Source organism: Pseudomonas sp. 13B_2.1_Bac1, from assembly GCF_025466155.1.
In the GTDB taxonomy this organism is placed as follows: Bacteria; Pseudomonadota; Gammaproteobacteria; order Pseudomonadales; family Pseudomonadaceae; genus Aquipseudomonas; species Aquipseudomonas aylmerensis.
Genome location: NZ_JANLOH010000018.1, coordinates 115,343 through 160,004, shown reverse-complemented (window position 1 = coordinate 160,004; position 44,662 = coordinate 115,343). Strand labels below are relative to the sequence as shown.

At 62.7% G+C, this 44,662-nt stretch carries 40 protein-coding genes (1 of these 40 only partly in view); 19 read left to right on the top strand and 21 right to left on the bottom strand.

Features of this window, described 5'->3' with window-relative positions; genetic code table 11:
* Positions 1 to 70 precede the first annotated feature (70 nt).
* Together NTD80_RS04755 and metC are read left to right on the top strand one after the other, a co-directional pair.
* The gene (locus NTD80_RS04755) at positions 71 to 718 is read left to right on the top strand and encodes a glutathione S-transferase family protein (protein ID WP_065904955.1); all 648 of its coding nucleotides are present in this window, start codon (positions 71 to 73) and stop codon (positions 716 to 718) included.
* Between the two features lie 27 nt (positions 719 to 745).
* The gene (metC, locus tag NTD80_RS04750) at positions 746 to 3,445 is read left to right on the top strand and encodes a cystathionine beta-lyase (RefSeq protein WP_262132372.1); all 2,700 of its coding nucleotides are present in this window, start codon (positions 746 to 748) and stop codon (positions 3,443 to 3,445) included.
* A 40-nt stretch (positions 3,446 to 3,485) separates the two neighbouring features.
* On the opposite strand, the gene NTD80_RS04745 is transcribed toward metC, so the two are convergent.
* The 6 genes from NTD80_RS04745 to NTD80_RS04720 all read right to left on the bottom strand — a co-directional run bounded on the left by NTD80_RS04745 (position 3,486) and on the right by NTD80_RS04720 (position 9,893).
* Entirely contained in the window at positions 3,486 to 4,562 is a 1,077-nt protein-coding gene (locus tag NTD80_RS04745; RefSeq protein ID WP_262132370.1) for a nucleoside hydrolase, read from the bottom strand.
* A gap of 28 nt (positions 4,563 to 4,590) precedes the next feature.
* Positions 4,591 to 5,901 carry an MFS transporter gene (locus NTD80_RS04740; RefSeq protein WP_106804030.1) on the bottom strand — a complete coding sequence of 437 codons (1,311 nt, stop codon included), beginning with the start codon at positions 5,899 to 5,901 and terminating at the stop codon, positions 4,591 to 4,593.
* 317 nt (positions 5,902 to 6,218) lie between these two features.
* Entirely contained in the window at positions 6,219 to 6,851 is a 633-nt protein-coding gene (locus NTD80_RS04735; protein ID WP_106804029.1) for an N-carbamoylsarcosine amidohydrolase, read from the bottom strand.
* A 347-nt stretch (positions 6,852 to 7,198) separates the two neighbouring features.
* The gene (locus NTD80_RS04730; protein WP_010210656.1) at positions 7,199 to 7,951 is read right to left on the bottom strand and encodes an Asp/Glu racemase; all 753 of its coding nucleotides are present in this window, start codon (positions 7,949 to 7,951) and stop codon (positions 7,199 to 7,201) included.
* 14 nt (positions 7,952 to 7,965) lie between these two features.
* Positions 7,966 to 8,763: an alpha/beta fold hydrolase gene (locus NTD80_RS04725; RefSeq protein WP_262132364.1), complete on the bottom strand. Its 798-nt coding sequence runs from the start codon at positions 8,761 to 8,763 to the stop codon at positions 7,966 to 7,968.
* Complete coding sequence (locus NTD80_RS04720) at positions 8,760 to 9,893, bottom strand: FAD-dependent monooxygenase (RefSeq protein ID WP_065904961.1); 1,134 nt, start codon at positions 9,891 to 9,893, stop codon at positions 8,760 to 8,762. Before NTD80_RS04720 ends, NTD80_RS04725 begins: the two co-directional genes overlap by 4 nt.
* A gap of 308 nt (positions 9,894 to 10,201) precedes the next feature.
* Between NTD80_RS04720 and NTD80_RS04715 the strand changes: the two genes are divergently transcribed.
* The 4 genes from NTD80_RS04715 (at position 10,202) to NTD80_RS04700 (ending at position 16,409) form a co-directional block, all read left to right on the top strand.
* Positions 10,202 to 11,254, top strand: coding sequence for a 2,5-dihydroxypyridine 5,6-dioxygenase (locus NTD80_RS04715; RefSeq protein ID WP_262132361.1), 1,053 nt, complete (start codon positions 10,202 to 10,204; stop codon positions 11,252 to 11,254).
* Positions 11,255 to 11,443: 189 nt separating this feature from the next.
* Positions 11,444 to 11,878: a MarR family winged helix-turn-helix transcriptional regulator gene (locus NTD80_RS04710; protein WP_065904969.1), complete on the top strand. Its 435-nt coding sequence runs from the start codon at positions 11,444 to 11,446 to the stop codon at positions 11,876 to 11,878.
* Between the two features lie 515 nt (positions 11,879 to 12,393).
* The gene (locus tag NTD80_RS04705) at positions 12,394 to 12,876 is read left to right on the top strand and encodes a (2Fe-2S)-binding protein (RefSeq protein ID WP_106804026.1); all 483 of its coding nucleotides are present in this window, start codon (positions 12,394 to 12,396) and stop codon (positions 12,874 to 12,876) included.
* A gap of 5 nt (positions 12,877 to 12,881) precedes the next feature.
* Positions 12,882 to 16,409: a molybdopterin-dependent oxidoreductase gene (locus tag NTD80_RS04700; RefSeq protein ID WP_262132359.1), complete on the top strand. Its 3,528-nt coding sequence runs from the start codon at positions 12,882 to 12,884 to the stop codon at positions 16,407 to 16,409.
* A 69-nt stretch (positions 16,410 to 16,478) separates the two neighbouring features.
* On the opposite strand, the gene NTD80_RS04695 is transcribed toward NTD80_RS04700, so the two are convergent.
* A complete protein-coding gene (locus NTD80_RS04695; RefSeq protein ID WP_106804025.1) occupies positions 16,479 to 17,126 on the bottom strand; it encodes a TetR/AcrR family transcriptional regulator in 648 nt (215 codons plus the stop codon).
* A 159-nt stretch (positions 17,127 to 17,285) separates the two neighbouring features.
* Between NTD80_RS04695 and ggt the strand changes: the two genes are divergently transcribed.
* Together ggt and NTD80_RS04685 are read left to right on the top strand one after the other, a co-directional pair.
* On the top strand, positions 17,286 to 19,010 hold the full coding sequence (ggt, locus tag NTD80_RS04690) for a gamma-glutamyltransferase (protein ID WP_262132358.1): 1,725 nt from the start codon (positions 17,286 to 17,288) through the stop codon (positions 19,008 to 19,010).
* 141 nt (positions 19,011 to 19,151) lie between these two features.
* Positions 19,152 to 19,946, top strand: a complete 795-nt coding sequence (locus NTD80_RS04685) for an exodeoxyribonuclease III (RefSeq protein ID WP_262132357.1) — start codon at positions 19,152 to 19,154, stop codon at positions 19,944 to 19,946.
* Here NTD80_RS04685 and NTD80_RS04680 read toward each other — a convergent pair.
* The 4 genes from NTD80_RS04680 to NTD80_RS04665 form a co-directional block, all read right to left on the bottom strand.
* The gene (locus tag NTD80_RS04680; protein ID WP_262132356.1) at positions 19,943 to 21,448 is read right to left on the bottom strand and encodes an FAD-dependent oxidoreductase; all 1,506 of its coding nucleotides are present in this window, start codon (positions 21,446 to 21,448) and stop codon (positions 19,943 to 19,945) included. The two genes, NTD80_RS04685 and NTD80_RS04680, sit on opposite strands and share 4 nt — an antisense overlap.
* A gap of 69 nt (positions 21,449 to 21,517) precedes the next feature.
* Positions 21,518 to 22,039, bottom strand: a complete 522-nt coding sequence (locus NTD80_RS04675) for an AAA family ATPase (RefSeq protein ID WP_106804021.1) — start codon at positions 22,037 to 22,039, stop codon at positions 21,518 to 21,520.
* Entirely contained in the window at positions 22,036 to 22,599 is a 564-nt protein-coding gene (pnuC, locus tag NTD80_RS04670; RefSeq protein WP_262132353.1) for a nicotinamide riboside transporter PnuC, read from the bottom strand. The genes NTD80_RS04675 and pnuC overlap by 4 nt, the downstream gene beginning before the upstream one ends.
* Positions 22,600 to 22,739: 140 nt before the next feature.
* The gene (locus tag NTD80_RS04665) at positions 22,740 to 24,374 is read right to left on the bottom strand and encodes a methyl-accepting chemotaxis protein (RefSeq protein WP_213551511.1); all 1,635 of its coding nucleotides are present in this window, start codon (positions 24,372 to 24,374) and stop codon (positions 22,740 to 22,742) included.
* Between the two features lie 224 nt (positions 24,375 to 24,598).
* Here NTD80_RS04665 and NTD80_RS04660 point away from each other — a divergent pair, with 224 nt between their 5' ends.
* The gene (locus NTD80_RS04660; RefSeq protein WP_120448498.1) at positions 24,599 to 25,429 is read left to right on the top strand and encodes an undecaprenyl-diphosphate phosphatase; all 831 of its coding nucleotides are present in this window, start codon (positions 24,599 to 24,601) and stop codon (positions 25,427 to 25,429) included.
* Complete coding sequence (locus tag NTD80_RS04655; RefSeq protein ID WP_262132352.1) at positions 25,426 to 25,809, top strand: DUF1294 domain-containing protein; 384 nt, start codon at positions 25,426 to 25,428, stop codon at positions 25,807 to 25,809. The genes NTD80_RS04660 and NTD80_RS04655 overlap by 4 nt, the downstream gene beginning before the upstream one ends.
* Here the strand turns inward: NTD80_RS04655 and NTD80_RS04650 are convergent.
* Together NTD80_RS04650 and NTD80_RS04645 are read right to left on the bottom strand one after the other, a co-directional pair.
* Positions 25,798 to 26,154, bottom strand: coding sequence for an MmcQ/YjbR family DNA-binding protein (locus NTD80_RS04650; protein WP_262132351.1), 357 nt, complete (start codon positions 26,152 to 26,154; stop codon positions 25,798 to 25,800). The genes NTD80_RS04655 and NTD80_RS04650 overlap by 12 nt on opposite strands.
* Complete coding sequence (locus tag NTD80_RS04645; protein ID WP_065905142.1) at positions 26,151 to 27,059, bottom strand: LysR substrate-binding domain-containing protein; 909 nt, start codon at positions 27,057 to 27,059, stop codon at positions 26,151 to 26,153. Before NTD80_RS04645 ends, NTD80_RS04650 begins: the two co-directional genes overlap by 4 nt.
* A 195-nt stretch (positions 27,060 to 27,254) precedes the next feature.
* Between NTD80_RS04645 and NTD80_RS04640 the strand changes: the two genes are divergently transcribed.
* The 3 genes from NTD80_RS04640 (at position 27,255) to NTD80_RS04630 (ending at position 30,184) form a co-directional block, all read left to right on the top strand.
* Positions 27,255 to 28,163: an AraC family transcriptional regulator gene (locus tag NTD80_RS04640; RefSeq protein WP_262132350.1), complete on the top strand. Its 909-nt coding sequence runs from the start codon at positions 27,255 to 27,257 to the stop codon at positions 28,161 to 28,163.
* A 142-nt stretch (positions 28,164 to 28,305) separates the two neighbouring features.
* Positions 28,306 to 28,917, top strand: coding sequence for an FMN-dependent NADH-azoreductase (locus NTD80_RS04635; RefSeq protein ID WP_262132349.1), 612 nt, complete (start codon positions 28,306 to 28,308; stop codon positions 28,915 to 28,917).
* Positions 28,918 to 29,146: 229 nt separating this feature from the next.
* Positions 29,147 to 30,184, top strand: coding sequence for an alpha/beta hydrolase family protein (locus NTD80_RS04630; protein ID WP_262132348.1), 1,038 nt, complete (start codon positions 29,147 to 29,149; stop codon positions 30,182 to 30,184).
* Here the strand turns inward: NTD80_RS04630 and NTD80_RS04625 are convergent.
* From NTD80_RS04625 to NTD80_RS04615, 3 genes are all read right to left on the bottom strand, one after another.
* Complete coding sequence (locus NTD80_RS04625) at positions 30,178 to 31,353, bottom strand: MFS transporter (RefSeq protein ID WP_120448501.1); 1,176 nt, start codon at positions 31,351 to 31,353, stop codon at positions 30,178 to 30,180. The two genes, NTD80_RS04630 and NTD80_RS04625, sit on opposite strands and share 7 nt — an antisense overlap.
* Before the next feature lie 548 nt (positions 31,354 to 31,901).
* Entirely contained in the window at positions 31,902 to 33,488 is a 1,587-nt protein-coding gene (locus NTD80_RS04620) for an ABC-F family ATPase (RefSeq protein ID WP_010210624.1), read from the bottom strand.
* A 142-nt stretch (positions 33,489 to 33,630) separates the two neighbouring features.
* Positions 33,631 to 34,869 carry an MFS transporter gene (locus NTD80_RS04615; RefSeq protein WP_262132347.1) on the bottom strand — a complete coding sequence of 413 codons (1,239 nt, stop codon included), beginning with the start codon at positions 34,867 to 34,869 and terminating at the stop codon, positions 33,631 to 33,633.
* Between the two features lie 155 nt (positions 34,870 to 35,024).
* Between NTD80_RS04615 and NTD80_RS04610 the strand changes: the two genes are divergently transcribed.
* Positions 35,025 to 35,837, top strand: coding sequence for a class I SAM-dependent methyltransferase (locus NTD80_RS04610; RefSeq protein ID WP_201144290.1), 813 nt, complete (start codon positions 35,025 to 35,027; stop codon positions 35,835 to 35,837).
* 140 nt (positions 35,838 to 35,977) lie between these two features.
* Here NTD80_RS04610 and NTD80_RS04605 read toward each other — a convergent pair whose 3' ends face one another.
* Positions 35,978 to 36,364 carry a TIGR03067 domain-containing protein gene (locus tag NTD80_RS04605; RefSeq protein ID WP_201144292.1) on the bottom strand — a complete coding sequence of 129 codons (387 nt, stop codon included), beginning with the start codon at positions 36,362 to 36,364 and terminating at the stop codon, positions 35,978 to 35,980.
* Positions 36,365 to 36,518: 154 nt separating this feature from the next.
* Between NTD80_RS04605 and NTD80_RS04600 the strand changes: the two genes are divergently transcribed.
* Positions 36,519 to 36,710 (top strand): GNVR domain-containing protein, encoded by a 192-nt coding sequence (locus NTD80_RS04600; protein ID WP_262132345.1) that lies wholly within the window; start codon positions 36,519 to 36,521, stop codon positions 36,708 to 36,710.
* 263 nt (positions 36,711 to 36,973) lie between these two features.
* Complete coding sequence (gene lpxO, locus NTD80_RS04595) at positions 36,974 to 37,873, top strand: lipid A hydroxylase LpxO (protein WP_262132344.1); 900 nt, start codon at positions 36,974 to 36,976, stop codon at positions 37,871 to 37,873.
* A 19-nt stretch (positions 37,874 to 37,892) separates the two neighbouring features.
* Here the strand turns inward: lpxO and ligD are convergent, their stop codons facing one another.
* Together ligD and NTD80_RS04585 are read right to left on the bottom strand one after the other, a co-directional pair.
* Positions 37,893 to 40,397, bottom strand: coding sequence for a DNA ligase D (ligD, locus tag NTD80_RS04590; RefSeq protein WP_262132343.1), 2,505 nt, complete (start codon positions 40,395 to 40,397; stop codon positions 37,893 to 37,895).
* Positions 40,398 to 40,421: 24 nt separating this feature from the next.
* A complete protein-coding gene (locus NTD80_RS04585; RefSeq protein ID WP_201144295.1) occupies positions 40,422 to 41,261 on the bottom strand; it encodes a Ku protein in 840 nt (279 codons plus the stop codon).
* A gap of 184 nt (positions 41,262 to 41,445) precedes the next feature.
* On the opposite strand from NTD80_RS04585, the gene NTD80_RS04580 reads away from it, so the two are divergent.
* Both NTD80_RS04580 and NTD80_RS04575 read left to right on the top strand, forming a co-directional pair.
* Positions 41,446 to 41,760, top strand: a complete 315-nt coding sequence (locus NTD80_RS04580; RefSeq protein WP_262132342.1) for a hypothetical protein — start codon at positions 41,446 to 41,448, stop codon at positions 41,758 to 41,760.
* Between the two features lie 11 nt (positions 41,761 to 41,771).
* Positions 41,772 to 42,929: a PQQ-dependent sugar dehydrogenase gene (locus NTD80_RS04575; protein WP_262132340.1), complete on the top strand. Its 1,158-nt coding sequence runs from the start codon at positions 41,772 to 41,774 to the stop codon at positions 42,927 to 42,929.
* A 126-nt stretch (positions 42,930 to 43,055) separates the two neighbouring features.
* Here NTD80_RS04575 and NTD80_RS04570 read toward each other — a convergent pair whose 3' ends face one another.
* Positions 43,056 to 43,535, bottom strand: coding sequence for a nuclear transport factor 2 family protein (locus NTD80_RS04570; RefSeq protein WP_262132339.1), 480 nt, complete (start codon positions 43,533 to 43,535; stop codon positions 43,056 to 43,058).
* Between the two features lie 47 nt (positions 43,536 to 43,582).
* Complete coding sequence (locus NTD80_RS04565) at positions 43,583 to 44,146, bottom strand: TetR/AcrR family transcriptional regulator (protein ID WP_262132338.1); 564 nt, start codon at positions 44,144 to 44,146, stop codon at positions 43,583 to 43,585.
* A gap of 125 nt (positions 44,147 to 44,271) precedes the next feature.
* On the opposite strand from NTD80_RS04565, the gene pssA reads away from it, so the two are divergent.
* A protein-coding gene (gene pssA / locus NTD80_RS04560) for a CDP-diacylglycerol--serine O-phosphatidyltransferase (RefSeq protein ID WP_262132336.1) crosses the window boundary here: on the top strand, positions 44,272 to 44,662 show its start. The gene runs 953 nt beyond the window's last position; the window shows 391 of its 1,344 coding nt (coding positions 1-391); it begins with the start codon at positions 44,272 to 44,274; the stop codon falls past the right edge of the window.

Below are 44,662 nucleotides of genomic sequence, written 5' to 3'. Positions count from 1 at the left end.
CCCCCCCCCCCCCCCCCCCCCCCCCCCACCCCAGCTCCCACAGGTTGACCGCGTTCATCCAGGGGTTTTTATGATTGATCTGTACTACTGGCCCACGGGCAACGGCCTCAAGGTCGGGATCCTGCTCGAAGAGCTGGGCCTGGATTACCGCCTGGTGCCGGTGAATATCCGGGAAGGCCAGCAAAAGCACGCCGACTTCCAGCGCATCAGCGCCAACGGGCGTATCCCGGCGATTGTCGACCACCGTCCCGAGGTGCCGTTGAGCCTGTTCGAGTCCGGCGCGATCCTCAATTACCTGGCCGACAGCGCCGGGCAATTCCTGCCACCGGCCGGCACTGCCGAGCGGCAAAAGGTCCAGGAATGGCTGTTCTGGCAGGTCGGGCATATCACCCCGTATCTCAGCCAATTGCAGTTGTTCAAGGAGAAGGCCCCCGAGCCGATTGCCTTCGCCCTCGACCTGTTGAATGCCGAAGCCACGCGCCTGTACCGGGTGCTGGAGCAGCGCCTGGCCGAAGTGCCGTATGTGGCCGGCGAATACTCGGTGGCAGACATGGCGATTTTTCCGTGGATCCAGCCGTTGCGCCAGGGCCAGCAGTTGGCGGACTACCCGCATATCCAGGCGTGGCGCTTGCGCATCCAGGCGCGGCCGGCGGTGCAGCGTGCCTATGCCAAGGGTCGCGAAGTGGCACCGGGCGAACGTTCGTTGGCGTTGCAGTAACTCTTCTCTTAATTTGTTGGGACTTCCATGAGCCAGACCATCACCTCAAGTCAACTGCAGCAATGGCTGTTCGACGGGCAGGAAATCGCCGTATTCGACGTGCGCGAACACGGGCAATACGGCGAGGCCCACCTGTTCCATGGGGTGAACCTGCCCTATAGCCGCCTGGAGCTGGAGGTACGCCGCCTGGCGCCCAACCCGCAGGTGCGCCTGGTGATCTACGACCAGGATGGCGGTGAAGTCGCGGCACTGGCGGCGGCGCGGTTGCAGGCGCTGGGCTACCGCCGCGTGCATGTGCTTGAAGGTGGCGCCCAGGGTTGGCAGGCCGCCGGTTTGGAGCTGTTTGCAGGGGTGCATGTGCCGTCCAAGGCCTTTGGCGAGCTGGTCGAGGAGGCCAGCCACACGCCTCACGTCACCGCGCGGCAACTGGCCGAGTGGCAGGCGCGTGGCGAGCCGCTGGTGGTGCTCGACGGGCGGCCGTTCGAGGAGTACCGCAAGATGACCATCCCCGGTTCGATCTGCTGCCCCAACGGCGAACTGGGCTATCGCGTGCATGACCTGGTGCCGGATGACCGCACGCCGATCGTGGTCAACTGCGCCGGGCGTACGCGCAGCATTATCGGCGCGCAGACGCTGATCAACCTGGGCTTGAAAAACCCGATCTACGCCTTGGAAAACGGCACCCAAGGCTGGTACCTGGAAGACTTCCAGCTGGAGCATGGCAGCACCCGCCGCTACGCCGAGCAGGTCAACGGCGACCTGGCCTCCCAGCGCCAGGCCGCGCGGCAACTGGCTGAACGGGCAGGGGTGACGACGGTGTCGGCGGATCAGGTTCGCCATTGGGCCGATGACGCGCAACGCAGCCTGTTCCTGTGTGATGTGCGCACTGGCGAAGACTTTGCCCTGGGCACGTTGCCCGGCGCGCAACACACACCGGGCGGGCAGTTGATCCAGTCCACAGACTTGTACATCGGCGTGCGCCAGGCGCGCATTGTGCTGGTGGACAGCGATGGCGTGCGCGCACCGATTGTCGCCAGCTGGCTGCGGCAGTTGGGGCATGAGGCCTACGTGCTGAGCGGCGGCATCGACAGTGGCCTGGCCCTGCCGGTGTTGCAGCCGGTGGCGTATGAGCCGTTGCCGTTGATCAGCCCCGAGGCGCTGGCGACGCAATTGAGTGAGGTAAACCTGGTCGATCTGCGCCCGAGCATGGTGTATCGCAAGGGGCATATTGCCGGTTCCACCTGGTCGATTCGTGCGCAGCTTAAAACCGATCAGCGTCCGCTGGTGCTGGTGGCGGATGACCCTGCAGTAGCGGCCTTCGCAGCCCAAGGGCTGTCGGCTCGATTGCTCGACGGCGGCCTCACTGCCTGGGCAGCGGCTGGCTTGCCGGTCAAGGAAGACCCGCAAAACCCGCCCGACGCGCAGTGCATCGACTTCCTGTTCTTCACCCACGACCGCCATAGCGGCAACAAGGACGCCGCCCGCCAGTACCTGGCCTGGGAAATCGGCCTGTTGGCGCAAATGAGTGAGGCGGAAATCGCCAGCCTCAAACCCCTGGCGCCGCCGTCACGCGTGCGCACGCGGTTGATCCACGCCGCACGTACCGAAAAGGGCCACGGCGGCCGCGCAGTCAATGTGCCGATCACGCGCCTGAGCACGGTGCTGTTCGACAACCTGGCGCAAATGCGCGACGCCCGTGCCCGCCGCGACAGCGAGCGCGTGCTGACCTACGGCGCGCGCGGCAACCCGACCTCCCACGCGCTGGAAGATCTGGTGAGCGAACTCGAAGGTGGCTATCGCACGCGTCTCTACGGCACGGGCCTGGCGGCAGCGGCCCAGGTGTTCCTGGCCTATCTGCGCCCCGGCGATCATGTGCTGATCACCGATGCGGTGTACTCGCCGGTGCGCAAACTGGCCTGCGAGTTTCTCCAGCCCTTCGGCATCGAAGTGAGCTACTTCTCGCCGGATGGCAAGGGCGTGGAGGCGCAACTGCAAGCCAATACAAGGATGGTCTACGCCGAAGTGCCGGGTTCGCTGCTGTATGAACTGTGCGATTTGCCTGCGATTGCGGCGTTGTGCAAGCCGCGCAACATCCTGCTGGCCGTCGATAACACCTGGGGCTCAGGCTACCTGTACCGACCACTGGCATTGGGCGCGGACATTTCGATCATGGCCCTGACCAAATACCTCGGCGGGCACAGTGACGTGATGATGGGCAGCGTGTGCACCACCGAGGCAGCCTGGCCGGCGCTGGGCAAGATGAGTGATACCTTCGGCAATTCGGTGAGTGCCGACGATGCCTACCTGATCCTGCGCGGTGCCCGCACCCTGGCGTCGCGCCTGGATGTGCACGAGCGCCAGGCCGTGGACATTGCCCTGTGGTTGCAGGCGCAGCCGCAGGTCAAGCGCGTGTTCCATCCGGCGCTGCCCGAGCATCCGGGGCATGCGCTGTGGCGTCGCGACTTCACCGGCAGCAATGGGTTGTTGTCGTTTGAGTTGGCCAGTGCCGATGCCGGCTACGTCGAACGCTTTATCGACGGCTTGCAGCTGTTTGGCCTGGGGGCTTCGTGGGGCGGGTATGAAAGCCTGGTTACCGTGGCCGACACCCAGGACCGCGACAGCGCATCCGACCGGGCGTTGAACCCGGTGGTGCGTTTGCATATCGGTCTGGAAGATGTGGCGGCGCTGATCGAGGACCTGCAGCGCGGGTTTGCGCTGGCAGGTTGAGGCCTAGGCGCTCCCACGCAAGGTGGGAGCGCGCAGCCGGTCAGTGCTTGACCGGCGTCGGCAGGGTCACGAGGTTGACGTAGCCGTCCCAGAATGTCTTCTGATCCACGCCGAACACCACCTTGGCCTTCTGTGTGCCTACCGGGGCGCCTTTCTTGTAGCCCAGTGCGCGCCCGTAGTCGGCGCCAAAGGTGGCGTCCACATCCACCCACAACTCGCGTGACTCGGTCACGATCTGCGGGTTGACCAGGTACAGCGCCGGCAAGCTGTCCCAGGTGAAGCTGTGGTAGCTGGGGTCCTTGTCGAACAACGGGCCGAACTCATGCTTGTACAGGTCGGCAATCGCGCCTTTCTGCGCAATCACGCGCTGGTACACCGACTTGTCGAAGGTGACCTTCTCGCACACATCGTTGGGGAAAATCATGTGTTCGATCGGGGCGCGCAACACGATCTTCGCCGCCTCCGGGTCGAACCACCAGTTGAACTCCGCCGCCGGCGTGGTATTGCCCGGAATCTCCAGGGCGCCGCCCATGTACACGATGCGCTTGATCAGCGGCACGATGTCCGGCGCCGAGCGGATCGCCAGGGCGACGTTGGTCAGCGGGCCGACCGCCAGGATCGTCACCTGATGCGGGTTGGCCCTTACGCTGTCGACGATGAATTGCGCGGCGGTTTCCTTGCGCAGCTGGGTGTGGGTCGCCAGGCCATCCGGTGGCGCGACCAGCTGGGAGGGCGAGGTCGGTCGCGGGTTCTTGAACGCTCCCGGCCAGCCCGAGCCGAACAGGGCTTTTTCCGCCTCGTAGGTGGCGTAGTCATGCAGCAGCGGGTAGGCGGCGCCGGAATACACGCCGACCTCTTTCTCCACGCCCATGCGCTCCACGGCCTTGAGGGCGTCGACCTGTTCCTGGTCGACCCAGGCGTTGCCGCTGACCAAGGTCATGCCCAGCAGGTCGATGCGTTTTTGCGCATGCAGTTGGGCGAGCATGATGAAGGCCTGGCCGTCATCGTTGAGCACATTGAAGTCAGTGTCGAAGATGACTTTTTCCGCTGCCTGCGCGGTGCCGGCACACAGGCCGACCGCGACAAGCAGGGCACAGCGTTTCAGAAAGCCTTGCATGGTGGTTCATCCGAAAGAGTGGGTGTGATCAACGGTTCACCAGTTTCGCCGGCAAGGCGATGACCAGGAAGCTGCTGAGAATCAGGCAGCCGGCGAAAAACCACAAGGCACCCGCGCTGCTGCCTGTGACGTCGATCGCCACCCCCATCAACGAGTTGCTCACCAGGCCGGCGATATTCGCCAGCGAGCAGGCCAGGGCGAAGCCGGTAGCCGCGGCAGTGCCTTTGAGAAAGGTCGCCGGCAGGCTGAAGAACACCGGCACCGCGCCGATGATCGCCGCCGAGGCAATCGCGAACAAGGCGACGGTGGCCGCGACGTTATGGGTAAAGAACGTGCTGGTGGCCATCGCGGCGGCGCCGATGAAAAACGGCACGATGATGTGCCAGCGGCGTTCGCGGTGTTTGTCCGAACTGGCGCCGATCAGCAGCATGCCCAGCAGTGCAGCGACGCTTGGCAGCGCGGTGAGGATGCCGATATGGAAGGTGTCGGTGACCCCGGCGTTGCGGATGAAGGTCGGCATCCAGAAGCCCATGGCGTAGGCGCTGAGCAGGATCGAGAAGTCGATACCGCCGAGCATCCACACTTTGAGGTTGAAGAAGCCGTCACGGAAGCTGTGCTTGCTGCCGTTGCTGTCGGCGTCGTCCTTGCGCAGCTCGGTTTCCAGCAGGGCCTTTTCTTCGTCCGACAGCCACTTGGCCTGTTGGTAGGTGTTGGGCAGTGCCCAGAACGTCAGTACGCCGAGCAGCACGCTGGGCACGGCTTCGATCAGGAACAGCCATTGCCAGCCGCGCAGGCCGGCCATGTGGTCGAAGTGGCCCATGATCCAGCCGGACAACGGCCCGCCGATCACGCTGGACAGCGGCAGGCCGATCATGAACAGCGCGATGATGCGCCCGCGCCGGTAGGTGGGGAACCAGGTAGTCAGGTAGTACAACACGCCCGGGAGGAAGCCGGCTTCGGCGGCGCCGAGCAGAAAGCGCAGGATGTAGAACTGGGTGGTGGAGGTGACCAGCATGGTGCAGGCCGACAGCAGGCCCCAGGTGATCATGATGCGCGCGATCCAGATCTTCGCACCGACCCGTTCCAGCACCAGGTTGCTCGGGACTTCAAACAGGATATAGCCGACAAAGAACAGGCCGGCGCCGAGGCCGAACGCGGTTTCGCTGAACTGCAACTGGTCGAGCATCTGCAGTTTGGCGAAACCGATGTTGATCCGGTCGAGGTACGCGGCCAGATAACAGAAACACAGGAACGGGATCAGCTTCCAGGTGATCTTGTGGTAAAGCGTGTTGACCGGGTCGGCGACCGTGGTCGCGGGCGCTGCATTCGCAATGGGCATCGGGGTGTCTCCTGGCGGTGACTTATGGTTTTTATACAGCCGCTTTTCTTTCAGCACTTCGGAGTGCTGTAGAAGCGACTTCCAAAGGCAGTGTCAGAAGACTGAGGGGGCTGGAGGCGATCACGGATGGGAACCGGCCTGGGTGGGCGCGGGCTTGACTGCGATGACATCGACGCGGTGTAGCTGATACACCGCAGCGTCTGCATCGCGGGCAAGCCCGGCTCCCACAGGGATCGGTTCCCACAGGGGACTGCATTCCAAGGCCTGGGCCTCAGTTTTTCAAGACCGCGCTCTATGGCGCGGTTCTCGGTACCGTCTTATTGCTCCCTGAATTTGCTCATGGCCTCCTGTTTGCTCACCACGTCGCCGTACTTGCTGTCGATATCGAACAGGTTGGCTTCGTGGGGCGCGGGGTGTCGGTCGCCGACGCACTCGCGCACGACGATGGTGCGAAACCCGTGTTGCACCGCGTCCACCGCCGTTGCACGAATGCAGCCGCTGGTGGAGCAGCCGGCGAGGACCACGGTGTCGATACCCTGGGCGTGCAGCATCGGGGCCAGGCTGCTGCCGAAAAACGCACTGGCGTATTGTTTGGTGATCACCACTTCATCGGCCTGGGGCAGCACCTCGACGCAGAACGCCGCGAGCGGGTTGCCTTCGACCATGTCTTTCATCACCGGGGCCTTCTTGACCCAGATGCCGCCGTCGGCGAAATGGCCGGGATGGTAACGGATATTGGTGTGTACCACCGCAATCCCGTGCCGGCGTGCGGTGGCCAGCAGCTCGACGCTTTCCGCCACGGCGATCACCACTTCGGGGGCATAGAGCGGCGCGCCTTCGGTGGTGTAGCCCTGCATGAAGTCGATCATCAGCAATGCGGCTTTTTTGCCAAAGCCGATACGGTTGCCCCAGACGCCTTGATAGTTGGCGTCGGCGGATTGTTCAGTCATGTTCGACCCTCATTGATGGGTGGTGCACAGGCTCTGTTTTTGTGGTGAGCGAGCTTTTATGGTGAGCAGGCTTGTTGTCGTGAGCTGGTTGTTTTGGTGAGTGGGCTTTTTTTGTGGTGAGCGGGCTTGCCCCGCGTTGGGTGGCGAAGCCGCCCCAATAGAGCCCATGCGGTCTTTCAGGCAGTCCGCAGTGCCTGGTGTCAGGGCGGCTTCGCCCCCCAACGCGGGGCAAGCCCGCTCACCACAAAAAAAACCAGCCACCACAGCAAGCCGACAGTCCACAACCGGCCCGCTCACACCACAACAAGCGCGCCTATCACAAAAGTCTCAGCCACTCCCTCGCTCCCTCAATAAGCACCAGACAGCAGGGCACCCGCGCCGGGGACGATGGGTTCCAGGTCCAGGGCCTTGAGCATGGCGTAGGTGGTGGCGATGGCGGCGGTAAGCACTGGCTTGCCGGTTTGCGCCTCGACCTTGGCCACCACCGGCAGCGACTGCATCTGCACGCAGGCCGATAGCACGATCACGTCGACGCCTTCCAGGTTCATCCCGGCGACGATGGCCGGCAGGTTGGCCGGGTCGTGGCGGGCCACTTCGAGGTTGTCGGGAATCTCCAGCGCGCGCCAGTCCACCACCTCGAAGCCTTCTTCACGGATGTAGTTCACCACCAGTTCGGTCAGCGGCTTCATGTACGGCGCGACAATCGCGATGCGCTTGGCGCCCATCACCTTGAGGCCTTCGATCAGCGCGCCGGCACTCGTGATAACCGGGGCGTTGGCGTCGTTGTCAGCGGTGGCCTTGCGCAGGCGCTGTTCGGAATTGCGGTGGTAACCCAGGCCCATGGCCATGATCGCCACCAGGCACGCGTAGCCCAGCACGTCGACCTTGGCGTCGGACAGCTCGACGGCGCAACGGTCGGACTCGCCGTCCATGGCCGCCAGTTCTTCCTTGCGCACTTGCTTCATGCGCATGCGGCTGGAGTGAAAGGTAAAACGCTCGGGCCGGATCGCCTGACGGGCGGTGAGCATCGCCGGGATCTCGGTTTCCATGGTGGTGTTGGAACTCGGCACGATCTGGCCGATGCGGTAAGGCTTCTGCATGGTGGTCTCCATGGTTATTGTTCGAGGAAGTCGCCGAGGGCGCGGAAGAAACCGTCGAGGTCATCCCAGGGAATCATGTGTCCGGCATTCGGCACGCGGGCGATCCGGATGCCGGGTTGCAGGTCCTGGATTTCGGCAATGTCGTCATCGAGGATCACGCCGCCACGCCCGGCCACCACCAACAGGGCAGGGGCCTTCAGATGGGGCAGGTGCTGGTGGAAATCCACGCTGTGGAAGTCATTGAAGGCACGCACGATGGCGGGTTCGTAGCAGGTGTGCAGCCATTCGGCGCGCAGCTGCAGCTGCTCGTCGGTCCAGGTGGCGCAGAAGGCGCGCATCGCCTCGGCATCCATGCCGACCTGCGATTGGCGGATCGAATCGACATACCATGGCAGCTTGCTCGGGTATTCGCGGCGACCCGGGCCGGAGACAGGCGGGTCGATCAGCACCACGCGGTTGACGCCCTGGGGATTCAGCACGGCGCTGCGAACAGCAAAGCGCGCGCCCATCGAGTGGCCCATCAGGTGGTAGCTCTCAAGGCCGAGTGCGTCGGCAAAGGCACCGATGTCCTCGGCGCAGGTGTCGGCGCTGTAGTCCAGTTCGGGCCCGGTCGACGACAAGCCGCGACCGCGTACATCCAGCACGTAGGTGTCGAACTGCGCGCCAAGACGCTCGGCCACGAAGCCCCAGGTGATCGCCGGGCTGGTGATGCCGGGGATCAGGATCAGCGCCGGGCCTTTGCCGCCGTAGCGCAGGTAGTGCTGGCGAATGCCGTTGGCCTGGACGTTGCCGCCGTAGAGGTAGGTGCTCACGCGGCCACCCCCGACTTGAGTTCCTGGGCATACAGGTCATAGCCGTAGACCCAGGCCGGGTCTTCCTGGGTACGCAGCCAGGTGTTGGCGTTGGACACGGCCTGTACGCGGGAGGCGCGCTCCTTGCGGTTGGCTTCGTAGAGCTGGAACGCGGTGCGGTAGTCGCTGATCCCGGTTTCCTGCAGGCAGCGGGTAAGCATCGCCGCGTCTTCGATGGCCATGCCGGCGCCCTGGGCCATGTGGGGTTTCATCGGGTGGCAGGCGTCGCCCAGCAGCACCAGGCGACCACGGCTCCACAGTGGCAACGGGTTGCGGTTGCGCAGCGGCCATTTGGTCACGCTTTCGGTGGACTCGATCAGCGCCTGTACGGTGGGGTGGTAGCCCTTGAACGCGTCGAACATCTCTTCGCGGCTACTGTCGACGAACGCGCCCTGGAAGTCCCATTCGGCATGCGGCACGCCCGTCACGTAGTAGTACTCGTCGCGCTTGCCGGTGGTGTAATACACCATCATGTGGCGGTCTTCGGTCCACCACTTGATGCAGTCTTCGAACTTGAGGTCGTACTTGGCCAGCTGGTCGCCACGGATCAGCGCGCGGTGCGCAACCCAGCCGCTGTACAGCGGTTTTTCCACGCCGAGCAGTTCTTCGCGGATCTTTGAATTGATGCCATCGGCGCCGATCACGATGTCGGCGTAGGTCACTTCGCCGTCGGCGAAGGTCAGGCGCACCTGGGTGTCGGTTTCTTCGAGGGTTTCCAGGCGCTTGTTGAAGTGCAGTGTGCCGGGCTTGAGGGTGGACATCTGCAGCGCGTGCAGGTCGCCACGGTGCACGGTGATGTAGGACGCGCCGTAGCCGGTGAGTGGAATGCGCGAGAGGTAGTCGCCACTTTCGCCGCAGCGGCTGAACCAGTGCTCGGGGTGCGAGCCCATCAGGTCCAGCTGCTTTTCGATGCCCATGCGGCGGAAGATTTTCATGATGTTGGGGCCCATATGGATCCCCGCGCCCAATCGGGAAAATTCCGGCGCCTGCTCGTACACGTCCACATCGAAACCGGCTTGCTGCAACAGGGTGGCTGCAGCCGCGCCGCCCAGGCCGGCACCGACGATGGCGATTTTTTGTGTGCTTCCCATGGGGCGTGATCCTCTCTCTTGTTGATTGTCGGCGGCGTCTGTCCGCAAGGTTTTTAAAGTGTATACGCTCATATTTTGAAATGGGAAGCCCACCTTCACATTTTTATTTTTTTGCCGATATTTTCATCTGTAACGCTTTGTGCCCTTTATCTGTTGGGTTTTGTGTGGAAAGGTAACGTTTTGGTGTGATGCTTGCAGTTCGCCTTTAATTCAGGTCTTATCGTTATTAAATGGCGTATACGCTATATAAATGCACCAGAGTGAAGCGCGATGCCTGAACGTGGTGCAGCCCCACAGGAGACAGGAAAATGCCGGTAAGCGATTGCGAACTGACCCAGATGTTTGAATACGTGCTGACGCTGTCAAAGGTCGACCCGACGCAGAGCGTCGCGGTGCTCAAGAGCCATTACTCCGACCTGCGCACCGTGCGCGCTGCGATGGACGCGGCGCAGCGCCTGGGGGCCAAGGTGTATGCGGTGGAGTTGCCATCGTTCAATCACCCACGGGCGATGGGCAATGACATGACCGCCTACTGCGGCGACACGGCGCTGACCGGCAATATCGCCGCGCAACGCGCGCTGGAAGCGGCCGACCTGATTGTCGACACGATGATGTTGCTGCACTCGCCGGAGCAGGAGCAGATCCTCAAGACCGGCACGCGTATCCTGCTGGCCGTGGAGCCGCCGGAAGTGCTGGCGCGGATGCTGCCTACCGAAGCAGACAAGGTGCGCGTGCTGGCTGCCGAGCAGCTGTTGAAGCAGGCGCGCTCGATTCATGTGAAGTCGCGTGCCGGCAGCGATTTTCGCGCTGCACTGGGGCAATACCCGTCGGTGACCGAGTACGGATTTGCCGACGAGCCTGGGCGCTGGGACCACTGGCCCAGCGGCTTCTTGTTCTCCTGGCCTAACGAAGAAACCGCCGAGGGCGTGCTGGTGCTGGACATCGGCGACATCCTGCTGCCGTTCAAGACCTACACCCGCGAGAAGATCACCCTGGAGATCGAGAAGGGCTTTATCACCGGTATCCACGGGGGATTCGAGGCCGAGTACCTGCGCGACTACATGAAGTACTTCAACGACCCCGAGGTGTACGGCATCTCCCACATCGGCTGGGGCCTGCAGCCTCGGGCGCAGTGGACCGCCATGGGCCTGCACGACAAGAACGACGGCATGTGCATGGACGCGCGGGCGTTCTACGGCAATTTCCTCTTCTCCACCGGGCCGAACACCGAAGTGGGCGGGACGCGCAAGACGCCGTGCCACATGGACATTCCGCTGCGCAATTGCGATGTGTACCTGGATGACCAGGCCGTCGTCATCGCCGGCGATGTGGTCGCACCGCCAGCCTCCCTGGCACGCTGAATCCCCACTGTGGGAGCGGGCTTGCTCGCGAATGCGCTACGTCAGTCAACAATGCGCCACCTGACACACCGCATTCGCGAGCAAGCCCGCTCCCACATTTCGACCGCGTTCCGGCAATGAGATCCTTGAGTCATTGCGACAACCTCGCCATCATGCTTCCCCATCGCTAGCCACCCACCGAGCTTCGCCGTGCCTGATTCCTACGTTTTTTCTGAGCAAGTTGGCCACCTGTTGCGCAAGGCTTACCAGCGTCACCTGGCGATTTTTCAGCAGAATGTCGGCGACTCCCAGCTCACCGCCGTGCAGTTCGTCACCCTGTGTGCGCTGCGCGATCACGGTGCAAGTTCGCTGACTGAACTGGTCAAGGCCACGGCAGTGGACCAGGCGACCATTCGCGGTATTGTCGAGCGGCTCAAGGCCAAGGAATTGATCACGCTTGAGCCCGACCCGCAGGACAAGCGCAAAGTCGTGGTCGACCTGTCCCCGGCCGGCGCCGAACTCGTCGCGCAAACCGCGCCGCGTGCTGCACAGATCAGCGAGCTGACCATGAGCAACCTCAACCCCGCCGAACGCGTGGCAGTGCTGTTCCTGTTGCGCAAGATGATCGAGGATCCGCAGGAGTAGGGCGGCAGGGTTGTGAGCTGACCGGTGGTGCTCAGCAGATGTCCCTGTGGTGAGCGGGCTTGCTTGTGGTGAGCAGACTTGCCTGTGGTGAGTGGGCTTGTTTGTGGTGAGCAGACTTGACTGTGGTGAGTGGGCTTGCTTGTGGTGAGCGGGCTTGCCCCGCGTTGGGGCGCGAAGCGGCCCCTTTCAAGCATGCTGGGTTATTGCTGAAGAATCGCGGTGTGTGGTTTTTGGGGCTGCTACGCAGCCCAACGCGGGGCAAGCCCGCTCGCCACAAAAGAAGGCTGCTCACCATAAAAGAAGTCTGCTCACCACAGGAAATCTGTTCACCACAAAGAAATCTGTTCACCACCGGTAGTCTGTTAACCACTTCCCCCCATTGGCACCGTTTTTGCTCCAGGTTGATGTAGCAGCCACTTCATCAGTCAAGTGTGTCGTGAGACCCCAGGTCCGCGGCGCTTTTTTTTGACTGTTTAATGTAGTGACTACTTCACCAACTGTTACGGGCGAAGCGAATGATCAGCCAGCACATCACGGTAACGCTTGAGGTCAACGGGCAGCAAAGCGATGTCAGCGCCATGGCGGATACGCCGCTGTTGCTGGTGTTGCGTAATGACCTGCAGCTCAACGGCCCCAAGTACGGCTGCGGCCTGGGGGAGTGCGGTGCGTGCACGGTGATCATCGATGGCGTGGCGGCGCGTTCCTGTGTGTTCCCGCTGTCCGGCGCGGTGGGGCGCGAGATTGTCACCCTGGAAGGCCTCGGCACGCGCCAGGCGCCGCATCCGGTGCAGCAGGCCTTTATCGATGAGCAGGCCGCGCAATGCGGCTACTGCCTCAACGGCATGATCATGACCACCAAGGCCTTGCTCGACCGTAACCCCAACCCCAGCGAAGCCCAGGTGCGCAACGAGCTGTCGGGCAACCTCTGTCGCTGCGGCACCCATATCGAAATCCTCCGCGCGGTGCTGCGTGCCGCCCGCCTCATGACCGTGGATTGATGACCATGACCGACACTCCGCTTTCCCGTGACCAGTGGCTGGCCAAGGCCGGCGTCCTGTTGATCGTCGATGACGTGCTGCCGCCTTCGGGCCCGGTGGCCAAGGGCGGTACGCCGACCGTGAAGCCCAAGGAACTGGGGCTGTTTATCGCCGTCAACGACGACGGCCTGGTGTATGCATTCAACGGCCATGTGGATTTGGGCACCGGCATCCGCACTTCGCTGGCGCAGATCGTCGCCGAAGAACTCGACCTGGGCATGGACCAGGTAAAGATGGTGCTTGGCGACACCGAGCGCGTGCCGAACCAGGGCGCGACGATTGCCAGCGCGACCTTGCAGATTTCCGCCGTGCCCTTGCGCAATGCGGCCGCCGAAGCGCGACGCTTCTTGCTGGCGCGGGCGGCGGGGCGCTGGGGGGTGAGCACCGCCAGCCTCAAGGTCGACGCCGGTGTGATTCAAGCGGCGGACGGGCGCACCACCACCTACGGCGAACTGGTCAGCGGCCAGCACGACCAGTTGTGCATCAGCGGCGACGCACCGCTCAAGGCCGTCGAGGATTATCGCCTGGTGGGAAAGGGCGCTGCGCGGGTGGATATTCCCGGCAAGGCCACCGGCGAACTGACCTATGTGCACGACATGCGCGTGCCCGACATGCTCCATGGGCGGGTGATCCGCCCGCCGTACGCCGGCCTGGATTGCGGCGAGTTTGTCGGCAACAGCCTGCTGCGCGTGGACGAGGCCTCCATCGCGCATATCCCCGGCATCGTCGCAGTCGTGGTGATCCGCGATTTTGTCGGCGTGGTGGCGCTGCGTGAGGAGCAGGCGATCAAGGCCGCCGAGGCGCTGCAGGTGCACTGGAAACCTTGGAACAATGGGTTGCCGGACATGAGCGATGTGGAACAAGCCATCCGCGACAATCCACGGGTGCGCCGCACTGTTCTCGACCAGGGCAATGTCGATGAAGCGCTGGCGGGTGCCAGCCAGCGCCTGTCGCGCAGTTATTTGTGGCCTTACCAGATGCACGGTTCGATCGGCCCGTCCTGTGGCGTGGCGGACTACCAAGCCAGCGGCAGTCGCGTCTGGTCCGGCAGCCAGAACCCGCACCTGTTGCGCGCTGACCTCGCGTGGCTGCTCGAATGCGATGAAGCGCTGATCGACGTGATCCGCATGGAAGCCTCCGGCTGCTACGGACGTAACTGTGCTGACGATGTCTGCGCCGACGCCTTGCTGCTGTCGCGCGCGGTGGGCAAGCCGGTGCGGGTGCAATTGACCCGCGAGCAGGAACACTTGTGGGAACCCAAGGGCACTGGGCAGTTGATGGACGTCGACGGTGGCCTCAACGCCGACGGCAGCATCGCCGCCTATGACTTCGAAACCAGCTACCCGTCCAACGGCGCGCCAACCCTGGCATTGCTGCTGACGGGGCGCGTGGAGCCGGTGGCGGCGATGTTCGAGATGGGCGACCGCACCTCGATCCCGCCGTACGACATCGACAACATGCGCGTGACCATCAACGACATGGCGCCCATCGTGCGTGCGTCGTGGATGCGCGGCGTGTCGGCGTTGCCCAATACCTTCGCGCATGAATCCTATATCGATGAACTGGCGTTTGCCGCTGGCGTCGACCCGGTGGAATACCGCCTGCGCTACCTCAAGGACGAGCGCGCCATCGACCTGGTGAAATCCACCGCCGAACGCGCCAACTGGTCGCCGCGCACCGCGCCGATGCAGACCGCCAATCCAGACCACCTGCTGCGTGGCCGTGGCTTTGCCTACGCGCGCTACATCCACAGCAAGTTTCCCGGCTTCGGCGCGGCATGGGCGGCCTGGGTCGCGGACGTGGCGATCGACAAGCAGACCGGCGATGTGTCGGTGACGCGGGTGGTGATCGGTCATGATTCGGGGATGATGATCAACCCGGCGGGGGTGCAGCATCAGATCCACGGCAATGTGATCCAGTCCACCAGCCGCGTGCTCAAGGAGCGCGTGACCTTTGAAGAGTCGACGGTGGCGAGCAAAGAGTGGGGCGGTTATCCGATCCTGACGTTCCCGCAGGTGCCGCAGATCGACGTGCTGATGATGCCGCGCCAGGACCAGCCACCGATGGGCGCCGGTGAGTCCGCCTCGGTGCCCAGCGCGGCGGCGATTGCCAACGCGATCTACGATGCCACCGGGATTCGCTTTCGCGAGTTGCCGATCACCCCGGAGCGCGTATTGGCGGCGCTGAACGACGGCACCTTGGGTGAGCCGGCCAAGTCGCCGCAAAAACGCCGTAAATGGTGGTTCGGTGCACTGTTCGCGAGCTTGGGCGCGCTGCTGGCCACAGCCTGGCCGTTTCACCCCGAGATCGCGCCGATAGCGCCGCCCAGCGCCAGCACCTGGTCCAACGCCACCCTGGAACGCGGGCGCCTGCTGGCGGCCGTCGGCGATTGCGCGGTGTGCCACACGGCGCCCGGTGGCGCGACCAATGCCGGTGGGCTGGCAATGCAAACGCCCTTCGGCATGCTGTACAGCAGCAACATCACCCCGGATGTCAAAACCGGCATCGGCGCCTGGTCGTACCCGGCGTTCGAGCGAGCGATGCGCGACGGCATTGGCCGTGATGGGCGCAACCTCTACCCGGCGTTTCCCTACACCGCGTTTCGCAATATCGACGATGCCGACATGCAGGCGCTGTATGCCTACCTGATGTCCCAGGCCCCGGTCAGCCAGGCGCCGACACCGAATGCCATGCGCTTTCCGTTCAATATCCGGCCGTTGATGGCGGGCTGGAATGCGCTGAACCTGCGGCGCGGTGAGATCACGCCACAGCCTGAACGCGGTGAGCAGTGGAACCGTGGCAACTATCTGGTCAATGGCCTGGGGCACTGCGCCGCCTGCCATTCGCCGCGTAACCTGATGGGCGCGGAGAAGGGCGGCCAGTCGTTCCTGGCGGGGGGCATAGTGGATGGCTGGGAAGCGCCGGCATTGACGGGGTTGTCCAAGGCGCCGACGCCGTGGACCGAAGAGCAGTTGTTCACCTATTTGAGCACCGGCTATTCCGATTCGCACGGGGTGGCCGCCGGCCCGATGGGCCCGGTGGTGAGTGAGTTGGCGAAGTTGCCCAAGGCGGATATCCGCGCGATGGCGGTGTACCTGGCGTCGCTGAATGGCGAGGCGGCAGCCGAGGCCAAGGTCGCCGCCGCAGTGACGGTGCCGAATCCGAATGGCCGACGCGTGTTCGAGGGTTCGTGCAAGGCCTGCCATGCCGACGGCCTGGGGCCGAAGTTGTTTGGGGTCAGCCCCTCATTGGCGACCAATACCAATGTGCACAGTGATCAGCCGGATAATTTGATCAAGGTGATTTTGCAAGGCATCAGCAACCCTGCGACCAAGGACCTGGGGTACATGCCGGGTTTCAAGGACAGCCTGTCGAACACGCAGGTGGCGGAGCTGGTCGGCTATCTGCGCGGGCAGTTCGCGCCGAACGCGCCGGCATGGAATGGCCTGGAGCAGAAGGTCGCTCACTTGCGTGCGAACCCCGGTACGCACTGATAGCCCGGGTGATAAGCCGATCAACTGTGGGAGCCGGGCAAGCCCGGCTCCCACAGTTGGAATGGGTTTCTACACGGAGACTGGGGTGACGCCCCGCACCACCAAATCACTGATAAACCCCAGCCAATCCTGCTGCTGCCGCTTGTTCGACAAGTCTTCGCCGAGGAATGAGCTGAGGGTGTGGCGGTTGGAGTTATAGAAGTAGCAGAGCGAGGCGATCATCAGGTACACGTGCTTGAGGTCGACATCCTCGCGGAACACGCCCTGGGCCTGGCCGGCCTCGATGATCGGGCGCAGCACGCCGACTGCTTCCCCGGACAATCGGCGCAATTCGCCGGACTGCTGCGCGTGTTTGCCCTGGTGCAGGTTCTCGATGCTCAGGATCGCCACGAACTCCGGGTGCTTGACGTAGTAGTTCCAGATAAACGCCACCAGTTCGCGCAGGGCCTGCACCGGCGTATCGAGGTCCAGCTTGAGCGTGCTTTCGGCTTTGTTGAACTGCTCGTAGGTGTGTTCCAGCACGCAGACGAACAGGTGCTCCTTGCTGCCGAAATAGTAATAAAGCATGCGGTCGTTGGAGTCCGCTTCCTTGGAAATGCTGTCGACACGCCCGCCGGAATAGCCGTCGCGGGTAAACACCTTGATCGCCGCCTGCAGGATGCGCGCGCGCGTCTGGTCCGCCTGTTGGGCTCGGATCCCGGTCTTCTTGATTGCCATGCCAGCGCGCCTTCGACGACAGTTTGGCGCGAAATATAGCATGGGCATTTTGCCGGCCGTTCTGTGACCGACAAGTTCTGTAATAAAAACGCCATTGCACTGGGGATTAAACTCGCGCCGGGCTATTTTGGTGCGTCTCAATAACTAGAGTAGCCATGGATGAAATACCAACCCTTCAGCCGTACCTTGATTGCCACTGCACTGGTGTTGACGGTCAGTGGCGTTCACGCCGCGTCCCAGGCCCCGGTGGCCGGTGAAAACGGCATGGTGGTAACGGCCCAGCATTTGGCCACTCATGTCGGTGTGGATGTACTCAAGGCCGGCGGCAACGCGGTCGATGCGGCCGTGGCAGTCGGCTATGCGCTGGCCGTGGTGTACCCGGCGGCCGGCAACCTCGGTGGCGGCGGTTTCATGACCGTGCAGCTGGCGGACGGACGCAAGACCTTCCTCGACTTCCGCGAAAAAGCCCCGTTGGCGGCCACCGCCGACATGTACCTGGACAAGGCCGGCAATGTCGTCGAAGGCCTCAGTGCCAAAGGCCACCTGGCCGTCGGCGTGCCCGGCACCGTGTCTGGCATGGAACTGGCCCTGAGCAAATACGGCACCCTCAAGCGCGCCCAGGTGATTGCCCCGGCGATCAAGCTGGCGGAAAACGGTTTCGAGCTGGAGCAGGGTGATATCGACCTGCTGCACACCGCCACCGGCGAGTTCGAAAAAGACCAGGACATGCGCGGGATCTTCCTGCACAACGGCCAGCCGATGCAGGTCGGCCAGAAACTGGTGCAGAAAGACCTGGCCAAGACCCTCAAGGAAATCTCCGCCAAGGGCAGCGACGGCTTCTATAAAGGCTGGGTCGCCAAGGCGCTGGTAGATTCCAGCCAGGCCGGCAAGGGCATCATCACCCAGGCCGACCTCGACAAGTACAAGACCCGTGAACTGGCGCCCATCGAGTGCGACTACCGTGGCTACCACGTGGTCTCGGCACCGCCTCCGAGCTCCGGTGGCGTGGTGATCTGCCAGATCATGAACATCCTCGAAGGCTACCCGATGGCCGACCTCGGCTATCACTCGGCCCAGGGCCTGCACTATCAGATCGAAGCAATGCGCCACGCCTACGTGGACCGTAACAGCTACCTCGGTGACCCGGATTTCGTGAAGAATCCGATCGCCCATCTGCTGGACAAGGACTACGCCGCCAAGCTGCGCGCCGCCATCGAACCGCAGAAGGCCGGGGACTCCCAGGCGATCAAGCCGGGCGTGTCGCCGCATGAAGGCAACAACACCACTCACTATTCTATCGTCGACAAGTGGGGCAATGCGGTGTCGGTGACCTACACCCTCAACGACTGGTTCGGTGCGGGCGTGATGGCGAGCAAGACCGGGGTGATCCTCAACGATGAAATGGACGACTTCACCGTCAAGGTCGGCGTGCCGAACATGTACGGCCTGGTCCAGGGTGAAGCCAACGCCATCGCGCCGGGCAAGGCGCCGCTGTCGTCGATGAGCCCGACCATCGTGACCAAGGATGGCAAGGCCGTGATGGTGGTGGGCACGCCAGGTGGCAGCCGCATCATCACCGCGACGTTGCTGACCATCCTCAATGTCATCGACTACAAGATGAACATTCAGGAAGCCGTGGACGCGCCGCGTTTCCACCAGCAGTGGATGCCGGAGACCACCAATCTCGAGACCTTCGCGGTCAGCCCGGACACCCAGAAGATCCTGGAAAGCTGGGGCCACAAGTTTGCCGGTCCCCAGGATGCCAACCACCTGGCCGCTATCCTGGTCGGTGCGCCATCCCTGGACGGCAAGCCGGTGGGCAACAACCGCTTCTACGGCGCCAACGATCCGCGTCGCAATACCGGTCTGTCCCTGGGCTACTGAGGCCTGAGGGGGCTGATGCCGGTGAGCCAGGGACAGCGCAAGGCTGCCCTGGCTGTCGGTATCACGCGCATGACCGACCTGGATTGAACATCTGCACGCCTTGCAGGCTCTACCCCAAGAGCCCTGCAAGGATCCGCTGCGATGAAAGCCCTGAAAATCGCCACGTTCAATATCAACGGTATTCGTGCCCGCCTGCCCAACCTGCTGCAATGGCTGGCGCGCGATCAGCCCGACATCGTCTGCCTGCAGGAACTCAAGGCGCCCGACAGCCTGTTCCCGTATGCCGACTTCGAAGCCGCCGGCTACGGGGCGATCTGCCTGGGCCAGGCGTCGTGGAATGGCGTGGCGATCCTGGCGCGCGATGCCCAGCCGCTGGAGAGCCGGCGCGGATTGCCCGGTGACGAGCACGACACGCAAAGCCGCTATGTCGAAGCCGCCGTGCACGGTGTGCTGGTCGGCTGCCTGTACCTGCCCAATGGCAACCCGCAGCCTGGGCCGAAATTCGAGTACAAGCTGGCCTGGTTCGAACGGCTGATTGCCTATGCCAAGGCGTTGCAGGCCAGTGAGCATCCGGTGCTGCTGGCTGGCGATTTCAACGTGGTGCCCACCGACCTGGACATCTACAACCCGCGCTCCTGGCTCAAGGATGCCTTGCTGCAACCGGAAAGCCGCGCCGCGTACCAGCGCCTGCTGGAGCAGGGCTGGACTGATTCCGTGCGCCATCTGTATCCCGAGGCACGGGTGTATACCTTCTGGGATTACTTTCGCCAGCACTGGCAGAAAAACGCCGGCCTGCGCATCGACCACCTGCTGCTCAACCCCGCGCTCATGCCGTACCTCAAGGATGCCGGCGTGGATGCCTGGGTACGCAACGAGCCGCACGCCAGCGACCATGCGCCGACGTGGATTCAACTGGGCACGCGCAAAAAGCGTTAACGGCGGCGGATGATGTCCAGGGCTTCGGCTTTGCCCAGGGGCTGCTGCATGCGCTGTGAGAGGTCCGCCATAGCCTGCTGGCGTTCGCAGGCGATCACCGCTTCAACCTGGTCGTCATGGCAGAGCAGGGCGATGAAGTCATGGTGTTGCAGGTCGCCTTCCAGGTGCAGGCGGTTCCAGTGTCGTGGGTGGCCGAGCAGCTCGAAGGTCTTGTCGAAGTGGTAGGTCCAGAAGAATGGCACGTCGGCATACGTTTGGGCTTCACCGAGCATGTTGCGCGCCGCCAGCACCCCCAGTTGCTGGGCCACGCGCCAGTGCTCGATGCGCGTGGGATGCTGTTGCCAGGCAAAGGTCACGTTGTCGCCGGCGGCCCACAGGCCCGGGGCTGCCTGCAGGTGCGCATCGACCTGCAGTGAGTGGTCCTCGGCTTTTTGCACCCCGTCGATAAAGTCGGTGGCCGGTTGTACGCCGACGCCGATGAGCACCAGGTCGGCGGCCAGGCGATTGCCATTTTTCAACAGCACCGTACTGACGGCGCCATGCCCGTCCAGGCGTTCGGGCTCGGTATTGCTGTGGAAGATCACCCCGTGGTCTTCATGCAACTGGCGGATGGCGGCGCCAATGCGCGGCCCCAATTGCGCGGCCAGCGGGATGGCGTGGCGGCTGACCACCTGCACCACGAGGCCACGCTGACGCAGGGCCGACGCTGCCTCCAGGCCGATAAAACTGTCACCGATGATCACTGCGCACGTCGCCGAGGCCGCCGCCGCGCTGATGCGTGCAGCATCGTCGCGGCTGCGCAGCACGAACACGTTATTCAGCACGGCGCCGGGGATGTCCAGGGGCTGGGCGTCGCCGCCGGTGGCCACGAGCGCGGCGTCGTAGTCGAAGTGGCGGCCGTCGACCAGTTCGATGCGTTTGGCCGCGGCGTCGAGGCGCTGCACCTCGCCGTGAATCACCACGGCCTCGTCCAGCAGGGCAGGCGTGTCATCGGCAGCCATCTGGCCGGCAATCACGAATTTGCTCAGGGCGGTGCGATCGTAGGCAGGGTTCGGTTCGCGGTCGATCCACAGCAGGCGCCCGGCAAACTCGTCGCGTTTCAGGCTGGCCACGGCCGCTGCTCCTGCCGCGCCGGCACCGATCACCGCGAAGCAGCGTGAATCGTGGGGCAGTGGCGTGGGCTCGGCGCACAGAGCGGTATCGCCGACGCTGACCACGCCATCATGCACCTGCACCGGGTATTGCTTGAGCCCGACCAGTGCCGGGGGTTCCCGCACCGCGCCACTGTCCACGGCGAAGGCCGCCTTGTGCCACGGGCACACGATATGCCCGTTGCAGATCACGCCTTGTTCGAGCGGCGCGCCAGCGTGCGGGCAGCCCGCCTCGAACGCCCGCACCTGGTCGCCGACGCGCACCAGCAGCACGGGGTGGGCAGCGGTTTCGACACGAACACCACGGTTTTCGGGCAGGTTGATCAGGCGGGCAACGATGCGCATGTTCATGGGCCAATCTCCTTTAGAAGATTGACTGGTGAGCAGGGCGATGGACTGCGTTGACCCGATGGTCGGTCGTTATTCCAACACTCGCGCCACGGCGGCGAAGGCTTTGGCGCGGCGTTCCTGCCAATTGCCGCCGATCACCAGGGCGGGCTGCTGGTGCTGCTCGATCCAGTCGAGGCTGGCCTGGAAAAACGCCTGTCGATCGGCCAGTTGCGGTTGGCAGCGTTGCCCGTCCGCCGTCCATTCGACGTCGTCGGGAGACAGCAGCAGGTGCAGGTCGTAATGCCGCGCCAGCAACTCATCGTCGAGCCATGCCGGGTAGTCACCGAACAGCGTCTGGCTCCAGAGCTTGTTGGTCAGCAGGTGCGTGTCGAGAATCAGCAGGCGCGGCTGCTGGGCGCGGGCGGCATCTTCCCAGGCCAGTTGGCCACGGGCGATGGCGGGGATGTCCGCAAGGGTGGTGTCACGCTGGTGATGGTCGATGAAATAGCGCACGTATTCACCGACCATCAGCCCGCCGAAGTGCGCCTGCAACTCCGCTGCCAGCCAGCTTTTGCCGCTGGACTCGGGGCCGGCGAGTACGACCACTTTCATGCGTGCAACGCCGGATCGGCGCGCCATTCACGCCAGCCCTGCACGGCGATCACGGTGAACAGCGCATACAGCGCGGCGGTGAGGTACAGGCCTTTGTAGAGAAACAGCCCGACGAAGATCACGTCCACGGCAATCCACAGCGGCCAGCACTGCACGCGTTTTTGCGCCATCCACATTTGCGCCACCAGGCTGAAGCCGGTGAGGGCGGCGTCCAGCCAGGGTTGGGCGGCGTCGGTCCAATGGGCCATGGCGGCGCCGAGCAACAGGCTGCCGACCGCGCCCACCGCGAGGCTGGCGATGATCGCCGGCACGCCCAGGCTGGTGACCTGGCGCCCCCGCTTGACCTCGCCGGCGCGGGTCCACTGCCACCAGCCGTAGACCTGCAGGGCCGCGTAGACGACTTGCAGGAGCATGTCGGAATACAGTTTCACGTCGAAGAATACCCAGGTGTAGAGCAACACCATGATCAGCCCGATCGGCCAGCACCAAGGGTTCTGCTTGACCGTCAGCCACACGGCAATCACCCCCAGGGCAGCGGCGAACAGTTCAAGCGCGGACATGGTGGTTCCTTGGGCGAATGGCAGAGGGCGGGGATTGTAACCAAAGATCAACCATTGTTGGAGCTGGCTTGCCGGCGATGGCGCCCTTGAGTCTCGCACGGATCCCAAGGGCCTCATGGCGGGCCAGCCGGCGCCTACAGTCAGACTTTGAATTGGCGCAGCAGGCCGTCGAGTTGTTCGCTCAAGCCGCGCAACTGCACGCTGGCAGCGCTCGACTGTTCCGCCGCCAGCGCCGTGCTGTGGGACAAGCCAGCCGCCTGGGTCACGTTCTGGTTGATGTCTTCGACTACGTGCGCCTGTTGCAGGGTGGCGCTGGCAATCGAGGCATTCAGGCCGTTGAGGTTGCGCAGGGCCTGGCCGATGGCATTGAGGCTGGCGCCGGCCTGGCCGGCCTGTTCGATGGTCAGCTGCGATGCGCTGTGGCTGTCGCTGATGACCTTGACCGCCGCTTCCGAATGCCCCTGCAAACGCTCGATCATCAGTTGGATCTCGGCAGTCGACTTCTGTGTGCGCTGGGCCAGCAGGCGCACTTCGTCGGCTACCACCGCAAAGCCACGGCCTTGTTCACCGGCGCGCGCCGCTTCAATCGCGGCGTTCAGCGCGAGCAGGTTGGTCTGGTCGGCGATCGAGCGGATCACCTCCAGCACGCCGCCAATCTGCGTGCTTTCGCTGGACAGGGTGCGGATCACTTCGACGGCCTGGCGGATGGTGCCGGAGAGGTGGTCGATCTGCTGCAGGCTGCCGTCGATATTGACCTGGCCTTGCTGGGCCTGGACCTGGGCGTCGCGCATTTCGCTGGCGGCGTGTTCGGCGTTCTTGGCCACGTCCTGCACGCCATAGGTGACCTCATTGATCGCGGTGGCCACCAGTTCCATCTGCTGGGACTGCTGCTGGCTGCGAGCATGGGCCTGAGTGGCGTTGGTGCCCAGCTCCCTGGACGACTCGCCGAGCGCGTTGGCGCACACCTGCAACTGACTGACCACCTGGCGCAGCTTGGCGGTGAAGCTGTTGAAGTGCCGGGACAGTTGGGTGACTTCGTCGTCGCCGTGGGTGTCGAGGCTGCGCGTGAGGTCGCTTTCGCCACTGGCGATGTTGCCCATGGCGTTCACCGCGGCCTGCAATGGCTGCACGATGCTGCGGGCGATCAGCGTGACCAGCAGGGCCATGACCAGCGCGATGCCCAGGCCGATCACCGAGGCTTTCCACACCTGGCCGCTGAACTCGGCCTGCACATCATCCACGTACACGCCGGAGCCGATGATCCAGCCCCACGGCTCGAACAGCTGGATATACGAGGTTTTCGCCACGGGCGCTTCGGCGCCGGGTTTCGGCCAGCGGTAGTTGACGATGCCGGCGCCCTTGGCCTTGGCCAGGATCACGAATTCGTTGAACACCGCAAACCCATCGGGGTCACGGATGGCCGAGAGGTTCTGGCCGTCCAGCTTGGGGTTGGCCGGGTGCATGATCATCACGGGGGTGAGATCGTTGATCCAGAAGTAGTCGTCATGGTCGTAGCGCAAGCCGCGCACCGCGCTCAAGGCCTGCTTCTGCGCAGCGTCACGGGTCATCACGCCGGTGGTTTCGAGGCTGTGATAAAACGTCAGGATGCCGCTGGCGGTCTGGACCACGTGCTGGGTCTGCTGGCGTTTGGCCTGGTACAGGTCGTCATGAATCTGTCTGAGCATCAATAAACCCAGGGCAAACAGCATCAGCACGGCGACTATCAGGATCAGCCAGAGGCGCCGACTGATCGACATATTGCGCAAACTGTTCATCGTCCTGTCACTCCGTGCTTTTTATAATTGTGGGTGCTGCATCGACTTTTACGCCTTGTCTGATAGGCTTTCGGCCTGCAATCGCAAAACCTGAGTACTGCCTGATTTTTCACAGAATTTTTGCAGGCCGGCGTTGAGAATCAACGCCGGGCCTTGGGTGTGCCCGTCAGTGAACATTAAAAGATAAACCAGGCATGCGATTGAGCATGACCTTTGGGGGAAGTATGGATTTGTGGACCGCCGCACAGGCATTGATTCTCGGCGTGGTGGAGGGGCTGACGGAGTTCTTGCCGATCTCCAGCACCGGCCACCAGATTATCGTCGCCGACCTGCTCGACTTCGGCGGCGAACGCGCCATGGCGTTCAACATCATCATCCAGCTCGGCGCGATCCTCGCGGTGGTCTGGGAGTTTCGCCGCAAGATCCTCGACGTGGTCACCGGCCTGCCGACCCAGCGCAACGCCCAGCGCTTCACGATCAACCTGTTGATCGCGTTCCTGCCGGCGGTGGTGCTCGGGGTGATCTTTGCCGACTTGATCCACCACTACCTGTTCAACCCGATCACCGTGGCCACGGCCCTGGTGGTGGGCGGCGTCATCATGTTGTGGGCCGAACGGCGCCAGCATGAAGTGCACGCCGAAAGCGTGGACGAGATCACCTGGAAAGACGCGCTGAAGGTTGGATTTGCGCAGTGCCTGGCGATGATTCCGGGCACCTCGCGCTCGGGCTCGACCATCATCGGCGGGTTGCTGTTCGGCCTGTCGCGCAAGACCGCCACCGAGTTCTCGTTCTTCCTGGCGATGCCGACCATGGTCGGTGCGGCGGTGTATTCGGGCTACAAGTACCGCGACCTGTTCCAGCCAGCTGACCTGCCGGTGTTTGCCATCGGCTTTGTCACCTCGTTCATCTTCGCGATGATCGCGGTCAAGGGCCTGCTCAAGTTCATCGCCAGCCACAGTTATGCGGCGTTTGCCTGGTACCGCATTGCGTTCGGCCTGCTGATCCTGGCGACCTGGCAGTTCGGCTGGATCGACTGGGCGGCCGCCAAGGCATGATGATCCAGCACCCGCGCCTGAAGGCGCTGATCTTCGTGCTGCTGTGCGCGGCGCCCGGGTTGGGCTCGGTACTGGTGTGGCTGCGCGGTGAAACGCTGATCCCGCTGGTGGCGTATGGCGTGGTCAGCGTGATCGCGTTCTTCCTCTACTGGAGCGACAAGCGCAAGGCGCGTACCGACCGCTGGCGCACCCCGGAAAACATCCTGCACGCGGTGGAACTGGCGGGCGGCTGGCCGGGGGCGCTGATCGCGCAGCAGGTGTTTCGCCACAAGACCCGCAAGGTGTCGTACCAGGTGCTGTTCTGGGTGATCGTGTTGCTGCACCAGGTGTTCTGGCTCGACCAGTTGTTCCTCGGCGGCACGCTGGTTTCAGTCCTCTAGCAACAAACCGATCTGCGTGCGCTTGGGCAGCTTGCTCACCACCAACTGGTGGGAGCGCTGCAACAAGCCGCGCAGTTCCTCGGCGCCCAGCGGGTAGGGCGTGTTCATGATGATCCACTGTGCCCGCGCCAGGTACGGCGCCGGGTGAATGCCCGGGCGGTCGACATGGCCAAGGAACAGCTCCTTGTCGACCTTGAACGCCAACGAGTCACCGCGCAGGTTCTGCAGGGCAAACATCTTGTTGCCGGCAATCGAGAACACCCGCACGCCACCCCATTTGTAGTCTTCCCGCGCGCCGGGCAGGCTCAGGCAGAAGTCTGCGACGCTAGCTTCGGTCATCTTCATAGCAGGCGATCTCCACAGCCTTTGAACCCTTCCTCGAGGTAATCGATCCAGGCGCGAATGGCCGGCAGCACGCCGCGTCGATGCGGGTACACGGCCTGCAGCCAGCCACCCGGCAGGGACCATTGCGGCAGCAGTTGCACCAGGCGGCCGCTGGCCAGTTCTTCTTCGCAGTACATCATCGGCAGCACGGTGAAGCCCAGGCCCATGATCGCGCTGGCTTTGCGCACAATGAAGTCGTCGATGCCCAGCCGGGCTTCCATCGCCAGCTCGTGCGGGTTGCCCTGGGGGTCGAGGATGCGCTGGTGTACCAGGCGATCCGCCTCCAGCGCGCCGAGTATCGGCAACTGCTTGAGGTCGTCGAGGGTAGTGACCTGGCGCCCGAGCATCAGGGCGGGGCTGGCGACCAGCACGGTCTGGGCCTGGCGCAGGCGCTTGGTCACCAGCAGCGGGTCCTCGTCACCGAGTTCGCGCACGCGCAGGGCCACGTCGATGCCTTCGGCGACCAGGTCGACGCGGCGGTTGACCAGGGTCATTTCCAGCTGGACCAGCGGGTGGGCGGCCAGAAACCCGGCCACCAGTTCCGGCAGAATGTGCTGGGCCATGCCCACCGGGCAACTCACCCGCAAGCGCCCGCGCGGTTCGCTGGACATGCTGGCGACGGCTTCATCGGCCATCTCCGCTTCCAGCAGCATGGCCTGGCAATGGCGCAGGTAGCGCTCGCCGACGGCGGTCAGGGTCAATTGGCGGGTGGTGCGCTGCAGCAGGCGCGCGCCGAGGCGTTCTTCCAGCTCGGCAATGCGCCGGGACAGGCGCGACTTGGGAATCCCCAACAGCCGCCCGGCGGCCGCAAAGCCACCGGCTTCGACGACTTTGGCGAAATAGTAGAGGTCGTTGAGGTCTTGCATGGTCGGCCTATTGTCCTGTCGATGGGACGAATCATCCGCGTCTGCGTAAGGCAAATCCACCCCAAAAAAGGCCAGCAGCAGTTGAACGCTGGTTTTTTTGCACCGATCCACTGTACTGATTGCCTATTCCTATCAGGGCGTAGCGTCAGCCGGTCTGGCGCGATACCGTGTGTTTTTGCACTGGAGCCAGCCAGCATGGGCCGCACCGAAAGAATCATCGAGTTGATGGGCCGCCTGGCGCCTGTCGAAGGCTATAACCTGACCGCACTCGATGACGTGCGCTTCCTGCGTTCCAACCGCCCGTTGCACCGCGTACCGGTGCTCTACGATCCGGGCATCGTGATCGTGTGCCAAGGGCGCAAGCGCGGTTATCTCGGCGAGGACATCTACGTGTACGACGCCCAGCACTACCTGGTGGTGTCAGTGCCGGTGCCGTTCACCATGGAAACCGAGGCCACTGAACAAGCGCCAATGCTCGCGGTATACCTGCGCCTGGATTTCACCCTGGCGGCGGAGTTGATGCTGGCGCTGGACGAAGCCCAGCCCAGGGGCATGTATTCCTCGCCGATGGATGAGCCGCTCAGCGCGTCGCTGCTGCGCTTTCTCGAGGCCATGAGTGTGCCGATGGAGGCGCATATCCTTGGGCCCGCGCTGGTGCGCGAGATCTATTACCGGATCCTCACGGGGGAGCAGGGCGGTTCGATGCGCGCTGCGCTGAATCGCCAGGGTCAGTTCGGCAAGGTCGCGCGGGCGATTCGCAAGATCCATGGGTGTTATCACCAGCACCTGGACGTGGAGGCGCTGGCCAGGGAAGCGATGATGAGCGTGCCGAGTTTTCACGCGCATTTTCGCACCGTCACCGACACTTCGCCGATGCAGTACCTCAAGTCCACGCGCTTGCACCAGGCGCGCCTGCTGATGCTGCGCAGCGATATCACCGCGGCCACGGCCAGCACCCAGGTCGGCTATGAAAGCGCCTCGCAGTTCAGTCGCGAGTTCAAGCGCTTCTTCGGCCGCACGCCGCAGGAGGAGATCCAGTGGATGAAGCGGACGTATGCGCTGCCCGCGCCTGCGTCGGCGTCGATCTACGTGTCGTCCCATTGAGTGTGAAGCGGGCTTGAGGCAGTGCACTGTCCCGCTGACGAGACGAACAGTCGCATTTCAACCCTCTAATCGATCATTGGCTTCACCTGTAGGATCAACCTCACTTGATCGCCCTGTCGCGATCCTCACTTGGAGATCCCGCATGAAACTGTTGCATATCGATTCCAGCATCCTCGGCGACAACTCGGCTTCCCGTCAGCTCAGCGCTGGTGTGGTCAAGGCCTGGCAAGCGGCCGAGCCCAGTGTGGAAGTGACCTACCGCGACCTGGCCAGCGAAGGCATCAACCACTTCTCCGGCGCGACCCTGGGCGCCCTGGGCACCGCCGCCGAACTGCGCGACGCCGCGCAAAAGCACGAAGCCGAACTGAGCGCCTCGTCGCTGGCCGAGTTCCTCGCCGCCGACGCCGTGGTGATCGGTGCGCCGATGTACAACTTCACCATTCCAACCCAGTTGAAAGCCTGGATCGACCGTATCGCGGTCGCCGGCCAGACCTTCCGCTACACCGAAGCCGGTCCGGAAGGCCTGTGCGGCAACAAGAAAGTCATCATCGTGTCCACCGCCGGCGGCCTGCATGCTGGCCAAGCGTCGGGCGCCGCCCATGAAGGCTACCTGAAATTGCTGTTTGGCTTCCTTGGCATCACTGACATCGAAATCGTACGCGCCGAAGGCCTGGCCTACGGTGACGAAGTGCGCAGCAAGTCCTTGAGCGACGCCAACGCACAGATCAACCAACAGTTGTTCGCCGCCGCGTAAGGCTTGTGTAAATTTCGCCTCTGCCCCGTTTCAATCTGAAGCGGGGCGCCTAAACTCTGTATTCTGGCCGCCTGAAAACGACCGGAGTACGGAGTTTTTTCGTTTGCCCGCTGTCTTTACTTTGGCCCAGGTTATGCACACATGGGTTTACCATCCGGTGCGGGTACCTTGAACCATGGACTTTTCAATCAGACATGCCGGTTTTAATGCAGCAAAGGTGGACATCCTCATGATGCGTCTTTGTGCTGTTATGGTTCTTTTCATGCTGGGCGGCCTGATTTCAGTGCATGCCGCGCCTGCGCCGCACCCGCACTGGAGTGTGGGCTTCCACCGCATGACGTTTCTCGACCCGCTCGACCTGCAGCCGATGAAAGCCGTCGCCTTCTACCCCTCCACCGGGCTTGAGCACACCACGCAGTTGGGCGCCTACCATGTCGCGGCCACTGAAGATGCGAAGATCGCCATCGGGCGTTTCCCGATGCTGATGCTGTCCCATGGCAACACCGGCACGCCGCTGGCCCTGCATGACCTGGCCACCTCGCTGGCGCGCAAAGGCTTTGTAGTGGTGGCGGTGCTGCACCCGGGTGACAACTACAAGGACCACAGCCGCCTTGGCACCGTGAGCAACCTGTATGGCCGGCCGATCCAGATTTCCGAAGCCATCACCGCCACCCTGGGCGACCCGATGCTGTCGCCGTTCGTCAACGTCAATCAGGTCGGGGTCATCGGCTATTCGGCCGGGGGTGAAACCGCGTTGATCCTGGCGGGGGCCAAGCCGGATTTCGACCGCCTGCGCCGTTATTGCCAGGAGCGCCCGGAAGACCGCGACGCCTGCACCACCAAAGGCGAACTGGTGGTTGACCGTGACGACCTGCAACCGCAATCCGACCCGCGTATCCATGCCTTGATGCTGATGGCGCCGCTGAGCTTGATGTTCGGCCGCCAGACGTTGGCTGATGTGCATGTGCCGGTGCTGCTCTACAGCGGCGACGGCGACAAGCTGGTAGCCGTGGACAAGAACGCCGCGGCCCTGGCGCGCAAGTTGCCGGAGCCGCCGGACTTCAAGCTGCTGGCCGGGGCCGGGCATTTTGTGTTCATGGCGCCGTGCGACAGCGATCAATTGGCGGCGATGCCGGCAATCTGCACCGATGCCGATGGCGTCGACCGCGAAGGCATCCACCGTGACCTGATCTCCGAGGCCGGGCGCTTTTTCGGCCACACCCTCGGCCAATCCACCCGCGCCGGGTTGCAGACTGCCGATCAGTAAGCGCGACGCTTGAGCGACACCGTCAAGCCCAGGGCGGTGACCGACAGCAGCGCTGCGCAGAAGAAAATCCAGCCGTAGCCGAGGTTCAGCGCCACGGCGCCCATCAGTGGCCCGGCAATCGCCAGAGCCAGGTCGAAAAACACCGCATAGGCACTCAAACCCGCGCCCCGGCTGCTGTTGGGCACTTGCTTGATGGCTTCCACGCCGAGCGCCGGGTACACCAGCGACAAACCGAAACCGGTCAGCCCGGCACCGATCAAGGCCACGCCAGTGGAGGGTGCCAGCCACAGCAGCGTGAGGCCCACGGTCTCGATGGTCATGCAGGCAATGGCCGCGCGAAAGCCGCCGAAGCGGCTGATCGCCGAGATGAACACCAGCCGCGACAGGATAAAGCACACGCCAAAGACTGTGAGGCAGTACGCCGCGCCGGCCCAGCCGCGGTTGAGGTAATACAGGGTAATAAACGTGGTCAGCGTGCCGTAGCCGATCGACGCCAGGCACAGGCTCGCACCAAACGGTGCGATGCGCCCGAACACGGCCCAGAACGGCAGGCGCTCGCCACGCACCACCGGCACCGAGGGCTTGTTGCGGATCAGCACCAGGCCCAACGCCGCCAGTACCGTCAGGGCGATGCCCAGGCTGCTGTAGCCATAGTCGGCGACCATCACCACCCCCAGCGGTGCGCCGATGGCGATGGCGCCGTAGGACGCAATACCGTTCCAGGAAATCGAACGCGCGGTGTGTTCGGCGCCCACCGCGCCCATGCACCAACTGATGGTGCCCACGCCGATCAGGCCCTGGGCCACACCCAGCAGCAGCCGGGCGGCAATCAGAATGGCCAGGCTCAAGTTGGGCAGGCTTTCTGCCAGCGTGGCGAAAAACGTCAGCACACCACTGAGCAGAATGCCCGCCAGGCCCAGTACGATCGCGCGCTTGGTGCCGACGTTGTCGGACATGCGTCCGGCCATGGGGCGGCTGAGCAGGGTGGCCAGGTACTGCGAGCCAATGGTTACGCCGGCCACTACTGCGCTGAACCCCAATTGCTCGTGCACATAGCCAGGAATGACCGCAATCGGCAGGCCGATGCAGATGAACGCGATGAAGGTGTAGAAGACGATGGAGACGATCTGCAGGGTGATCGACAGGGAGCTGGGGGCGGCGTCAGACATGGTCACTCATTCGCGGGCGGGCGGTGAGGGCATGATGGCAAGGGGCAGGGGGAAAAGGAAGCAGGCTAACTACTTTGTTTGAAGTGGAGTGGGGCTTTGATTTTGGTGAGTCAGCTTATTGGTAGTGTGCAGGCTTATTGCAGTGTGCAGGCCTATTTGTGGTGAGCAAGCTTATTTGAGGTCAGCAGGCTTATTTGAGGTGAGCAAGTTTATTTGAGGTCAGCAAACTTATTTGAGGTCAGCAAGTTTATTTGAGGTGAGCAAGTTTATTTGAGGTCAGCAAGCTTATTGTGGCGAGCAGGCTTGCCCTGCGTTGGGCTGCGAAGCAGCCCCTATAAAAAACACCGCGTTCTTCCAGACAGAGCGCGGTGTTTGAATTTAGGGCTGCTTCGCAGCCCAACGCAGGGCAAGCCTGCTCACCACAATAAGTCAGTCAGCCACCTTAAATCTGTCAGCCACAATGAGCTTGCCAGCCACAATAGGCCTGTCAGCCACAACACGCCTGCTAATCACAGTAAGCCTGCTCACCACAGCCACAGCGACGCGATTTAGAACACCACGCCTTGGCTGCGCAGGTAGTCGTCGTAGGTGCCGCTGAAGTCGATCACGCCGGTGGCGCTCAACTCGATGATGCGGGTGGCCAGGGACGATACGAACTCGCGGTCGTGGCTGACGAAGATCAGCGTGCCCGGGTAGTTCTCCAGCGCCAGGTTCAGCGCTTCGATGGATTCCATGTCCAAGTGGTTGGTCGGTTCGTCCATGATCAGCACGTTCGGCTTTTGCAGGATCAGCTTGCCGAACAGCATGCGGCCTTGCTCACCACCGGAAATCACCTTGACCGACTTCTGGATCTCGTCGTTGGAGAACAGCATGCGACCCAAGGTGCCACGGATCATCTGCTCGCCTTGCGTCCACTGGCCCATCCAGTCGAACAGGGTGACGTCGTCTTCGAAGTCATGCGCGTGGTCCTGGGCGTAATAGCCCAGTTCCGCGGCGTCGGTCCACTTGATGCTACCGGCATCCGGGGTCAGTTCGTTGACCAGGGTGCGCAGCAGGGTGGTTTTGCCGATACCGTTCGGGCCGATGATTGCCACGCGCTCGCCGGCTTCAACCTGGAAGCTGAAATCCTTGAACAGCGGCTTGCCGTCGAAACCCTTGGCCATACGCTCGACGATGACCGCCTGGCGGTGCAGCTTTTTGTTCTGCTCGAAACGGATGAACGGGCTCACGCGGCTCGAAGGCTTGACCTCGGCCAGCTGGATCTTGTCGATCGCCTTGGCACGCGAGGTGGCCTGCTTGGCTTTCGAGGCGTTGGCCGAGAAGCGGCTGACGAACGATTGCAGTTCGGAGATCTGTGCTTTCTTCTTGGCGTTGTCCGACAGCAGTTGCTCGCGGGACTGGGTCGCCACGGTCATGTACTCGTCGTAGTTGCCCGGGAACAGGCGCAACTCGCCGTAGTCCAGGTCAGCCATGTGGGTGCACACGCTGTTCAGGAAGTGACGGTCGTGAGAGATGATGATCATCAGGCTGGAGCGCTGGGTCAGGATGTTTTCCAGCCAGCGGATGGTGTTGATGTCCAGGTGGTTGGTCGGTTCGTCGAGCAACAGCACTTCAGGATCGGAGAACAGCGCCTGGGCCAGCAGCACGCGCAGTTTCCAGCCAGGCGACACTTCGCTCATCGGGCCGAAATGCTGTTCCAGGGGAATGCCCAGGCCCAGCAGCAGTTCGCCGGCGCGGGATTCGGCGGTGTAGCCGTCCATCTCGGCAAACTCGGTTTCCAGCTCGGCCACGGCCATGCCGTCTTCTTCGCTCATTTCCGGCAGCGAGTAGATGCGGTCGCGCTCGGCCTTGACCTTCCACAGTTCCTCGTGGCCCATGATCACGGTGTCGAGTACGGTGAATTCTTCGTAGGCGAACTGGTCCTGGCGCAGTTTACCCAGGCGAACATTCGGCTCCAGCATGACCTGGCCGCCCGACGGATCGAGGTCGCCACCGAGGATTTTCATGAAGGTCGACTTGCCGCAACCGTTGGCACCGATCAGACCATACCGGTTGCCGGCGCCGAACTTGACCGAAACGTTCTCGAAGAGCGGCTTGGCGCCGAACTGCATGGTGATGTTAGCTGTGGAGATCAATTACTTTACCTATCAATGGGTTGCGGGCGTGGCGGCAGGAGCCTTCAGGCATGCATCAACAGCGACATCAAGGCGCGAAACCCGGTCGCTGAGCAAAAAATGGGGGATGTGTGTTGGAATTTGGCGCGCATTGTCGCATATGTCAGGCGACAGTTGTATGGCAGGCGAAAGATGCTTTCACCAAGGTCTCCGGCATCGCCAGCCAGACCAGCGCCAAGGCCACCGCAGCCACGCCCGCGAGGGTCAGGAACGCCGCGTTGTAGCCAGCCTGTTGCACCACCAGGCCGGCCAGGCTGCTGCTCAATGCCGCGCCCAGGCCAAAAACAGTCGACAGCGCGCCCAGGCTGACGTTGAAGCGTCCGGTACCCTGGGTCAGGTCCTTGACGATCACCGGGAACAGCGCGCCGAAGATGCCCGCGCCGATGCCATCGAGCATTTGCACCGCCACCAGCCAGTAGGGGTCGTTGGACAGCGTATAGAGCATTGCGCGCAAGGGCAGAATCAGGAAACCGGCGAGCAGCAGCGGCTTGCGCCCCCACACATCGGCCTTGAGGCCCACCAGCCAGGCCATCGGCACCATCACCAATTGCGCCGCGACGATGCAGGCCGACGTCAGTGGCGTGGCCATCTGCAGGTTGATTTGCGCCAGCTTCTGGCTGACCAACGGCAGCATGGCGGCATTGGCCAGGTGAAACAGCGCACAGCAAATGGCAAACACCAGCAGGGGGCGGTTTGCCAACAACACGCTAATGCCGGACGGTTGTTCGTGGTCATTGGTGTGGGCCGGGTCGAAACCACGGGCGACCTCATGGTCGATCGCCTTGGCCGAGACGCAACTGACCGCAACGATACTGGCTGCCGCCATAAACCCCATCAGGTAAAACACCACCACCGGACCAAACAGATACGCCAGGCCCCCGGCCAGCAACGCGGCCACGGCATTGCCGGCATGATTGAAGGTCTCGTTGCGCCCGGTGCGGCGAGTAAAGGCGCGCGGCCCGGTGATTCCCAGAGAGATGGCAGAGATGGCGGGCGCGAAGACCGAGGCCGCAATGGCGCTGGCCGCCTGGGTAACGGCCACCAGGCTGAAAGAACTGACAAATGGCAGCAGCAGGCAACTGACCGTCACCAGAACCGCGGCCAGTGCAATCACCGCACGTTTACTGCGCGTGCGATCAATCAGTGCGCCCGCCGGACCTTGAGTGATCAGCGCGGCAATCCCCGCCAGCGTCATGACCACGCCGATGCTGGCCGGGTCCCACTTGTTTACCGCCAGCAGATAAATCGCCAGGTACGGACCGAGGCCGTCGCGCACATCTGCTAGAAAGAAATTCAGGCCGTCCAGGGATAGGGTATTACGCAGGTCGGAGGGCTGGGCCATGGCGCGGTCTTCGCAGAGGGTGTTCAACGGCTGAACACTGCATGGCGTAGTGACCTGCAAGGTTTGCGTTAAGTTTCGTACGTCTTCCGGGGTTTTAATCCGCAGGCTCTTGGCTTATTTTCAGTCCCTCGCTGTAACAATTATCTGGAGACGCAATGGACATGCCCTCAGCTCAGCAGGCGATCACCTCTAACAAGGATGCCTGGGACCAATCCGCCGGCCTGCACAGGACCACCGACACCTGGAACGCGCTGCTCAGCCGGGTCGGCGCTGCGGATTTTTCCTGCCTGGACCCCACCATCACCGGCTTGTTGCACGACATCGGCGTCGCGGGCAAGGACGTGGTGCAACTGTGCTGCAACAACGGTCGCGAAAGCCTCTCACTGTTCGGCCTCGGCGCGCGTTCGGTGGTGGGAGTCGACCAATCCCGGGCGTTTTTGCAGCAGGCCCACGAGTTGGCTGCGGTTTCTCCGCACAGCCCGGAATTTATCGAAAGCGATATTCACCAGTTGCCGCACCACCTGCACGGGCGATTTGATATTGCCCTGGTGACTATCGGTGTGCTGGGTTGGATGCCGGATGTGGCACTGTTCATGCGCCATGTCGCCGACACGTTGAAGCCCGGCGGCACGCTGGTGATGTATGAAACCCATCCGTTCCTGGAGGTGTTCGACCCCCGCGCGCAAAATCCGCTGCTGCCCGCCCATTCGTACTTCCAGCGTGAGCCGTTTGTGCTGCAGGAGTCGATTGTCTATGAAGGGCAGGGCGAAGTGGCCGGGCCGACCTCCTATTGGTATGTGCATACGCTGGGGGATGTGGTCAGTGCCGCGATTGATGCGCAGCTGCAGATCAGCCACCTGCAGGAATACGGCCACTCCAATCGCGAAGAACTCTACGACCAGTACGAGCACCAGCCTGCGCAATTACCCCTGTGTTTTACCCTCGCCGCGACCAAGCGTGCGCCCTGAGTCGGGGCTTTCCGACCGGCCAAAAAAAGCCCGCGAGGAGAGGCGGGCTAAGGGATTCACTGGAGTAGGTAGGCTTCACCCTATAGACCCTCAAGTGAAGGCTTTGTGAAAATGCTGTCGCAAGTTCGGATGAGCCGGGGTCACGTACGGCGTACGAAAGTGCGCATGGTTTGACCTGGGCCAGTACTGAACGAGAGGGGCCTGGGCATACTTTCATCTGCGGCAATAAACACAAACTCATCCCCTTCGAGGCGATAACTGGCGGGCAATTGCTTGCCGGCATCCTCTCCCATGGAGTCCACCCAGGTAATGCTCTTGGGAACCGTGGTGCTGTCCAGGGAAAACCGTCCAGCCAGCAACACCTCGCCACTGACGGTCTTCACTTCGAAGTGCTCGCCGGTAATCGTGGTGATTGCGCCTGGAGCGGTGTGGGCGTCGGGGGGATTGAGCACGCCGTTGTCTTCGAGTGAGGTCTGCTCCCAGGCACCTTGCAGGGCTAGAAAATCCGGGTCTGAAATGGATGACATACAAATTCCTTTTTGCTGAAGGGCCAATCGCTGGTCGTTACGGACAATGTGGCAGGTTTGCGTACCAGAAGCTTAACAGCGTGTAGGAATTTTCTTATTTTTGAGAATTACTTGTGATTTTTCCTTTCCCGACAGGCAATTAGCGTTACAACTGGTGACGGTGGACCGCCAGGCCCAGGAACCGGTGAACCCGATAAAACCCAAGGACGCGTTGATTATCGCCCTTAGCGTTGTGGCCGGGCTGCTGCTGGGTATATTGCTGGCATTGATTACCCACTTCGCGCAGGTACGACGTGAAAACGGGCCTTTTTCGGTGACCGCCGATCGCCGTCTCCCGCTGCGCTAGCGCGGGCCAGACGCCTCGCGGGCGCGCTGTAAAGCCTGCCCGCCGAGGTCGTCGCCCATCACATTCACAAGACAGCTTTTCACAATTCTTAGTTAACTTTTGGTTACAACCTGTGGCTAAATAACTGCCAATGCCACGAACCCGGTTGTCAACCAGGGTTGATGCCGATTGTGTGAATTGTGATTTCAGGTGCTGCTATCCATCCTCGGCCGTTGTGGGCGCGCAGGAGCAGCCTGTTCTCTTCTGACTTGTGACGAAATCCCTTGAAACTCATCATTGTTGTTCTCTACGTTGCCTCCATCGCGTATGTACACCTGCGCGGTCGAGTGCGGCACAAGCTGGGCCGTCAGCTCAGCGATCACTCGACCTTCCTTGCACCGATCAACTGCTTTCTCTACCTCTTCTCCAAGCTGCCCAGCCGACCGTACCTGTCGCCGAGTGATTTTCCCGACCTGAGCCCGTTGCAGGAACACTGGGAGGAAATCCGCCAGGAGGGCCAGAATCTGATGCGGGCCGGCGAAATCAAGCGTTCCGACCAATACAACGACGTCGGCTTCAACTCGTTTTTCAAGTCTGGCTGGAAGCGTTTCTACCTGAAGTGGTATGGCGACAGCCACCCGTCGGCGATGAAGCTGTGTCCGCGCACCACCGAACTGGTGCAGAGCATCGGCTCGATCAAGGCGGCCATGTTCGCCGAGCTGCCACCCGGCTCGAAACTGGTACGTCACCGTGACCCGTATGCCGGCTCGTACCGCTATCACCTGGGCCTGGAGACGCCGAACGATCCTGGCTGCTACATTAATGTGGATGGTGAGAATTACTACTGGCGCGATGGCGAGCCGGTGATGTTTGACGAGACCTACATTCACTACGCCGAAAACACCACGCAGCAGAACCGCATCATCCTGTTCTGCGACATCGAGCGGCCAATGAAGTACCGCTGGGCCGCCGCCTTCAATCGCTGGTTCAGCCGCAACGTGATGGCCGCCGCCGGCTCGCCTAACGACGATGGGGACAAGACCGGCGGGCTGAACCGTGCGTTTACGCGCCTGTACAAGATCCGCCTGCGCGGCAAGGAACTGAAAAAGCGCAACCGTACGCGCTACTACCTGGAAAAGTGGGCGATCTTCGCTGCATTGGCGTTGCTCTTCGTGCTGATCTGACACCGGGCAAGGGCACGACTCACTCCGGTGGTGTCGCGCCCAGCTTGTCCCACATCTTGCGGGTGATCTTTTGCCGATTGGCATAGCCCGCCCACGGGTCACTCTTCAGGCTATTCAAGCGTTCCTGCAGGTTGGCCACCGTCCATTGCTGCGCACCGCGCAACCCCTTCAACTCCTCGCGACTCACCGGTACCGATACCGGCAGGCCCGGGCGTGCCCGCACGGAATAGGCCGCCACCGTACTGGCGCCTCGCGCGTTGCGCAGGTAATCGATAAAGATTTTGCCGACACGGTTCTTTGGCCCGGAGGTGGCGGTGAAACGCTCGGGCAGTTGTGCGGTCATGAACTGCGCGACAGCCTTGGCGAAGGCTTTCACCGTGCCCCAGCCATCGCGTCGCGCCAGCGGGACGATCAGGTGCAAGCCCTTGCCGCCACTGGTCTTGACGAAGGCCTCCAGGCCCAGTGCGTCAAGCACCGAAAGGGTCAGCTGCGCCGCTTCCAGCATGGTTTTCCACGGCAGTGCGGGGTCCGGGTCGAGGTCCAGCACAAACAGGTCCGGTGTCTCGATCTTGTCCGTGGTGGCGCCCCAGGTATGCAGCTCGATAGTACCCATTTGCACGGCGCCGAGCAGCGCGCGAGGGCTGTCGATTTCCATCAGGCGGGCGTGGCCCGGATCCAGTGACGGGTCCAGCTGCTTGATGTTGGGAATGGCCAGGCGCTCCGAGTGCTTCTGGAAGAACTGCTCGCCGTCGACGCCCTCCGGCGCCCTCAGCAATGAGACGGGCCGGTGGCGCAGGAAGGGCAGGACCCACTCGCTGATGCTCTGGTAAAACGCGGCCAGTTGCTGCTTTTGCGTACCGCTTTGGGTGTCGATGATCCGCTCGGGGTGCGAAATGTTCACTCCGTCGCTGGTTTTTTTCGCACTGGAGGCCTTGGGGGCTTTCAGCGATTTGGCCGTGCGCGGCTGCTCATGGATGATCTGTGCGGCGGGCTTGTCGCTGCGCATCCCGACAAACGCAGCCTGGCGCACCACGCCTTCGCGGGTCCACTCGGCAAATTGCACCTCGCCGACCAGTGTCGGCTCCACCCAGTGCACGCCACGCGCCTGGGCACTGGTCAGGGGTTTTTCCAATGGGGAGGTCTTGCGTTCCAGCGGCGTGAGCTGGGCGTAGATGGCTTTCAACGCGGCCTGGTCAAAGCCGGTGCCGACCCGCCCGGCATAGACCAGGCCGCTGTCATCATTGACGGCCAGCAGCAGGGCGCCAAAGCCGCTGCGTGAACCCTGGGGCCGGGTGTAGCCGACGATCACGAACTCCTGGCGCAGCCGGCACTTGAGCTTGATCCAGTCGGCATTGCGGCTGGAGCTATAAGGGCTGCCCGCACGTTTGCAGATCACGCCCTCCAGGGCCAGGTCGCAGGCACTCTCGAAAATATCGCGTTGGTTGGCGGCGAACGCTTCGGAGAAACGCAGCAGTTTGCTGCGGCTGCCGGACAACGCAGCCTTGAGGGCGGCCCGGCGCTGCTCCACCGGCGCCTCGCGTTGGTCCGCGCCGTTGAGGAACGGCGCGTCGAACAGGTAGTAGACGATATCCAGGCTGCGGCCGACATCAAAGGCGTTCTGCAACGCCTGGAAATCCGGCAGGCCGTCGCCGTTCAGGCTCACCATTTCGCCGTCAAGCCAGCTGTCCTTGAGCTTGAGTGCTTGCAAGGCCTTGGCCTGGCGCGGCAGGCGCTCGGTCCAGTCGTGGCCGTTGCGTGTGAACAGGCGCACCTCGCCATCGCGGATGCGCGCCAACATGCGGTAGCCGTCGAACTTGATTTCATACAGCCAGTCGCCTTCGGGGGCGCGGTCGACCAATGTCGCCAGCTGCGGGGAAAATTGCTCGGGGAGGGCGGTTGCAGCCTTCTTCGGCTTGGCCTTGGCCTTGGGTTTGGGTTTTGCGGTTGGCTTGGGCGCGCCTAGGGAGGCGTCGCTGAGGACGCTGTCAGGCTCGGCCGCAACGATGTCGTACTCGGCGGCGCGGCGCGCCTGGGGGTCTTTTTCCTTGATCAGCAGCCATTGTTCTTTGTCGCCGCTGCCCTTGAGGCGCGTACGCACCAGCGCCCAGTCGCCCGAGAGTTTTTCACCGACCAGAGTGAATTTGAGCTTGCCGGCAGCGTAGGCCTTGCGCGGCTCGTCATGCGGTTGCCACACGCCGCGATCCCATACGATCACATCGCCGGCCCCGTACTGGCCGGCGGGGATGCTGCCCTCGAAGCTGCCATAGCCTAGCGGGTGATCTTCAACGTGCACCGCCAGGCGTTTCTGGCTCGGGTCCAGGCTCGGACCCTTGGGAACCGCCCAGCTCAGCAGCACACCGTCCAGCTCCAGGCGAAAGTCATAGTGCAGGTTGCGCGCGTCATGTTTCTGGATCACGAAGCTCAGCGCCGAGGCCTTGCGTTTGCCGGTCGGCGTGCTGCCTGACGGTTCGGCGGTGATTTCAAAGTCGCGCTTGCGGTTGTATTCGCTCAAAGGCTTTGCCATGGCGTGCTCCAGCGTACGGCAGGCTCAAGAAGCCTTTTTGGTGGATTTTTTCGCGGCCGGCTTTTTCGCCGCCGGTTTGCCAGCCAGGCTGCGCTTGAGCAATTCCGTCAGGTCGATCACGTCGGCAGACTTGCGCTCCTCGCTGCCTTCCTGGGATTCCACATCTTCGATCTTGCCGGCCTTGGCCTTCTTCGCCACCAGTGCCATGATTTTTTCCTGGAAGCTGTCGCGGTATTCCTCGGGCTGCCAATCGGCGCTCATGTCTTCCACCAGGCGCTTGGCCATGTCCAGCTCGCCCTTGGCCAGGCTGGGCTTGGTCACGTCGCTGCCGAGTTCGAGTTCATCCAGACTGCGCACTTCGGCGGGCCAGCGCAGCATCACCAGGACCAGCGCCGACTCCAGGGGCATCAGCGCGGCCAGATGCTGCTTGGTATGCAGCACCACGTTGGCCAGGGCGACCTTGCGGGTTTTCTTCAGGGTTTCGCGCAGCAGGGCGTAGACCTTGCCGCCGCGTTTGTCCGGGGCCAGGAAGTAGGGCGTATCGATGTTCTGCAGGGGGATCTGGTCGCTGTCGACGAAGGCGATGATTTCGATGGTCTGGGTCGACTTGGGGTGGGCCGAGCGGATCTCGTCTTCACTAAGCACCACATAGCGGCCTTTCTCGAAGGCCACTCCTTTGACGATATTCTCCTTGGTGACTTCCTTGCCCGTGGTCTTGTTGATGCGCTTGTAGCCGACCGGGTCCATGCTGCGCTTGTCCAGCCAGTCGAAATCCACACCTTGGGAGGAGGTGGCCGAGACCAGTGACACCGGGATGTGTACCAAGCCGAAGCTGATGGCACCTTTCCAGATAGAGCGTGGCATACGTACGATTCCTTAAGCAGGGGCTGTGTTCTGGTGACTCGAAGGTCGCGGGAAAAGTTTCCCCCGCCAGATACGCGGACAGATCGTGTTACACCTGATGAGAAAGTATTTAGTGTCGAAAGCCGAACCCAAGGCGTAGCGTGTTATCGAAAGCACGTAACCCTCGCCCCAGAGAGGCTTTGTCATGAACAGCTGTGTGCGTCACCTCGCAGTGCTGGCGTTGGGCCTGGCACTGTTGCCGTTGGCCCAGGCGCAAAGCCTGCCCGGCTCAAGCGACTCCAATAACAGCCCGATTCACCGGGCCAACCCCAACAGCATGCAGGGCACCCAGCCCACTGCGCCGTTGACCCGGGGTGTCCAGACCGGCCCGACCCAGCGCACCCCGACCCTGGAAAACGGTGGCATCGGCAATCGCTATCCCCAGCGCAACGCCGCGCCGAGCCGTCCGGCCACCGAAACCAAAGCCCCCACCTATGATGCCAACGGCAATCGCCGGTAAGGACTCTGCTTATGTTTGTACGTAAAACCCTGTTAGCCGCGCTGTGCGCAACCACTTTGCTGCCACTGACTGCCGTGTATGCGGCCGATGCCCAGCAGTTCCCCAGCGAACAAGGCAGCATCACCGCCACCCCTATCGCCAAGGGCCTCGACCATCCGTGGGCCGTGGCGTTTCTGCCCGATAAGCAGGGCTTCCTGGTCACTGAGCGGCCAGGCCACCTGCGCTTTGTCAGCCCGGACGGCAAGCTGTCGGCACCCTTGACGGGCGTGCCGCAGGTGTGGGCCAAGGGGCAGGGCGGCTTGCTCGATGTGGTGCTGTCGCCGGACTTCAAACAGGACCGACTGGTCTATCTTTCATACGCTGAAGGCGGCGGCAAGGACGGTAAGGCCGGCACTGCTGTCGGCCGTGGCCGCCTGGCGCCAGACCTCAGCGGCTTGACCGATTTCAAGGTGATCCTGCGCCAGGAGCCGAAGCTCTCCACCGGCAACCATTTCGGTTCGCGCCTGGCGTTTGACCGTGATGGCTACCTGTTCGTGACCCTGGGTGAAAACAACGATCGCCCGACCGCCCAGGACCTCGACAAACTGCAGGGCAAGGTCGTGCGCATCTACCCGGACGGCCGCGTGCCGGATGACAACCCCTTTGTCGGCCAAGCCGGGGTACGCCCTGAAATCTGGTCCTACGGCCAGCGCAATCCTCAGGGCCTGGCGCTCAACCCGTGGAGCGGCACGATCTGGGAAAACGAGCACGGGCCGCGCGGCGGGGATGAAATCAATATCATCGAGCGCGGCAAGAACTACGGCTGGCCGCTGGCAACCCACGGCATCAATTACTCGCTGACACCGATCCCCGAGGCCCAGGGCAAGACCGTGGAAGGCACCGTGCCGCCGCATCATGTCTGGGAAATATCACCGGGCATCAGCGGCATGGCGTTCTATGATGCCGATCGCTTCAAGCCATGGCAGCACAACGTGTTTATTGGCGCACTGGTCAGCCAGGAGTTGATCCGGCTGCAGTTCGACGGCGACAAGGTGGTCCACGAAGAGCGTTTGCTCGGCGACTTGAAGGCGCGGATTCGCGACGTGCGGCAGGGGCCGGATGGCTACCTGTATGTGCTCACGGATGAAGATAACGGCGTGTTGTATCGGGTGGGTCTGAACCAGGACTGACGGACACTGTAAATGCCAATGTGGAAACGGGCTTGCTCGCGAAAGCGCTGCGTCAGTCGCTAGAGGTGTTGGCTGAACCATCGCCTTCGCGAGCAAGCCCGCTCCCACAGGTGGGCAGCGTCGAGCCTACAACCCAAGTTCCGACAACCCCGGATGCTCATCCGGGCGCCGGCCCAGCGGCCAGTGGAACTTGCGCTCGCTTGCCTTGATCGGCAGGTCGTTGATGCAGGCAAAGCGGTTGGCCATCAGGCCGTTTTCGTCGAATTCCCAGTTCTCATTGCCGTACGAACGGAACCAGTTGCCCGAGTCGTCATGCCATTCATAGGCATAGCGCACGGCGATGCGGTTATCGGTAAAGGCCCACAGTTCCTTGATCAGCCGATACTCCAGCTCCTTGGACCATTTGCGTGTGAGAAAAGCCTGGGCTTCCTCGCGGTTGTGCACGAACTCGGCGCGGTTACGCCAGTGGGTGTCCGGCGTGTAGGCCAGCGACACGCGTTGCGGGTCCCGGGAGTTCCAGCCGTCTTCAGCCAGGCGCACCTTTTCGATGGCCGAGGCATGGGTGAACGGTGGCAACGGTGGGCGTGATTCTGCGGCAGAAGACATGGGGCAGCTCCTTGGACGGATTGATCGAAAGTGGCGGACCTGGGGGATTAAAGCCCGAGTAACGTTCGCGCCATGCAGCGCGCGTTATCGGCAGCCGTTGAATCGCCCATGACCAATGCCACGGTAATGGCGCCATCGATCAGGATCAGCAAGTGCGCGGCCTGCCGTTCGGGGTCGGGGGTGCCATGTGCTTCACACAGTTCAAGTACGTACTCGAACAGTTTCTGTTTGTGCGCTTTGGCCAGCAGGCGGACCGGGTCTTGCGGGTCGCCGGTTTCGCCACTGGTATTGATAAAGGCGCAACCGCGAAAGTCCGCCGAGCCGAACCAGGTTTCAAGCGCGCTGAACACGGCCAGCAGGCGTTCGCCGCTGCCCTCGGTACGATCCACTTCAGTGCGCAACCAGTGCATCCAACGCTCATCGCGGCGGTGCAGGGCGGCGATGACCAGTTCATCTTTATTGGCGAAGTAACGGTAAATACTTTTGCGCGAGACCCCGGCGGTTTTCACCAGCAAGTCCATGCCCGTGGCGGCGATGCCATGGCGATAGATCAACTTCTCGGTGACGTCGAGGATAATGTCGCGGGTATCATTGCGCAGTAAGTCGTTCATGTGACGGACAGTAGAACGATCGTTCTTCTTGGTCAATTAAATTTTTTCCATCGGCGACGACGAGACCTGAGCACCCCCATGGTGTAAGCTCGGGGCCTCTTCGGATTCGACCCATTGCGAGCCTTATGCCGTCGTTCTTCAAACGCTCCCTGTTGCCCAAACTGCGCGGTTTCCCCCTCTCTCCCGACGCTATCGACGTGCTGTCCGGCGCGGATGCATTCCGCCGCTGCCTGCTGGAACAGATCCCCCGGGCCACTCGGCGTATCTACATCGTCGCGCTGTATTTGCAGCAGGACGAAGCGGGGCAGGAAATCTACGACGCCCTGCACGCCGCCAAGGCGGCGCGGCCGGAATTGGACATCGTGGTGGTGGTTGACTGGCTGCGCGCGCAGCGTGGGCTGATCGGCGCCGGCAAACAACCGGGCAACAGCGCCTGGTACCAGGCCATGACCCAAAGCCACAGCAGCGAAGTACCGGTGTACGGCGTGCCGGTGCAAACCCGCGAACTGTTCGGTG

Bases quoted from the DNA above. Each gene is read 5' to 3' on its own strand.
- ligD (WP_262132343.1), bottom strand. From the start codon at position 40,397: ATGGCAAAGCCTTTGAGCGAATACAACCGCAAGCGCGACTTTGAAATC.
- NTD80_RS04605 (WP_201144292.1), bottom strand. From the start codon at position 36,364: ATGTCATCCATTTCAGACCCGGATTTTCTAGCCCTGCAAGGTGCCTGG.
- NTD80_RS04585 (WP_201144295.1), bottom strand. From the start codon at position 41,261: ATGCCACGCTCTATCTGGAAAGGTGCCATCAGCTTCGGCTTGGTACAC.
- NTD80_RS04685 (WP_262132357.1), top strand. From the start codon at position 19,152: ATGAAAGCCCTGAAAATCGCCACGTTCAATATCAACGGTATTCGTGCC.
- NTD80_RS04645 (WP_065905142.1), bottom strand. From the start codon at position 27,059: ATGCAAGACCTCAACGACCTCTACTATTTCGCCAAAGTCGTCGAAGCC.
- NTD80_RS04680 (WP_262132356.1), bottom strand. From the start codon at position 21,448: ATGAACATGCGCATCGTTGCCCGCCTGATCAACCTGCCCGAAAACCGT.
- NTD80_RS04755 (WP_065904955.1), top strand. From the start codon at position 71: ATGATTGATCTGTACTACTGGCCCACGGGCAACGGCCTCAAGGTCGGG.
- NTD80_RS04705 (WP_106804026.1), top strand. From the start codon at position 12,394: ATGATCAGCCAGCACATCACGGTAACGCTTGAGGTCAACGGGCAGCAA.
- NTD80_RS04580 (WP_262132342.1), top strand. From the start codon at position 41,446: ATGAACAGCTGTGTGCGTCACCTCGCAGTGCTGGCGTTGGGCCTGGCA.
- pnuC (WP_262132353.1), bottom strand. From the start codon at position 22,599: ATGTCCGCGCTTGAACTGTTCGCCGCTGCCCTGGGGGTGATTGCCGTG.
- NTD80_RS04610 (WP_201144290.1), top strand. From the start codon at position 35,025: ATGGACATGCCCTCAGCTCAGCAGGCGATCACCTCTAACAAGGATGCC.
- NTD80_RS04565 (WP_262132338.1), bottom strand. From the start codon at position 44,146: ATGAACGACTTACTGCGCAATGATACCCGCGACATTATCCTCGACGTC.
- NTD80_RS04675 (WP_106804021.1), bottom strand. From the start codon at position 22,039: ATGAAAGTGGTCGTACTCGCCGGCCCCGAGTCCAGCGGCAAAAGCTGG.
- NTD80_RS04715 (WP_262132361.1), top strand. From the start codon at position 10,202: ATGCCGGTAAGCGATTGCGAACTGACCCAGATGTTTGAATACGTGCTG.
- NTD80_RS04665 (WP_213551511.1), bottom strand. From the start codon at position 24,374: ATGAACAGTTTGCGCAATATGTCGATCAGTCGGCGCCTCTGGCTGATC.
- ggt (WP_262132358.1), top strand. From the start codon at position 17,286: ATGAAATACCAACCCTTCAGCCGTACCTTGATTGCCACTGCACTGGTG.
- NTD80_RS04640 (WP_262132350.1), top strand. From the start codon at position 27,255: ATGGGCCGCACCGAAAGAATCATCGAGTTGATGGGCCGCCTGGCGCCT.
- NTD80_RS04695 (WP_106804025.1), bottom strand. From the start codon at position 17,126: ATGGCAATCAAGAAGACCGGGATCCGAGCCCAACAGGCGGACCAGACG.
- NTD80_RS04570 (WP_262132339.1), bottom strand. From the start codon at position 43,535: ATGTCTTCTGCCGCAGAATCACGCCCACCGTTGCCACCGTTCACCCAT.
- NTD80_RS04635 (WP_262132349.1), top strand. From the start codon at position 28,306: ATGAAACTGTTGCATATCGATTCCAGCATCCTCGGCGACAACTCGGCT.
- NTD80_RS04730 (WP_010210656.1), bottom strand. From the start codon at position 7,951: ATGCAGAAGCCTTACCGCATCGGCCAGATCGTGCCGAGTTCCAACACC.
- NTD80_RS04700 (WP_262132359.1), top strand. From the start codon at position 12,882: ATGACCGACACTCCGCTTTCCCGTGACCAGTGGCTGGCCAAGGCCGGC.
- NTD80_RS04740 (WP_106804030.1), bottom strand. From the start codon at position 5,901: ATGCCCATTGCGAATGCAGCGCCCGCGACCACGGTCGCCGACCCGGTC.
- metC (WP_262132372.1), top strand. From the start codon at position 746: ATGAGCCAGACCATCACCTCAAGTCAACTGCAGCAATGGCTGTTCGAC.
- NTD80_RS04735 (WP_106804029.1), bottom strand. From the start codon at position 6,851: ATGACTGAACAATCCGCCGACGCCAACTATCAAGGCGTCTGGGGCAAC.
- NTD80_RS04720 (WP_065904961.1), bottom strand. From the start codon at position 9,893: ATGGGAAGCACACAAAAAATCGCCATCGTCGGTGCCGGCCTGGGCGGC.
- NTD80_RS04745 (WP_262132370.1), bottom strand. From the start codon at position 4,562: ATGCAAGGCTTTCTGAAACGCTGTGCCCTGCTTGTCGCGGTCGGCCTG.
- NTD80_RS04615 (WP_262132347.1), bottom strand. From the start codon at position 34,869: ATGGCCCAGCCCTCCGACCTGCGTAATACCCTATCCCTGGACGGCCTG.
- NTD80_RS04650 (WP_262132351.1), bottom strand. From the start codon at position 26,154: ATGAAGATGACCGAAGCTAGCGTCGCAGACTTCTGCCTGAGCCTGCCC.
- NTD80_RS04625 (WP_120448501.1), bottom strand. From the start codon at position 31,353: ATGTCTGACGCCGCCCCCAGCTCCCTGTCGATCACCCTGCAGATCGTC.
- NTD80_RS04575 (WP_262132340.1), top strand. From the start codon at position 41,772: ATGTTTGTACGTAAAACCCTGTTAGCCGCGCTGTGCGCAACCACTTTG.
- NTD80_RS04660 (WP_120448498.1), top strand. From the start codon at position 24,599: ATGGATTTGTGGACCGCCGCACAGGCATTGATTCTCGGCGTGGTGGAG.
- NTD80_RS04630 (WP_262132348.1), top strand. From the start codon at position 29,147: ATGATGCGTCTTTGTGCTGTTATGGTTCTTTTCATGCTGGGCGGCCTG.
- NTD80_RS04655 (WP_262132352.1), top strand. From the start codon at position 25,426: ATGATGATCCAGCACCCGCGCCTGAAGGCGCTGATCTTCGTGCTGCTG.